The sequence below is a fragment of the uncultured Eubacterium sp. genome, from assembly GCF_945980375.1.
Classification (GTDB): domain Bacteria; phylum Bacillota; class Clostridia; order Oscillospirales; family Acutalibacteraceae; genus Eubacterium_R.
Map to the genome: position 1 here is coordinate 1 of NZ_CAMFQO010000012.1, position 44,752 is coordinate 44,752.

The following is a 44,752-nucleotide window of genomic DNA, read 5'->3' on the forward strand; positions in this document are numbered from 1 at the left end:
CGGAAAAAGTGAATTCTTTCGCTAATAGCCATAAAAGCACCTCTTTTCAAGTGTTCACATATAGTATAGCAGAAATGTTTAGTGGTGTCAAGAGAAATCAAAACAAAAAAGTTTAGTATTTTCTTGCAAGCCACTTGACAAAAGCAAATATGCTTAGTATAATGATATAGAACTAAGCAATTACGCTTAGTAAAATTGAATGACCGTCCAAGTGTGATATGATTTTGTCAAGACCTCCGAGTGGCGACGGAGCGAGCGAAACAACGCCGCTGAAACAGCAGGGGTAGGAACGGCACTTGGGTAAAACGGCACCCCATTATACTAACCGAAGAAAGGAGGAAACTTATGGGACAACAGTTTATGCGAGTAGAAGAAGTCGCTGAGATTCTCGATGTTTCAACCTCGTATGCCTACAAAGTCATACGAGAGCTGAACGAGGAACTGAAGCGTAAAGGCTTTATTACCATATCAGGAAGAGTCAACAGAGAGTATTTTAATGAAAGGCTGTACCAAGCCAGAAAGGAGAACAAAAATGCCTGTTTATAAAAATGAAGATAACGGCACTTGGTATGTTTTAACACGATATGTAGATTGGAAAGGCGAGCGCAAACAGAAATGTAAGCGAGGTTTTGAAACCAAACGAGAGGCTCAGGAGTGGGAGCGAGTATTTAAGCAGCAAAGTGCTGCCGATATGGATATGAACTTTTCCGCCTTTGTTGAGCTTTATATAAAGGACATAAAACCTCGCTTAAAAGAAAACACTTGGCTGACCAAAAAGCATATCATTGAAACCAAGATTTTACCCTATTTTGAAAAGAAAAATGTCAGTGAGATCACCACAAAGGATGTAATCGCTTGGCAGAATGAATTGCTCGCTTTTCGTGATGAAAAGAAGAAGCCGTATTCACAGACCTATCTCAAAACCGTCCACAATCAGCTTAGTGCTATATTTAACCACGCTGTAAGGCATTATGACCTTCGTTCCAATCCCGCCGCAAAAGCCGGTAATATGGGCACAGAGGAACGCAAGGAAATGAAGTTTTGGACGAAAGAAGAGTACAAGAAGTTTGCCGATGAAATGATGGACAAGCCCGTATCCTATTACGCGTTTGAAATGCTTTACTGGTGTGGCATTCGTGAGGGCGAGTTACTCGCTCTGACTGCGGGGGACTTCGACTTTGAAAAAGGTACTGTTACGATCAGCAAATCCTATCAGCGTTTGCACGGCGAAGATGTCATTACCACACCGAAAACAAGGAAAAGCAACCGCACGATAAAAATGCCGCAGTTTCTCTGTGAGGAAATGCAGGATTATATCGGTATGCTATACGGATACAAAAAGAAAGATCGTATATTCCCCATTTCAAAGAATTATCTGCACCGAGAAATGGATCGTGGCTCAAGCGCCGCAGGGGTGAAGCGTATCCGCATTCACGACTTGCGCCATAGCCATATTTCCCTGCTCATAGATATGGGCTTTTCTGCGGTGGCAATTGCCGACCGTGTTGGTCACGAAAGCATTGAGATCACTTACCGCTATGCACACCTATTCCCGTCAAAGCAGACGGAAATGGCAAAGAAACTTGAATATGAAAGGATGGATATTGAAAATGTCCGCTAAAAATCTTGATCGTCACAACCGTTGGAGGAGCAAAACAATCGCTTTTCGTATGTCGCCACAGGAGGCTGATGTTTTGGACAGTAATGTCAGAATATCGGGACTGACAAAGCAGGATTATCTTTGTGCCCGTGCCCTGCAGCAGCAAATAACGGTGGTCGGCAATCCGAGAGTCTATAAGGCCCTGCGAAACGAGCTTGCCGCCGTCCTCGATGAGCTTAAACGCATCGAAGCCGGCGCAAATGTTCACGATGACTTGCTCGACCGTATTGAGCAGATTAACACCACGTTATATGGAATGAAGGAACGAAAGGATGGCATATAAAACCGAAAAGACTGTTCCCATTGTATCTGTTGGCGCAGATACGGAACAGTCTTCTCAAAAATGTATTGCAAATATTATAACCTATGACTCCTCCAATTTCAATAGTTTTGAGAAAAATTGAAAGGAGGCAACGCCTATGGCAGAATTAAAAATCATCAGTATGGATGAAGTGCCCGTCGAAGAAGTGGAATGGCTGTGGTATCCCTATATCCCGTATGGGAAACTGACCATTATTCACGGTGACGGCGGCGAAGGTAAAACAACGCTGATACTGCGATTAGCGGCGCTTTTGTCAAGTGGAGAAAAACTACCCTGCGACGACACCGAGCGCGATCCTATCAAGGTAATATATCAAACCGCAGAGGATGGGCTTGGGGATACCATCAAGCCCCGCCTTCTTGCCGGTAATGCAGACTGCTCACAAATCAAGGTGATCGACGAATCTGAGGCGGCATTGACGATGCTTGACGAGAGAGTAGAAAAGGCTATTGCAGAAACGGGTGCAAGGGTAATGATTTTAGATCCAATGCAAGCCTATATCGGCGCAAAGGTAGATATGAACCGAGCAAATGAAGTCCGTGCCATTCTCTCTCAGCTTGGCAGGATCGCTGAGAAATACCGTTGTGCGATTATACTTGTTGGACACTTAAACAAGGCACAGGGTAACAAATCCAATTACAGAGGTCTTGGCTCCATAGACTTTCAAGCAGCAGCAAGAAGCGTGCTTGTAGTCGGCAGAGTAAAGGACAAGCCGGAGATACGAGTGGCGGCACATCAAAAATCTTCCCTCGCACCGGAAGGCAAGCCAATCGCATTTGAACTGAGGGAAACCAACGGCTTCAAGTGGCTCGGTCATTATGATATTTCTATCGACGATCTTCTCAGCGGTATCAGTCGTGAGAAGAAATCCGATATGGCTGAAAGCCTTATCGTTGACTGCCTATACGGCGGAAAGTACCCGCAACAAACCTTGCTGCAAAAAGCGCAGAGTTTGGGTATCTCCAAACGAGTGCTCGATGAAGCAAAGAAAACTCTGCGTGTGCGATCTGTTAAGGAAGGCAGTGTGTGGTATTGGCAACTACCCGAAGAAAAAGAGAGTGGCGACCTGTAAGGTTGCAACATTGCAAAGGTGGGGGCTTTCGCAATCTTGCAATGTTCTTTTTCGGCAGGTATGCCAATACGAAGTTTAGGCGGGGTGCAGAGTGCCCTTTTCAAAGGGCGGTTCTGCTGGGGAGTTGTCCGCAGACAACGGGGCAACGCCCCGCAACCCCCCTCGGAGAGCGCAATAGCAGCTTTTGATGGCAGAAGGCTGTCAAAAGTGCTTTTGCGTTACTCTTGACAAGAGTAACAGAACCGAGAACGGTAAAATTTTGGAGATTGGAGGTAATAAAATGCAAAGAACGATAAGTGCAATGGTCGGTAAAGGCTCTGTCAATCATAACAGCCGCAAGTTCAAAGCGGAAAATGTTGACGATAACCGAACACATCTCAATATCGACTACTGCAATGAAAATATCAAAAAAGTCTATCATGAATTGTTTGACGAAGCACTTAAAAGGTACAACAATAAACAGACAAGAGCCGACCGTAAGATAGAAAACTATTATGAAAAAATCCGTAATTCAAAGCAAGAAAAACCGTTTCATGAACTCATTTTGCAGATAGGCGATAAGGAAAATATGAGTGCTGAAAGCGAAAACGGAGAGCTTGCAAGACAAATTTTAGATGAATATTACAGTGGATTTCAAGAGAGAAACCCCAACTTAAAAGTGTTCTCTGCTCATCTTCATATGGACGAAGCAACACCGCATTTGCACATTGATTTTGTACCGTTTACCAGCGGAAGCAAGCGTGGACTTGAAACAAGAGTATCTCTAAAACAGGCTCTTGCCGCCCAAGGTTTTAAGGGCGGAACCCGTGGAGATACCGAGTGGAACCAATGGGTAAGCGCAGAAAAATCCGCACTTGCATTTGTTATGGAGCGTCACGGGATTGAATGGGAACACAAGGGTACTCACGAAAAACACTTGTCTGTTTTGGATTACAAAAAACAGGAGCGAGAAAAAGAAATTGCTGTATTGGACAACCAACTTGCCGAGAAAAAAGACGAGTTTCGTGTTATGGCTGACCGCATTGAGAACTTCGATAACGGAGAAAAATCCTTGCAGAAACTTGATGGAAGCATAATGAATGAGCCTGAATATCAGTTGCCTGAACCGCCTGCAATGATGTCGGCAAGAACTTATAAGGCAAAGTTTGTTGAACCGCTTATAGCCCGATTTAAGTCTTTAATAAGCACCTTATTTGCACGATATTTCAAGGCGTTGGACAGTTACCACAGATTGAACATCACAAACGGAAACCTATATCGTGAAAATGAAAAGCTATCGAAAGTTAATGAAAAATTATCACGAGAGAATGAAAATCTGCGTGCGGAAAACAGGGATTACAAACTTCTCCGCAAAGTATTTGGTCATAAACAGATTGACAATTTGCTTGATAGTGCAAAGTTGGAAAAACAGTCTAAACAGCGTGAAAAACGCTTTAGAAATTATAAAGATGAAAGGTAGGAAAACACAATGAAACAGCATTTTACAGACGAAAAAACGGGAATCCGCTACACCTTGCAGGGAGATTATTATCTGCCCGACCTTGCGTTACCCGCTGAAGAACAACAGCCAATCGGTATATGGGGACAACGACATTTGCGACACATCAAGCAAAACCGAAGGGTGTTATACACCAATCTGCTGACCAGCGGCAAGTTAAACAGTTACCTTGCTGATATTGACAAACAGGCGGAAGAAATGTTTTCCCGGCTGGTGAAACAGATGGCAGAGCGTGAGGGTGTGACCGAACAACTCAAAGTCGATAATCAAATGGCGTGGGTTGGTCGAATGAACAACATCCGCAGCAGAGCCACCGAGGTCGTGAATACAGATTTTATTTACACCTAACTGGTAAAAAGCGGCAGGGATTTTGCTCTCTGCCGCCGTTTTTTATTGGTTGTTTTCTGTATCATCACGGGTGATTTTATAGTACGCTAAGACATCGTTAATCTCTTTGTCGTCGCATACAAAATCGCCATCCTTAAACTTGTTTAAGGCAATGATTGCTTTTGCTTTTTCTAGTTTATCTGGAGGTAATGCCTTGAATTTCTCCCACCACTCATTCGTTAAATCGCAATCGTGTTTTGTTACGGTAGTGTATCTATCAGCAAGACGATTACGAAGATCGGCATCGTAGATTCTACGATATATGATGAAAGTTTCGGGCATCCATAGAATTTTCATAAACTCATCAATATCACATCCAAATGCTTCTTCAAAGAAATCAACGCCACGTCCAATTTTCCCTTTTGTAGAATTAAGCACGGCTTGGACTGCACGAATGAATTTTCTGTTCCAATGCTTACCGATGTAGTCACGGTTCATAAAGAACTCTTTATCATTTATCGGATGATACTTCATCGGAAATGAATATATGCTTGCGCCGAGTTCTTCGCATAAGTCAACATTCATTCTTAGACGATAATATAATTCTTCCGGTTTATCCTCAAAATTATAAAGAAGATAGTTTGAAAGGTTTTTTATTCCGCTTTTAACGGCTGTACGGATAGACTTTTCATATATGTCCCTAAGACTCCAGTGGTCAAATGCTATGCGCAAAGGCTGAATGTTCACTTCTGCCAGTTTTTTCATATTTGCTTCAGTAATTAGACGTGAATCGATGCCTTGATTGAAGTCAACAATACGTTTTCTTTTTGAAGGTTTATGGGTTTTTTCATACAATGGGCGCACATATTCATCCAAACCTAATATATCTTCTTTGGATGCAGTATAATAGTAAAGGCAATGAGCTTCTTCCAATTTAAGATACAGTTCTGTTTTTTCTGTATCATCTTTCAGCTTTCCCATTATCTCTTTGTAAATAGAAATGGCTTTACGTATATATGCACGATCATTGTAGGAATCCTTGAGATTATTGATTGTCACATCGTATTCATTGGGTGGTGTGTAAGTTGCACCTGTACCAAAGCCACATTCTTTAATTTCATCAATGATTTGGTCGTAACACTTAGATGCCAAAACATTATTATCAAGTAAAAGCAAATCTTTTCTTGCGCCGAAACGTTTATCTGTAAATTCAATCCGATTTTTCAGATTGATATAGTCACAATACTGTGGTTCCAATTTCGGTACAGCACAGAACTTGCACTTGTTGACGCAGCCTCTTGTCATATATGCAAAATAAGCATTGTTTGCAGGGTAAACGTAGTCTATCTCTTCAAGGATAGAGTAATCAAGAGGTAGTTCATCAATAATTAGCTTATTGCCAGGATCAATATCCCCCGGATGATTCAATAAGCCAACAAAAGGTTCGATCCCTGTAGCGGCATACACCTCGTCTTTTAAGAGGGATGACATAATACCGCCTACCATAACATCTTCGGGTTTCTTACAAAGCTGCTTTGCGAAGTTAATAGTATCAATTGTAATGTCCCAATAAAATGTAAATAGCGTGGTGATGCCAACCTTATCAAATCTTGGCTTTGTGAAGTACTCTTTGTCTTTATATTTTTTACGATATTCTTTTACTGCATCTAAGACAATCTCATCTTCAAAGATGGGATCGGCCTCAAGAATTGCATATTTACCGAGTTTTATAAATTCAAAAAGCGTAGGATAATAGTTCTTCCAAAATATTTCAGGAAGAATAATAGAAAGATGATTGATAAGATCATCGCAAATTAGCTCCACCGCTAAGGAACGCATATCGCCTTTATAAAAACGGACATCATCGCCAACCATACGATAATAGGTTGCCAATTTCATTAGTCCCATCGGTGGGTATTTATTTTTGTAATTAGGCTCAATGAGCAAGACTTTTCTATTCATAGGGTATTATCTCATCTCTTCTTTAATTTTATCGATAATCTGCTCGGCAATATCTTTTGGAGCAATATCGGTGATAATGGACAAAATTTTACTTACTAATTTGCGTTCACTTCTTGATAGTTTAGACATAGAACTTGTAACAAACGACTTTTTCTTATCGTCATCATCAACTACCACAGTAGTCGTTTCGGCTTTTTTCTTCAGCTTATCAGCCTCATATTTCTGTCCAATGCTCTTTCTAACTTCCGATAAGGGAGAATTGCTGTCGGTGGTATCAAGTTTGTCCAAACGTTTACGGGCATCTTCGGCACTTTTCTTAGCTTTATCAATATCAAACTGAAGTTTTTGGCGTTCTTCCTCGTTGACAAAGCCTTGTTCTTTTTCCTTCTTTTGATATTCGGCGACCTTGCTAAGATATTCTTCTTGTCGTTTATAGTCATTTTTAACACGATTAGCTTCATAATAAAGCTTGTGTAGTACATCGTAGAAATACTCTCTCAACAGATCTTCAAACAAAACGCGGGTCTCGTTTTCGTTAAAATAATCACGCTGAGAGTTCGGGATAAGATTACGGTTTGCCGCAAACACTTCACCTACAAAATAATAATTGCCACGATTTTCTTTGAAAAGCGGTTGTAAGGTATCGTCGCCTCCGAGTTGAATATTTGCACTTCTTACACGCAACCCACGCATATGATTTATGCTTGGAATTTGTTTTTCAAAGCGTGACAAACCTACCCACATCCAAGCAATTAAATTGCCGGAAGCATCTCGAAAATCCTTGAATTCCAAACGGGAAATCTCATCGTAATTCTTCAAGGAAGCACCGCTTTGTTCTTTGAGCTTAGTCGTATATTCTTTAAAAATTTGCGAACCGTTCACTCTAACGCAATATTCATCGATGGTATAACCGATCGACTTAGCATAGCTATAAATCTGATTGCGAAGAATAAAGGTGTTTTTGTATGGAACCGGAACAACAAAACTAAGATATTCACGAACCTTTGTGTCATTCAATAAGTCTGTATTCTCTTTGTTAATATTAAACATCTCAACTTCAAAATAGTGTTCATCTTTTGTTTCGGGTTCGGTTGAATACGTTATGATAGCATCCCAAATTTCATCAAGAGTGTATTTCTTGTTTTCAACAAGCATTGTTCTCATCTTCTGTGCATCACAAGTCATAATGGACTTTGTACTTTCACCAAGGTAACTCGTTGTAAATTTTAATGTTTTACAATATGCCAACCCACAAAGACGACCAATACCACGAAAGCCTTTATTTTTGCCGATTTCCTTATTGCTATTAGCAATGTCTCCAACATCTTCGATGAAATCGTCCGCTTTGACACCGGTAGCATTATCTTTAATACTTATGTATCGTTTCTTGCTATCCGTGTATATATCAACATATCCCTCATCAGCAGACAAGATACCCTCTCTTATTGCAAGGTCGATTTGGTCGCAAGCATTTTGTATATATTCTCTGTAGATAACCTTGGAGTCAGAGTACATACCCGTCGTGAGGTTATCAAGTATGTTTTTACCTACTGTCGCCATAACTATCTCCTTACTTAAATTGCTTATAAATCGGTTTCGGGAACTTGATATTAAGCAATGAACGGAAAATCGGATTTTGAATAATGTATTCGCCCTGTTTCAGGCGAGTCATCATAGTCTTATAAACGGATGGAATACTCTTATAATCGCTCTTGGTGACTTCAATTGAGTTTGTACGACCGTAAGCGTGGGTAGAACAGTTACCTGTAACTCTATCGTGAATAGCGCTTCTGAACTGTTCTGCGGCAAAGAGCACTACACCAAGAGAACGTCCACGTTCTGCAACATCAAGTACTTGACGAAGAATAGGAGAGTTCTTAGGTGTTTCCTTAGAAGCATACTTGTTCAACTCGTCAATAAAAATTACAACTCTTGAAGGCGGATTTACGCCTTCTTCGCCGGCATACTGACCCAACTGTAAATCATAGATTGTACGGATTGCATCGCCGAATACATATGCCTGCTTATCTTCGGAGAGCTTAGCAATATCAATAACATGCACTTCGTTTTTCTTAATGTATTTGAGGGCATCCCCAATACGGGTTTCACCTTCATCTTCACGAATATCCCTTGCGAAAATCTTATTATCAGTAATGCTCTTATTAATGATGCGATAGAATTTTCTCCAGCTCGCCACAGGGATTTCTTTGTCTTTTCCAGAAGTTTCGGTAGAACACTTTTCTTTTACTGCTTCAAGGAATTCCTGCCAATCACTGACTTGATTAAATTTACCTTGTCCCGACATAATATAGCTGATGATAGATTCCATTGTTTGAGTGGAGTCATCAATATTGGCAAACATCAAATCGAGATTCTCTTTGTCATACTTATAAATGTATTTGTACTTTTTTGCTTTCTTCTTTTTGATATTATCCTCAACTTCTTCTGGCGTCATATATGTGTTCCAATGACGGGTTTTTGGGATAGAGTAAGGATAATAGTACTGAACATTCTTGAAAGGTTCAGCAGCCAATCCCAACTTTTCGTATTTAGCAAAAGTATCCTTTCGAGCCTGCTCAGGATTACGCTCATCAGAGAAGTCGTTTAACTGATCAATAGCAAGCAAGTCCTTACCTTTTACATTAAATAGTACAAATGCAACACTGTCTTCGTCCTCGTTTTGGGGATCCTTCTTCATATAGCTGTCTTGTATAGCCTTCAAAAGAAACATCGCATAAGAAGTCTTGGAAGCAAGACCGGAGATACCCGAAATGTTCAAATGAGCACCTTCGGGGCCAATAATGAATTTTGAGTTGAGATTTACAGGGAGTGTAACTTTCTCACACCCTTTTGTACCCTCATACATTTCAAGATAACCACACACAAGCGGATTACGGATATCATTAAGTCCAAGAGCGTAGTTAATTTCTTCGGCAGTTGCCAACATTACTTTTGCGTTGCTTTGAAGAGGAATATAAATATTTTCGGTATTGCAAACAACCTTGGCGGTAACATAATTCATCCCTACACGCAGGGTGTTTTCTTCAGCGTTAACATCACCAAAATCACTTGAAATAAAGTTGGTAAGAAAACTAGCGGCATCGGTGATATGTGCAATATCTTCGATAACGCCATAGGAAAATGAATTATTAACGTGCTGTACCTTTACGATATCAAACGGATTTAAGATAAGTTTGGGATCCGTCCAAAATGTAAAATTATCAATTGTTGTTGGATTCTTTTCTGTCGCCAACACACGACCTATAATCGTATTAGACATTTTTATTTATCCTCCTCAAAACAGATGTAAGAACATTTCTGTGCTGATGTATTTGCTTTTTACGTAAGACTCGGTCAAAAATACGGGATATAAATGATTCGCCCAACGACGATCAGTACCATAGCAAGTAGGGTTGCGTTCGTTGATAATGTTGGCGGAAATCAGATCGATAACATCACTATCGATACCGTTTTCTATTTCTTCATCCATCATTATTTTTTCGACTTTAACTACCCCGTCAAACGGTGTTTGTGTTCTGCGTTTATCCCGTAAACGGATATACCAAACGCCAAATTGAACATCACCTAAAAACTCACGATTTTCGTATCTCGCTACGGGAGTTCTGTGGAACACGGGCAAGTCAGCTATATAGTTGGAATTCGGTTTGCCCGTATGATCAAGGCAACTTTCGGGATTAAATGACTTTGAAACACCGATCACCCAACTGTAATTATGCTTGATTTTTTGGAGCGTTCTCAAATCTTCTCGACCGGACTTCATAACCTTATATTCAAGAGAACCATCTTTGAGCAAATAGGCATCTTGCCCCAAACGCTTGTCCTTTACCAATTCAGCAACCATTCGTTTTTCGGCTTCAATCATATAGTCTTGTATAACGCCGACCGCCAAATTATCAAGTTTAGTATCGGGATAGCCTGCCTTTGATGTCGAATACGGAATGATGGCGGAAAAATGCAATCCCAAACGCTTTAATTCTTCGCTTTCGTTTAACTTTTTGACTTTGGCTGCAAAATAAGCAGCATCATCCCAACCGTCAGCGTTTGCCTTATCAGGAAGAGCTAAAACCAATTCACGATAGAAGCGTTCCTTTGACATACGCTTATTTTCACGCTTGCAACAGCCAATACCGATTTGTCCTGCTACAACGGGGAAAACCTGCTTGTTATATGCAATGTCATCCACCTTAAAAACGTGGCGTGAACCATCAAGAAAATATTTAAGTAAGGGCTTTTCGCCCACGGATTGCAATTGATCTGCTAAAGGCTTAAGGTCGATTGGCTTCTTGGGAAAACCTGTTTCACCGGAATCTTTCCATTTCATTACTTTGTTAGGATCATCGTCATAATCAATGGAAGGTAAGCCAATTGAGTCGTAACTATACTTGTAGGTATGGTAGCTTTTTCCTTTGGTTTCCTTTTCGATAATCTCCATTATTTTTGGCATTGATTACACTCCCTTCTTCCATTGATTTTCAGCAGCGATCCATTTATCTGTATACTCAATTGTATCCACCGACGCCGTGAATGGCTTTATAAGAAACGCTTTTATTGTTTTTAGAACGATACTGTAATCATCAGTTTTAGTATCAATCTTACGGGTGAAGGCTTTCCACTTTTTCTGCATTGCTCCATCTCTGTCAAAGTCCATTACCTGCTCAAACTGTTCAACGGTAAAGCTATGTCCACGGTTTTCAAAGGTCTTTTTCAGTGCTTCCGTCAGCGTTGCTCCGTCAAAATCAAATTTATTGGCAAGATAGTAAATATCGTAATAATCCTTCATTCGGCTTGAAAATTCCATTAGACTGAGAATAGCGTCTATCTTCTCGGCAATGGTTGTTTCAAGTGAGTATGTATTTACTGTCGGGGCGTCAAAGTCGGAAAGCTGTGTCGGGATTTTTCGTTTTTCCTGTTTCGGTACGATGACATCCCCCACACCGAAATCAATACTGAACGGTGTTTTGGTGTTTTTAATGCGGGCGACCACCGATGCGCCAATACCCGCATACTTTTTGGCAACAGCAATAGGGACAACATCTTTAATCTCAAAAGTGATAAAGTCGTGTCCGGTAGGTGTTGCAATAATTTCCTCCAACACAGCTTTTAACTGCTCCGGCGTATTTGGTATTTGGCGGAGCAAAAAGTCCACATCAACTGTTACTCGGCTGTCAAAGTCGGTAAGGGAATAGATAAACAATCCGCCTTTCAGCACAAGATTTTCTGCATATTTGGATTTTTCCAAACGGCGCAGAAATTCCTCTTGGCAAAAGAGCTGCAGACAAAGCTGATAACTTCTTCCGCTTTCGGCAGCCTTATTTTTCAGTCGTGCAAGCACAGATGCAGCAATATCAGCCATTAAGCAGTACCTCCATCAATTCGGTGACCTTTTTGTATACACGAAGTTTTTTTGCGTATGCAGAAAGGTTGTTCAGATTTTTCTTTGTATCGTTAGCGTAAGCATTAAGCGCTTTATTAAAAATCTCGTTGTCGAGTTTTGAACGGTATTTGAAACAATCGCAGATGGTGCGTTCACGGTCATATACAGGCAGGGTAACGCCATCGAAATCATCTGTAGTTTTTCCCAAATCGTACAGTTCCGCCTGAACATAGTAAGGTTGCAGAGCGAGAACATCCACATTCAGTTTTGTTCTCGACATAGAACGAGGGATTGCGATTGACCACTTGCGTGGAGCAAAGTCACTGTATCCGTAATGAAAAAGTGCTGATTCAACGCAGACAATTCCTTTCGGTACGAGGGTGGCAAGAAGCTGTTCCTCGGAAACCGCACTTTTTTCAGCAAGTTCATAATAACCGTGACGCACACGATTAAGAAAGCCGGCGTTGCACAGATTTACAACATCGGCCGCTCTGATTCCGGCAGCGACAAAGTCAGCAGATTTTGCAATGCCGCCTTTATTGATAATGACTTCTTTTACTTGCTCTCGGATGTCCACTCTCTCACCTTCTTTCAACTATAAAATTCAAGCACACAAAAATAGTATATGTGCTCGAATTTATTATAGCACGAAAAGAAAAAGTTTGCAATAATAATTACGCACAAAATATTGAAATCTGTACGTAAAATTTTAATTTGCTATTGCAATAAGAAAGATTATACGCTATAATATTAGCATACCACTTCCATATTATCCACGGTGATATTATTCTTGTTATCAACCTCGATAACAAAATGATAACAAGGGCATTTTTGCAAAGGATAATACAGATACATCGTAAAATCAAAACAGAGAGACTAACGAAAAACAAAATTACATAAACAGAATTGTTTAGTCCTCGTCGAGTGGGAATAAAATGTGCTAAATATTAGTGCGATAGCATAGTAATTAGTGTTAACAATCAGTTACGCTATCTTTAAAAGACGGTCAACTGCACAGACCGTTTATCAAAAGTGCTAATCTCTAAACTGCTTATCGAGTTAAAAAGGCAGTGTGTTATTCTTGCACCAAAAAGAACTCTGTTATTTAGGCAATGAAGAGCAATCCTAACCGTGGTTCAAATTGGCTGATTTGCCCTTACTCTGTGTTAAAAATACTCAGAATACAAAAAGTATTCCTGCGTTTTTGTGCCTTGATTAAGAATAAATCAGCACAATTTGAACTCGCAGACCAAAAATGCTTGAAGTAAAGATGAATTTTGGATTTTGAGATGGAAGCCTTGCTGACGCAAGGCGACAGCGAAAATTTCAAAAGTCGCTTTAATTCTGCATTTTTGGCAGGTTCGGATTACTCTTTATTGCCTAGCAGGGCTAAAAGATAAAGCAAAGAGCCAAGGATTGACCTTGGCTCTTTTTCATTGTCCAGCAATGGTTGATAACCCCCGGTTCTACCGGGGGAATAGAAAGCTTTAGTAAAAATAAGAACGGTGAGCTTAATGCAAGCCGAGGGTATTGGCGAAAAAATAACCTCCAAGTATAACAACCTCACGAAAAAATAACTAAATCAAAGATTTAGATTATTTCGGAGAACGTTGCCTCACTCTGTTTCGCATTTTCACGCTCACAGAGATGAGTAAATAGAAACGGTTTGGCAGCCGCGTTACTAAAATACAGGAGGTTAAAAGCATGATAAAAAAGAACTCAAACAACGAAATAAAAACATTGTCGCACTCGACATACAGGTGTCAGTATCACATAGTGTTCGCACCAAAATATCGCAGAAAAGAGATATACGGAAAATTAAGAAAAGATATCGGAGAAATAATCCGTAAATTGTGCGAACAGAAAGGCGTAGAAATCATAGAGGCAGAAGCCTATAAAGACCATATACACCTTTTGGTATCAATACCACCGTACATAAGTGTAACGCAATTCATGGGATATCTCAAGGGAAAAAGCACATTGATGATTTTCGACCGACACGCAAATTTAAAGTATAAGTACGGCAACCGACATTTTTGGTGTAGGGGATACTATGTTGATACAGTCGGTCGAAACAAGAAAGTGATAGAAAAGTACATACAAAATCAACTTGAGGAAGATTTTGCAAATGACCAAATTTCACTTAAAGAGTATGTAGACCCGTTCACGGGTAACAAGAATAAGTAAGCAAAAATAAACAGCCCCACGAGAGGGGCTGCTTGAAACAGTAATGCGATGCCAAACTTCAGTGCCGACTTTCAGTCGGAAAGCCAGTAGGCGGCCCTTATAGGGCCTGTGCAAACCACCAGTTCAACTGGTGGTTATGATTAAGCGATAATTGTATATTTGATTTTGTATAATCCGCCTCTGTTTGGTGCTATATAATTGTCATGTTGAAGCCTTCCAAATATAACACCTGGATGAACACCTATTTGTTTTGCAAAATTAACTATGGCAGGATCAGAAAGATTTCTATTGTTAATGAATGATTGGTACAAGTCCTCTGGTATTAGAGTTTCTTGTGCAAACTTATCTGCTTCTGCTTCAAGTTGTTCATTTGAGTATGCTGTATTAATTTCTTGTCCGCTAATGAATATTTGTTTGTGCTTTTGCTGCAGAACATGTTTTATCTCATGGAACAATGAAAACCAAAAGGTATCGGCTGATTTTCTTCTATCATTCAATGCCAGTATTACCTTATCTTTGTTAATCCACTTTACAGCACCATTTACGCCCGAGTTCTTTAAATATGGTAATAATACAAAAGTTACTCCACATTCTGAAAAGATTTCTTTTAATCTTGGTAAGAATATTTGTGGAGATTGAAGCGTCATTGATCTTATTTCCGAGAGATAAGATTTGAGTTTTTTGGCATCAAAATCTGAAACTTGCATATTCCTACCAATATTAATAGCCGTTTGCAACCATGCCCTAGAATTAATGATGTTTTTATCGTTAAATGTTTGAGTGGCGGTTCTATAGTTTACAAGGAAATCTGGTGTTAAAAGGATATCCAAACTTGAAATTTGAAAAAACTGCCTCAAATTAGTAATCTTGTCTTCGATTTTTCTTGCTTCTGAAACCAGACCTAAACTTACAAAATACTTATAGTCTATCATATATGCGATGTTTTTTTGTTGATCTAATTGCTTTGCTTCTTCAATTTCAATTAGTTTTTTCTCATATGTTGTTTGAAGATTCAACCACAACTCAACACTGGTTCCAAGCATATTGGATAATTTATGTGCAATATCATTAGACAAATTTATTTCACCATTCACTAATTTACTAATGGTCTTAGCGGTAGTTCCAAGTCTAATTGCAAATTCTTCTTGAGTAATTTCAAGTTCTTCAATTGTTTCTTGAATATAATAACCGGGATGAAAAGCCATTATCTCTTTATATTCAACATTGTTTGTCATAATGATTACTAACCTCCTTGATTAAGATAATTTTTATGTTTTTTATATTGGGCGTTACATCTCCTTTACTTATAAGATTATTTTTAGAATCTTGTGGGATAATATGAATTCTATATCCAGTTCTGCCTACATATATTGCCCACTGGTCTTTGTATTCATTGTCTAAGTCGTGAAAATGGAATGACGGATAGTTTTTTATATCTAAAAGAGAATCTGCATTCTCGATAAAGTTTATTATTGATGATAGTTTTTTATATACTTTTGAATCCATTATTTTCAAAGCATATTTTCTATCTTTACACAGATTTTTCACATGTGTACTGTCATAATTAATGGTCAAGGGGAACCTCCTCCCGATAAAATTACCTTTTTGGTAATTTTATTTTAACACAATTCGTTAAGAAAGTAAAGAGGTTTTACTAATAATATATTAGGTGTTGTCAATATAATTGTCAAACAAAATAGGAACATAGGGTAAATAATGTCACAGTGGGTATGCGGAATATAGTACATATTTTAAATGTTGGATTGCATTTTTTCATATTCTTTGTTACAATATATTTGCCAATAGATTGTGAAATATTATGGCTGTTATCAAGGTTGATAACAAATTGATAACAGTACATCGGCAACGATGGATAATATGGATACATCAAATAATCAGGTGCAAAAAGAGATAAAAATTCTAAACAAAAAAGTTTAGAATCACACCTTTATTGCAGAATGGGAGTAAAATGTGCTAAATATTAGTGCGATAGCATAGTAATTTGTGTAAATAATTCGCCTGTTGTTAGTGCGAGTAATTAGTTACGCTATCTTTAAAAGACGGTCAACTGCACAGACCGTTTATCAAAAGTGCTAATCTCTAAACTGCTTATCGAGTTAAAAAGGCAGTGTGTTATTCTTGCACCAAAAAGAACCCTGTTATATAGCAGGGCTAAAAGCAAAACAAAGAGCCGAGGATTGACCTTGGCTCTTTTGCATTGACAGAGATTTACGAATAAGGTATAATCAAAAACGGACAAAGGAAACTGTCGTAAAACGGTAGGCGGTTAGCCCTTATTTATCAGGGGGCAATGCCCTCTAATAATGGTTAGGGGGTGATGCTATGGAATATCTTGCATTTGTTGTAGTTATTCTTTTCGCAGCCACAGGCTACATATTAAGCATAAAAAAATAACCGCCCTGTCCTCGAAAAACAAGCGGTTATTTTTTAATCACTTACGAGGCTAACCGTCTATCCGATAAGCCCTTTGTCTATAATCATAGTAGCATAATTCTACTATTTTGTCAACTTTTTGTTTTTGCATAACAAAAATCATTTAGAACAAATAGAAACTTATGACTATATTTTGACTATGAAAAATTAAAAAACGAAGTAAAATGAGCAAAAATCATTAAATATATTCACTAAATATGATAAAAAACACTTAAAAATATTGTAGATAAATGTTATTTATATTGAGTGGGAATGATACAAAAATACCACAAACCCTTTATTTATCGGGGTTTGTGGTTTTCTTTTTACTCTATTGAGTACATTTTGAGTACACTTTTTATAGTTTTTTACTTTTTGCCTTCTTTTGAAGTCACTACATTGTGTCTTCTCAGGAAGGCAATATCATTTTGCAGATTTCTTTTTTCTACCTCATCTATTGTGATTGTTTCTGCTTGGTCAAGGGAATAGTCAATGTAATCTGCAATAGCTTCCTTTAACGGCTCGTCCTTTATTTGTAATTCTGTATTTGGGTTAATATCAAAGTTATCTATAAATTCCTTGCCGATTTTTAATACTACATCATCGTTGTCTGTGGCTTGAGGAATTAGCAAGCCTGTTTTGATAAACAACTTTGATAACGCCAATACATCATATTCACTTTTTATTGCAAAGTAATCGGTTACACTGTCATCCAAGGTCATATAGCTGATATTGAGCGCGTCAGCTATTTTCTTTATTTGCTCCGGCTTTGGAATCATAGCACCTGTTTCGTATTTTCTGATTGATACAGGGTGTATTCCTGATTTTTCAGCAAGCTCTGCTGCGGTCATATTTTGGCTTTTTCTGTATGCTTTAATCTTTTCTCCGATAGTCATTTTTTCACTTCCTAATTCTTGTAGCCTTGTCGCTATATTTATCTTAACACATAATATTTCATTTGTCTATAAAAATATTTTTCAAAAGCGACTTGACATAGAGTAGCGACTGCGCTACAATAATAATGTAGTCATAAGGCTACATTAAAATTGAATAAAGAAAGGAGAAAGCATTTATGACAAATGAAGATAAAATTTTTTATAATGCCGAAGACCTAATGAATATGCTGCAAATATCAAAGGGTCATTCATATAAAATCATAAAGGCGATGAACGAAAGTCTGCAAGAGCAGGGATATTTAGTTATAGCCGGCAAGGTGCCGATAGCATATTTCAACGAAAAATGGTATGGCGGTACAACGCAAAAAGGGGTGATGTAATTGGAGCCTACAAAGGACCCTAAAACAGGCAAGTGGTTAATTCAATACAGATATACCGATTGGCAGGGCAACCGTAAAAAGAGCTGTAAGCGAGGCTTTAACACAAAGCGTGAAGCAAATGAATGGGTTGCAGAATTTTTAAGGACTCAAAATTCAAGCCTTAATATGACATTTGCTTCATTTTATGATATTTACATTAATGATTTGAAAATGAGAGTTAGGGAAAACACTCTTTTGACAAAGGAATCAATATTTGAATTGAAAATTCTCCCCTATTTTAAGAATTTCAAGCTTAATGAAATTAAGCCAAAGGATATTATTTCTTGGCAAAACGAAATATTAAATTCAAAGGACAAGTACGGCAAGCCTTATTCCGAAACATATTTAAGAAAAATTAACAGTCAGCTTTCTGCATTATTTAATCACGCAGTAAGGTATTACGGATTAGAGAAAAATCCGGTTCAAGCAGTTGATCCCATAGGGCAAAAGAAACCGAAAAACGAAATGCAAATTTGGACTCAAGAGCAGTACGAGGCGTTTTCAAATGCGATAATGGACAAGCCGGAATCATATCAGTTTTTTCAACTGCTATGGTACACGGGTATGAGGTTGGGCGAGGCGCTTGCATTAACCAAAGCAGATTTTGACCTTGAAAACAAGACCATTAGAATAAACAAAAGCTATCAAAGGATTAAGGGCAGAGATGTTATCACCCCACCGAAAACTCCGGCAAGTAATCGCACAATACAAATTTCAAGCTTTTTATGTGAGCAAATGAAGTTTTATTTAAGCACAATTTACGGCTTGAAGGATAATCAAAGGATATTTACAATTTCAAAATCATCTGTTCATCACGAGCTTGACAGAGGCTGCAAAATTGCAGATGTTCCGAGAATAAGAGTACACGACATAAGACATTCACATGTGTCCGCACTTATAGATTTAGGATTTACGCCCGTTGCAATCAGCCGACGAGTCGGTCACGATTCCATTGAAATCACATACAGGACATATGCACACGAGTTCAAGGCAAAAGAGCGTGAAATCGCCGACAGGCTCGAATTAATCGGTAACAAAGAGGGATTTTAATGTCACACAAAAATTGCGATAGTCATAATCGTTTTAGGAGCAAGACAGTTGGGTTTAGATTGTCGCCTGAGGAAAGCAGGCATCTGGATGACCTCGTCAGCATAAGCGGAATGAATAAACAGGATTATATTATCAGCAAGCTGTTTGATTATGAAATCGTGGTTGTCGGTAATTCAAGGGTATATAAAGGTCTTAAGGATAAATTAGAAGAAATATTGACTGAATTAAAAAGAATAAACAACAGGGCGCAAGTATCTGATGAACTGATAAATTTGATTAAGCAAATATCAGTCATATTATATGAAATGAGGGATAGCGATTAAACAAGGCAATTTGGTATTCCTGCCGAAATGATTTGACCGAAATATCGGCAGGAGAATAGATTGTTACAGTAAGTAAATCGCATTAGCGCGCCCAGGGCTTTCGCTGCGTAAGCGGCGAAAGCTCACGGGCGTTACTTTTTCCCAAAAAGTAACAAAAAGGAGTGATAGTATGTGACAGCAACGATGACATTAAGAAAGGGTAAGGGTTCGCTTAAGCATAATAAAAGGGCTTTCGCAGCCAAGAATGTTGACAGAAAACGAACCCCATTAAATAAGAATATTATTGACGAAGACATAAAGCAGGTTTATGACAATTTATTTGGACAGGCGTTAGAGGAATATAACGCAAGACAAACAAGAGCAAATAGAAAAATAAATAATTACTATGAGCATATCAGCAGGTCTAAACAGGAAAAGCCTTTTTATGAGCTGATTGTCGCAATCGGTGATATAAATAATTCCGATGAATTAAATGATAGGTCTGTAAAAATTCTACAGGAGTTTGTTGATGAAATTAAAAGCAAGTATTCAAATAATGTGAAATTTTTCGGGGCATATATTCATATGGATGAAGCCACTCCGCACCTGCATTTAGATTATATTCCATTTTGCACAAATCAAAAACGAGGCTTGAAAACAAGAAACAGCCATAACCTTGCAATGAAGGAATTAGGATTTACCGATTACAAGGAATGGCATGCGGAATTGTTTGAAATATTAGAGCAGATTGACAAAAGGTACAATGTTTACAGAAACAATCTGCATTCGGAGAAACGACACAATATTGACATTAACACTTACAGAGCCGTTGCGCAAAAATTAGACGGTGCAATAGATGATATTCTTGAGGAGAAAACAAAAGAAATCAAGCCATCAAATGATTTGTCTAAAGGAGAAAAAACATTAGGCGGTAAGGGTGTAAAATCAGAAGTTTATGATTCTGTTATTGATACGGCGAATAAATTAGCAAAGGAAAATGCCACACTCACAGTAGAAAAGCAACAGCTTGAAAGACAAATTGATAGGCAATCGGAATACTTAAAGGAAATTGAAAACCTTGATTACAGAACAGAAAATGCAAATCTTAAATCAGAGCTTGCAAAATCTGCTCGGATAGAAAGAGAAATGCAAAACGCAGTTTTGGCAAACAATAAGCTCCAAAGGGAAATAGCATCACTATCTAACGAAAATGATAATCTTCAAACAGAGGTTAAGTGGTATAAGGATTTCCTTTATCAGTTAGGTTTAACGGATTTGTTTGAAAAATTCAAGCAATGGCGTGACCGTATTTTAGACTCCCTGCACGAGCTGGCAACGAAAGCCATTAAGCAGGATCTCGAGGAATATTACAGCTATGATAATGATTACAATGACGATATTAAAATGATATAAAAAGGCAAGAAAAATACAATAATAAATTGACAATATCAATCAATTGTTTTATAATATCAATCAAATAAGAGCTTGCGGAGGATTTATATGACTACTTCGGAACAAATACGCGTATTATGCGTAAGAACAGGGGTTAGCTTATCTGAGCTTGCACGAAGAATAGATCAAACCCCACAAAATTTCAATGCAAAGTTGAAAAGAAATACTGTTACACAAGATGAGCTCAATAAAATTGCAGAAGCGCTTGGTGTTAAATACGAACAATACTTTGTGTTATCTAATGGCGAACAAGTTAAGTAAGAAAGGATTTAGTTATGACTGAACATAAAATAATATTCGGCGATAGTCGTTCGCTAAATCAAATTGAAGACAAATCTGTACAATTGATTATAACTTCTCCGCCATATTGGCAGTTAAAAGATTATGGTACTGAAGATCAAATTGGTTTTAATGATAGCTATGAGGAATATATAAACAATCTTAACCTCGTTTGGAAGGAATGTAATCGTGTATTAGCTGACGGATGCAGACTTTGCATAAATATCGGAGACCAATTTGCTCGTTCAGTGTATTATGGCAGATATAAAGTGATTCCAATCCGTACTGAAATTATTCGATTTTGTGAATCGTTAGGTATGGATTATATGGGAGCCATTATTTGGCAAAAAACTACCACAATGAATACTTCCGGCGGTGGTGCAATTATGGGTAGCTTCCCATATCCTCGAAACGGAATATTGAAAATGGACTATGAATTTATCTTATTGTTTAAGAAGTTAGGTAAGCCGCCTAAACCGACTCCTGAACAGAAAGCTTCTTCTAAGATGACTAAAGAGGAATGGAATCAGTATTTCTCATCACATTGGAATTTCAATGGCGTAAAACAATTAGGACATATTGCGATGTTTCCCGAAGAATTACCGAAACGATTAATCAAAATGTTTTCTTTTGTTGGAGAAACCGTTTTAGATCCTTTTGCCGGTAGCGGTACCACATCATTAGCGGCAAAGCATTTGGGCAGAAATTCCATAGGATATGAAATCAATAAAGAATTTGAACCTGTTATTAGAGAAAAACTTTGTGCAGACCAGCTCAATATATATGATGATTCGCAAGTTACCTTTACAGAAGATAGAGATGGCATTAAATATACATTTGAAGATTTACCATATGTTTTTAACGACCCTCACAAAATGGACAAAAAAATAGATGTTAAACGACTTCAGTTTGGCTCAAAAATTGATAGTCAAGAGTCAAAGCGAGAAGAGCTTTTCACAGTAAAAAGTGTATTGGGAGCTGATACAATAGAACTTAATACCGGATTGACAGTGAAATTGTTAGGCATAAAACCAATCCCTCAATTTGAAAATGAAGCGATAAAATTCTTGCAAGAGAAATTCAAGAAAAGAAAAGTTTTCTTAAAATATGATTCTGTTAAACATGATAGTGAAAATAATTTACTCTGTTATGTATATCTTGACAACAAAACTTTTATTAACAATCATTTGGTGAGAACGGGATTTGTTGATGTTGATACATCTTTCGACTATGTCTGCCAAAATAAATTCTTGAATTCGATTCCTAACTAAAAGAAAGGGCGGAGGTTTTGCCTCCGCCCACAATCTTATTCTTCTACTTCGACAGTCAATCCAGTCTTTGTCTTGGTGTAATAAACCATTTTAACGGCAATCGTTTCGGATAGGCGTCCCATGGTTTTGTATGTATCAGGTTTTATCGAATAAGGAACATTACCAACATATCCGTCAATACCAACAGATTCTTCATCCGGTGTTGCAAGACGATAAGTCGTTCCTTTGCGTTCTGCAAGAGAAGCTAAGATGGCTTTCTGAACATATAACCCATTAAAAGTCTTAGCAATAACAAGATCTTCAACCCAATGCTCTACCATTTCGCGATCAATGAGTGGAATAGCGTTACGGAGATTCTGCACCTGCACATAGATCTTGTCTGTTGCCTTTTCAAAGGCATCGGGATATCTTTCTACATACCATTTACGCCAATTCTCAATGGTGATTTCTTCGCCGGATGCCATGAACTCCGGAAAAAGTTCAGACATCTGACCGACAACAACAGGACGAGTACCCTGCGCATTTTGATTTGCCCAGTTGATCAACTGAGAAGTATATTTCGGAAAACTGAAAGTATTACTTTCGTTAAAATTTTCAATAAGTTCGTTTTTTAGTGTGTATTTCATTTCTTCTTTTTCCACTCCTCATAATTTTTGTTGACCAAGTCCTGAGTTTTTCTTATCCCAGCAACACGTTTGTTGCGATTATCATTAAACTCTTTTATTTCTTCATCAGTTTCGGCAATACAGAAGCCTTTATTGCCACAAGAAATTACCGGCAGACCAAATTCTTCCGCAGTTTTCCAAATTTCTTTGCGGCTTACTGCTTGAGTATCTTCCATCGGAAAGCCCATTGCTTTACTTATTTGCTTTGATGTAATTGCATTCTCTTTCCCACGATGTTCCAATAAAATATTTTTAATCTTTTCGCTCATCGTAAACCTCCAAAAAAAGTTTATAAGTTTCGATTTCTAATGCATCAGCTATACGCTGAATATTTTCAAGTGAAATGCTTCGACGATAACATTCAATTGCACTGATATATGTTCGGTGAAGCCCACACTTCTCAGCAAATGCTTCTTGGGATATGCCCAACGCCTGTCGATAACGCTTCACATTTGTTCCAAAAACTTTTACAATATCCATAGTTGCAATCCTCCTAATTTTATATTATAATATATTTGAATACTATAAGTCTACACACAATAAGTATCTATTAAGGAAATGGTGATATAATGTCAATTGAGTTTGATGTATATACAGGAACATTAATTTACAAAGAAATAGAATTCTCTTTCGTTTTTGACAGGGAAGAATTAAGGCTAATACCGCCTAAAGATAAAGATCAAGAGGTACATATGTGGTTTATGAAGTCCTTAGGTAAAGGCGCATACACCTTTGGCGATCCAGTATATGTTGAGGATGATTATTTGATCGGAAAGTGTAATGAAAACTGTCAAAAAATAATTTTTCTACCCAAACACAATAATATTGGTAGCTATAATTCGGTTCTGATTGTACAAATAGAGGCGTACATTATTCAAAAGTACGAAAGAGATTGGATAGACAGATTGGGATTTATGGGTCAAGAACTTGACTGTATTTATTCGACAAGTCAAGCCTTAGAATCTCCGGAATGGACAGAAGATGGTGTAGTTTCTGTCAAAACTAAAGATTTTGACAATACAACAAGTCACAAACAATGCTTCTCTGTTGATGGTAAAGAGGTATCAGTCTTTTTTGGTATATCAAGGACAAGTTCAGGAAAAGTAGGCAAACCACCGTTAGAGCTCCATTCTGAAATGTTTTTTGAGTTTGAAAAAACAAACGACTATGCTTTTTTATTAAAGCTGTGGCGCATTGCAAAATGTTTTGTTCAGTATTTGTGTTACAGGAAAAATGTTAATCTATCATCAGTTGAAGTATCAACTCCATACGGAGAGGGAAAACACGAAAAATTTGCAGTACTTCACATTGTAAATGAAGATGTTGATAACGAGCCTGAAACTCTTGAAAAGAGAAGATACATAAAACAAGAATATATTAGTGGTGCGGAAGGGAAAATTCTAAATGATATTGCAGAAGATAGAATTTACTTGCGCCATATTCCCGAAACATATCGAGCAGGCAAAAGCATAAACGCCGCACGTTTTGTGATGATAACTGCAGCATTTGAATGGACTTTCAAGAAAAACTATCCAGATGGAATCACCAAAAAGTCTGCCACTATTAAAGCAGAGAAAATTGCTACTGAAGTATTAAACGGATTAGTCAATGATTCGAAAGGAAAATTAAGAGAGATATATAAATTTCTTAGAAAACTTATTGGTTCTAATTCTCTGCAAAACGAGATAGAACAAGCAGGAAAAGACTATGCGGATATAGTTGATATTTTTGGAAAACATCTTTATTCTATGAACAATGAAAAATTAAAATACAGTGAAATGGGGTTACGCCTATCACAACAACGCAATAACTTTGCACACGGAAACTTAGACAAAGATTTTATTGGTTTATCATTGCTTGATTTGATATATCTTGAGTACATAATATATGCAATGCAACTTAAAGAGTATGGTGTGAAAACTACATTTATTCAACAAGCGATAAATGATTTGTTTGGTTGTTCTATTGCTCTACAATCCGTGAGTACAATTTGAGTACAAAAATTTGAAAACGGTGCACAATGTAGCGATAACGCTATGTTAAAAACAGCGAAATACCGTTGTTTTGAACCGTAAACAGCGAGGAACAGCGAGCCCACAGCCGAGTGGGAATGATAAATATCAAACAAAGGTGGCAGGGAGCTGTCACCTTTTTGTTATATAAATAAAACAGGAGATGCTTAACAATAAGCAACTCCTGAAATCTTTGGTGACCCGGACGGGAATTGAACCCGTGTTACCGCCGTGAAAGGGCGGTGTCTTAACCTCTTGACCACCGGGCCGAGATGGTGGCTTTAACTGGATTCGAACCAGTGACACCGCGGGTATGAACCGCGTGCTCTAGCCAACTGAGCTATAAAGCCATTTTAACTTGCAAGCAAGAGTATATATTAATTTTATTATTTTGTCAACACTTTTTTCTAACTTTTTTGCCAAAAGAGAGTTTTTGTACCGCTGTGCCACACAGTTTTTGAATTTTTTATTAAATAGCATACATTTGTTTGACTTTACTATCTTGGGGTGTTAGTATTACTTGTATAGTGTTTATTATACATAAAAATATCTATATTATAATATTAGGAGGGCTTATGAAGAAGCTTGGCGCCAAGCAACAGCAATGCCTTGATTTTATAAAGCAGTGCCTTGACGAACGCGGTATCGCACCCACTGTCAGAGAGATAGAAACGGCAATGGGTTATCATTCGCCGTCGTCTGCGCAATATGTCCTTAATGCTCTTGAGGATGCAGGTTATATTGAGCGTGACCCGTTGATGAAGCGAACAATAAGAATCAAGGGCTATGATACAAAGGCATATCATGTTCCTCTTGTCGGAACTGTTACGGCAGGTCAGCCTATACTTGCGGTTGAAAGCATTGAGGATTACATTCCCGTTCCCGTAAAAAACAAAGGGCAAAATATGTTTGCGCTTAAGGTACGCGGCGATTCCATGATTAATGCGGGGATATTAAACGGTGACACCGTAATTGTTGAGCAAACTCCTGTTGCATCAAACGGTCAAATTGTCGTTGCACTTATCGGCGACGAAGCAACCGTAAAAACATTTTATAAGGAAGACGGACACTTTAGGCTTCAGCCCGAAAACGATGCATACAGCCCCATTATTGTTGATGAGGTTGCAATTTTGGGCAAGGTTAATATGGTTATCAGAACCTACTGATTTTAAGTTTGAGAGGTTAGATTTATGAGCGAATGTACACACGATTGTTCAAGCTGTTCAAGCAACTGCGGTGAGAGAAAGGAAAAACAGAGCTTTCTTAAGCCGATGAACAAAAATTCAAATATCAAAAAGGTTATCGGCATTGTATCCGGCAAGGGCGGAGTAGGTAAAAGCCTCGTCAGCTGCCTGCTTGCCTCAAGATGCCAAAGAGCAGGATTAAAGGTTGGTATACTTGACGCCGATATTACAGGTCCGTCAGTGCCGAAATCCTTTGGCATTACAAGCCGTGCAATGCAGGACGAAACAGGGCTTTTACCAACCGTAACCAAAACCGGCGTAAAAATGATGTCCATTAATCTTTTGCTTGAGGATGTCAATTCCCCTGTTGTGTGGAGAGGACCGGTTATCTCAGGCGTAATTGAGCAATTTTGGACCGATGTAAATTGGGGCGAGCTTGATTATCTGTTTGTAGATATGCCTCCGGGAACAGGTGATGTTGCACTTACGGTTTTCCAAAGCCTTCCGGTTGACGGCATAGTAATTGTTTCCACCCCGCAGGATTTGGTAAAGATGATAGTAAACAAGGCCTTCAATATGGCAAGGCTGATGAATGTGCCTGTGCTTGGCTTGGTAGAAAATATGAGTTACTACGAATGTCCCGATTGCAAAAAGAAGCTCAATATTTTCGGCGAAAGTCAAATTGATGCAACCGCAGCGGAGCTTGGCGTTCCCGTTCTTGCAAAGCTTCCGATTAATCCGGATGTCGCAAGGCTTGTTGATGAGGGCAGGGTTGAAGATATTGATTGCCCCGAGCTTGATGAATTTGTATCTGTATTATAATTTAAGGAGAGCAGCAGATTGCTGTAAATACTTGTATGGCTAAGAGAGAGAATTATATTTCGTGGGATGAATATTTTATGGGTATTGCCTTGCTTTCGGCTAAAAGAAGCAAGGACCCAAGCACTCAGGTTGGTGCATGTATAGTAAGCGATGACAACAAGATTATGTCGGTTGGATACAACGGCTTTCCCCGTGGATGCAGCGATGATGAATATCCTTGGGAGCGTAGCGGAGAAAGCTCAAACGACACCAAGTATCCGTTTGTTTGCCACGCAGAGCTGAATGCAATCTTAAATTCCGGCGGGCACAATCTTGCAGGCTCAAGAATTTATGTTGCACTTTTCCCTTGTAATGAATGTGCAAAGGCTATCATTCAATGCGGAATCAAGGAGGTTGTGTATATGTCTGATAAGTATGCAGACACACAGGGCACAATCGCAAGCAAAAGGATGCTGTCGTCTGCCGGTGTAAAGCTCACAAAGTTTGAGCCTACACACAAAAGAATTGAAATATCCTTTGACGAAAGTGACGTTTAAGTATGCAGGTTGATATTTACGATTTTGACAAAACAATAGTGCCGTTTGACAGCGGAACGTTGTTTTTTGTGTACTGTATGGTGCATTATCCCTGGTGTATGATTATTCTGCCGGTAGTTGCCGTTGCAGGCTTGCTTATGGGGTTAGGAATAATCAGGTTTACCCAATTCAAGCGCATTTGCTATATGTTTGTACCGCTTATTCCAAGAGAAAAGGCAGTAAAAAAGTTTTGGGATAAGTACATAGACAGGGTGCATCCTTGGTTTAAGGATAGGCAAAGATACAGTATTGTTATCAGTGCAAGCCCCGATTTTTTGCTTTGGGATATTGCCGAGCGTCTTGGATTTGATGAGCTTATTGCAACTCGGTATAACCTTAAAACAGGCATAATTATCGGCGAAAACTGTCGCGGCGAGGAAAAGCTTAAAAGACTTTTTGAGCTCCATAAGCCCGAGGATTTGGAGGTTGTGGATGTTTATTCCGACTCCTACAAGCACGACAGGTTTATTTTTTCTCTGGCAACCAATCAATGCTATCACATAGAAAAAGGAAAAAGAGTTGCGTTTAATTTTAATGATGTATATTCAAAATAAAAGTAGGTTTTGTAAATGAGAAAAATTGCTAATATATTGTTGGTTGTAATGCTGGCAGGCTGTTCGGTGTTTGCATCGTACTTTGTTGCACAAAGTAGCGTAAAATCAGACAGATCGACGGTGGCGCTCGCAACGGTTACTAAGGCTCCCGTAACGGAAAAGAACAGCGACCGAGTTCTTCTTGTTGAGGACAAAAAGGCCGATTATCATTTTTATAAGCAGGGCAAGAATGTTGTTCTTGTGCATAAGGGCAATGATTATATTTTTGAAAATTGGAGCTCATATATTGATGTTGAAAAGCCTGAGCTGTATATGCGTCAGCTTGACGGAGATAAACCCCTTGAGATTGTCATCAAGGCGGTTGAATGTGTAAATGAGGACGGAAGCTATTCCTACTGCGTTTACGTTATCAACGAAATTCAAAGAGAGGACGGCACAATTAAGTATGCCGTTAATGCTTTTACAAGAGGTTCCACAAAGCAGGTTGTTGACGAAAAGGTAAAGATTGAAATCAGCCAGTCGCCTTTGTGTAAAAAAATGGGATATGTTGCATTTTGCTACGTTAATGAAGCTGTTGATTACGACCGTGACACAGGTATTCCTAAAAGCTACTATAATGCCTTCCATATTTTTCAGGATGAAAACGGCAATTATCCTACACTTGACGGATGGGAAAGAGGAGTTGCAGAATACACCGTTGAGGAAGACGGAATATTTGTAACATTCCCAATAACAATAAAATATAAGGACACAAATCTTGTACAGCAGGCAGGGTATGTAAAATGCATGGTTGCAGTTGATGAATATTCCAAAACGTATATTGCACCAAGAACAATGTCCTTTAGACCAAATTTAGAATATGGTGCCTACAATAACAAATACGACGACACTCCGTGGCAGTCCGTTTGGAAAAATTCAAATAAGACAACCGGCGGTGACAGTGTGATTGATTTTGTTCAGGCACAGCTTGAAGTATCGTCCGAGCTTGAAACAACTGATTTTTCCAAAAGCAAGAACGATTTGAACAAGCTTGCCGGTATTGTTGTAACTCAGGATGAGGTTATGCTGTACGCAAAGGAGGGCTATACCTTCAGCAAGGATTTGGTTAACAGCAAGGAATTTTCCGTCCCGTTGGAATGTCATGTTGATGGCGGCAATTCGTACAATTACGATGTTTCCTACGAGGCTTCGATTTCCAAAAGCAAAAAGGGCACGGAGATTTTGAACATCAAGCTTGATCAGCCTTATCGCAGGGGCGACATCAACAAAATCAATATTAATTTTGGGGTTAAGTGATGATTTATGAATGACAGCAATATTGTTATAACTGCGGATTCAACCTGTGATTTACCACAGGATTTAATTGATAAATATGATATAAAAATTATTCCGTTATCTATTCTTTTGGGCGAAAAGGTGTATCATGACGGTGTTGACATCAAGCCGTCTGACATTTATGATTTCGTAGAAAAAACGGGAGAGCTGCCGAAAACCGCAGCCGTTACTCCGTCCGAATATCACGAGGTGTTTAAGTGTTTTGCAGATGATGGCAAAAAGATTGTGCATATCGGGTTTTCCTCTGCGCTTTCGTCATCATATCAAAATGCCTGTGTTGCCGCCGAGGAGTTTGAGTGCGTATATTGTGTCGACTCAAAAAATCTTTGCACCGCTATGGGACTTCTTGTGCTTAAGGCTTGCGATTATCGCGAAAAGGGCATGGATGCAAAAAGGATTGTCGATAAGGTTAATCGGCTTGTTCCAAAGGTCAGCACAACGTTTGTGCTTGACGGACTTGAATATCTGCACAAGGGAGGCAGATGCTCCTCTGTTGCAAAATTCGGTGCAAATGTGCTTGGCATAAAGCCGTCAATTGCTGTTGACACACAAACAGGCAGGCTCGATATGGCAAAGAAATATCGTGGTAAAACAGAGCTTGTGTATAAGCAATATATTACCGACAGAATTAATGAAATAAAACGGATTCAGCCTGACCGGGTTGTTATTGCCAACAGCGGAGGCGTACCTGTGGATACTATTGCTTTTGCAAAGGGTATGCTCGAGGGCAGAGATAAGTTTGAACAGGTTATATTAGCAGATGCAGGATGTACAATTTCGTCGCATTGCGGACCGAAAACCCTTGCAATCTTCTATATCAAAAAGTGAAGCCATGGCTCTAAAGGAAGAAGTATTAAAGTATTTGTCTGACAATTCAAGTGAATATATCAGCGGTGAGGAGCTTGCACACTCGCTCGGCAAAAGTCGAACGGCGGTGTGGAAGGCAATTAAATCGCTTCAGGCAGACGGCTATCGGATTGATGCCGTTACAAACCGCGGATATATGCTTGACGCAGACAATGACATTTTGAACGCACAGGAAATAAAAAAATCCCTGTCATTTGACTGCAGGGTTGAATACTATAAAACCTTGGATTCAACAAATAATGTCGCAAAGCGAATTATTGCCGAGGGCGAGGATGATGTTTTGCTTGTTGTCGGCGAGGAGCAGACGGCAGGCAGAGGCAGACAGGGAAAGTCGTTTTATTCCCCCGTGGGCACGGGAATTTATATGTCACTTGTTGTTCATCCCATGATTGAACTGCAAAATGCCGTTACTGCCACTACGGCGGCGGCTGTGGCAGTGTGCCGTGCTATCGAGAGCCTGACCGATAAAAAGCCGATGATTAAATGGGTTAACGATGTTTATCTTGACGGTAAAAAGATTTGCGGTATTCTTACCGAGGCTGTTACCGATTTTGAAACTCAAACCGTATCGTCTATTATAATAGGTATAGGCATTAATCTTACCACAAAGTATTTTCCACGCGATGTGCAAAATGCTTCGTGCCTTGACGCAGATGTAAAAAGGGCAGAGCTTATCGTCGCAGTTGCCAATGAGCTAAACCGTATTGTTAATTCGGGCTACGGCGAATTTATGGAATACTATCGTGCGCACAGCCTTGTTGTCGGCGAGGATATTGTTTTCATCAAGAACGGGGTGTCAACTTCGGCAAGGGCAGTGGGCATTGACGATTTTGGCGGACTTGAGGTAGAGCTTGCCGACGGCACTCACTACACCCTGCGCTCCGGCGAAATCACTGTCAGAAAAATAAATTAAACGAACCTATTTAGGCAAAATAAAAAAACGCATCCGATTTGGGAAGAATGCGTTTTTTATTATTTATCAAGATAAGTATTGTCAACGCAATACTGCGAAACCTAAATCAATCGCTCCCGAAAGAATACGTGAGGTTTTGTGCATACCGAGTGTTTCGGTAAACCAAAGGATAATAAGCGCAACGAGAATTGCAATAATAAGTGCTTCCTTGCTCATAATCCACCTCCATAGGATCGATAATATTATTATAAACACTTTTGCCCGTAAAATCAATACCAAATTTAATTTTTTCTGTAAAATAATTGTTGAAAAATGGTTGGTTATGCTATATAATGATTTAAGATAAATTATAATAGAGGAGTATTGCTGTATGGATATATTTACTATGGCAACTAACGTTGTTCCCGACAGATCTCTTGCCTTTACTCTCACCGTAGTTATCGGCGGTATCGGCATTGTTCTCGGGGCACTTATGGTGCTCATCCTCGTATTCTTTGCGTTTGGCAAAATTATGTCTGTGTCACAGGCAAGAGCAAAGAAAAAGGAAGCAAAAAAAATACAAAGCGAAATGCAGGCTAATTTGTCAAAGGTGTCTGCGGCGGCACCTACACCTACACCTGCAAGTGCACCGGCACCTGTTGTTGAGGACGGAATTCCTCAAGAGGTTGTTGCGGCAATCAGTGCGGCGGTTTACGCAATGGACGGCGGTGCAGGAGTTGTTCGTTCAATCACCAAAAAAACAGGTAGTCCTATCACAACCCGTAATCCTTGGGCACAGGCGGCTGTGGCGGACAATACAAGACCGTTCTAAAGGAGGATTATTTGTTTTATGGAAATATTAATGGGTGTATGGGAAGTTATTAAAAGCATCCTTGCCAACAGTGGCTATGCTTACTTCTTTACCGCAGACGGCGGATACAAAAACCTGATTATGCTTATTGTTGCCTTCTTCTTTTTGTGGTTAGGCATCAAAAAGGGCTTTGAGCCATTGCTTATGATTCCTATTGCGTTCGGTATGCTTCTTGCAAACCTGCCCGGTGCAAACCTTGCGGTGCAGTACCACGACATACAGGGCTTTATTGATCTTATGGCGGGCAGAGCAGTAGACGAGGTAACGGGCGCAACGCTGACTCCGGGATTAATGGATTTTCTTTACTTCGGAGTTAAGGCGGGCATTTATCCACCGCTTATCTTCCTCGGCATCGGCTCAATGACCGATTTCACATCACTTATCGCAAACCCCATATCTTTTGTTCTCGGTGCTGCGGCACAGCTTGGCATTTTTGCGGCATATATTATCGCTATCGTTTTGGGCTTCGCTCCAAACGAGGCAGGCTCAATTGCTATCATCGGCGGCGCCGACGGACCGACAGCTATTTTCGTAACATCAAAGCTTGCCCCCGCAATGCTTGGTACAATTGCCGTTGCGGCATATAGCTATATGGCTCTTGTTCCGGTAATTCAGCCTCCTATTATGAAGGCTCTTACAACAAAGAAGGAACGTAGCGTTGTTATGGGCAACCTCCGTCCCGTATCAAAGACAGAGAAAATTTTGTTCCCTATTATGGTAACGGTTATCGTTTCTCTTCTTCTTCCGGACGCAGGCGTACTTGTCGGTATGCTTATGCTTGGTAATTTGCTTAAGGAAAGCGGACAGACCGAGCGTATCGCAAAGGCTGCTCAAAATGAGCTTATGAATATTGTTACAATTCTTCTTGGCCTGTCGGTTGGTGCAACAACATCTGCCCAATCCTTCCTCAACTTTAACACCTTGAAGATTGTACTTCTCGGCTTGATTGCATTTGCTTGCGGTACAGCAGGCGGTGTACTTTTCGGTAAGCTTTTGTATGTTTTGACAAAGGGCAAAATCAATCCGCTTATCGGCTCGGCAGGTGTATCGGCTGTTCCTATGGCAGCTCGTGTGTCACAAAAGGTCGGTCAGCAGGAGAACCCGTCAAACTTCCTGCTTATGCACGCAATGGGACCAAACGTTTCAGGCGTTATCGGCAGTGCAGTAGCAGCAGGTGTACTTCTTACACTTTTAGGCTAAAATTACAAGGATTAAAGGGACGACACATTCGTCCCTTTTGTTGACTATACGGAGATTTATATGAGTAACAAAGACGCAGTAAAACCAAATGCACAACAGCAGCAGGTTATTGATACTGTTGACGGTGCCGTGCTTGTTGTGGCAGGCGCCGGCACAGGCAAAACAGCAACTGTTGTAAAAAGAATAGAGCATATTATCAGGGACGGCTATGCTCGTCCTTGGCAGGTGCTTGCCATTACCTTTACCAACAAGGCGGCAGGCGAGCTTAAGGAAAGGCTTGAAAATACCATTGGCACTGAGGCTAACGATATTTGGGCACAAACATTTCACAGTATGTGCAGTCGTATGCTTCGTCGCTTTGGCGACAGGCTCGGTTATACACAGCACTTTACCATTTATGACACAGATGACCAAAAGCGTGTTATGAAGCGAGTGCAAAAGTCGCTTGGCATTGATGACAAATTTTTGAACCATCGCTCGATTTTGGCGGAAATCAGTCACGCCAAGGACAGCCTTATTGATCCAAGAGAATATAAGCATACAAATCAAAACGACTTTAGAAAATCAAAGATTGCAGAGTGCTATCGCGAGTATCAGCAGGAGCTTTTGCGTAGCGATGCAATGGATTTTGACGATATGATTTTCAACACCGTTCGCTTGCTAAAGGAAAACCCCGATGTGCTCCAAACATATCAGCATCAGTTTAAGTACATTATTGTAGACGAGTATCAGGATACCTCATATGCACAGTATGTGCTTACATATTTGCTTGCGGGCGAGTGGCACAACATTTGTGTTGTAGGTGATGACGACCAAAGCATTTACCGTTTTCGCGGTGCTACAATAGAAAATATTATGCGCTTTAAGGAACGGTATGAAAGCGAGGGCGTAAAGGTTATTCAGCTTGAGCTTGCAGAAAATTATCGCTCTATGCAAAACATTCTTGACGCTGCAAATTCCGTTATTGCCAACAATACAACAAGGCTTGCGGACAAAAGGCTGTATTCCTATGCAGGCAAGGACGGCGACAAGGTTGTCCTTTACACAGCCGACAGCGAGCTTGACGAGGCACAGTTCATCATTGACCAAATTAATGAGAATGTTAAAAACGGCAGAAGCTATAAGGACCATGCTGTTTTGTACAGGATGAACGCACAAAGCCGAAATATAGAAATTATGATGGCAAAGTCGGGTATTTCGTATAGAATTATAGGTGGCAACCGTTTCTTTGACCGCAAGGAAATTAAGGATATTGTGTCCTATTTTGCACTTATCAATAACCCTGCCGATAATGTAAGGCTTCAGCGTATTATCAATACGCCAAAGCGCGGCATAGGCGACACCATGGTTAATTATATTTTAGAAATTGCCGCAGCCAATAAAATGACTGCCTTTGAGGTGTGTCAGCAGGCAGACGAGTTTGCAAAAACACAAAGGAGCGCCGGTAAGCTAAAGGCGTTTTGCGATATGATTAACGGCTTTCGTCAGAGCCTTGAGGACGGTATGAGTGTTAACGATTTGCTTCAGGAAATCCTTGAGCAAACCGAATACTTTGCTTATCTTGACGAGGATGATCCAACCAAGGCCGAGGACAGAAAGGCAAATGTTCAGGAGCTTTCATCTATGTTCGTTAAGTATCAGGAGGAGGACGAGGACTTCACCCTGCAGACCTTCCTTGAGGATGTTGCCCTTGTATCCGACATTGATTCCTACAACGAGGATGAGGACAGCGTTGTACTTATGACCTTACATTCCGCAAAGGGTCTTGAATTCCCTGTTGTGTTCATTCCGGGTATGGAGGAAGGAATTTTTCCGGGCAGCCAAAGTATGTACAGTGATGAGGATTTGGAGGAGGAGCGTCGTCTTGCATATGTTGGCATAACCCGCGCACGTGAGAGGCTTTACCTTGTCTCTGCCCGTCAGCGTATGCTTTACGGTACAACAAGCCGTAACAAGCTTTCACGCTTCGTTGCGGAAATTCCGTCAAACGTTACCGAGGATAAAACAGTCAGAGTCGGGGCAGGCTATGGCTCGTCGGATGGCAGCTACCTTAATCATTTCGGCTCACCGGCAAAGCCGTATACATACAGCCGTTCAACTCCTATTGGGGATGCAAGGCGAAGCTCAACCGCGGCACATTCCTTTGGACAGGTTGGGGCTGACAAACCGCAGCCAACAACCGAAAGCTACGCAGTGGGCGACACCGTTCGTCATGCATCGTTTGGCACGGGCGTCATTCTTTCCGCAAAGCCAATGGCAAACGACACACTTTTGGAAATTGCCTTTGACAAGGTCGGCACCAAAAAGCTTATGGCAAATTACGCCAAGCTGAAAAAGATGTAACCCTTGTCCGCTTTATATAATGTATATAATTTATATATTATAATAACACGGCACAGAACGGAAATAAAATTCGCACAAAAGTTTGTTAATTCATTGTCAATCAAATATTTTGCGAAATTCTACATATGGAAACAAAAACGTTAATTTTCGCAAAAACACACAATATATTCTGATTACCAAAATTTTACAGTGCAAAAAAGTTACAAAATCAAATTTAATTGTGACAAGTTTGTCACCCTGCCCAAAATATCAATTTAGTTCACTAAAGTGTTAAAATATAGAACCACAATATATGGACACAAAAAAGGTTACAGCAATATTACGGCTGTAACCTTTTGTTAATTTTACACAAAAGCAAAAGCATTTCAAACTTGACTCGTTGTTAAAAACTGCTATAATAAGCACCGTTCGTGACAAAATGATATTAGGCGAATAACAAATTTGCCAAATTCACCTGTTAATATTAAAGGAGATTTAAGATGACTAACCAATCATTTGCAGGCAAGCTTTCCATTAAAAAGCTGTCGGCAATAGTAATTGCAGTTGTTCTTCTTGTAACAATTTTCACAGGCTCTGCATATGCACAGACCTCTGATGATTACAGCGTCAGCATTGTTGACTCAACAAGAACCATTGCAGTAACTACATCTGAGACGGAACCTATCGAGATTCTCAAGCAGGCAGGCATTTCACTTTCTGCCGGTGACAAGCTGGACATTACCGATTTTAAGGAATCCGAGGGTGGCAGCATTGTAGTAAACAGAATTAAAACCCTTTATGTAGAATTTGAGGGTGCTATTACAGCATATCAGGTTTATTCCTGTACAGTCGGCGAGGCTCTTGAGGAAATCGGCATCACCGTTAAGGATGACGACAAAATCAATTACAGCCTCAACACACAGATTATTGACGGTATGGTGCTTACCGTTAAGGCAGCAGAATATGTAACACTTTCTGCCGACGGCACAAGCACAAAATATGCTCTTACAAACGGCACGGTTGCCGACCTTTTGGCAAATGCCGGTGTAGTGCTCGGCAAGGATGATTATACCGAGCCGTCGCTTGACACAAGGCTCACAAAGGACCTTGCAGTTAAGGTTAAGCGAGTAGAGTATAAAACCGAGGAAAAGACAAAGACTATCGCCTTTAAGACAAAGGAAACCAAGGACAGCACACTTGCCCAGGGCAAAACAAAGGTTGTTACAAAGGGCGAAAAGGGCGAGGCTAAGGTAACCTATGAGGTTAAGTATGTTAACGGCAAGAGAAAGGAAGAAAAAGAAATTTCGCGTGTCGTTATAAAAGAAGCAACAGACAGGGAAGTTATCGTCGGCACCAAAAAGACAAAGAAGTCCGAAAATAAGAGCGACGACAATAATTCTTCATCAAACGTTAAGCCAAACGGTGTAAAGTCAAAGAACGGCTACAAGGTAGGCCAAAAAATAGACGGCAGATACAGTCATTATTGCGCCTGTGCAACCTGTAACGGTAATTCAAGAGGAATTACATCATCAGGTAAGAAAATCAAAAACGGTATGGAAAATCCGTATTATGTTGCATGTAACTGGTTGCCTCTCGGTACGGTTATTAATGTTGACGGTCAAAACTATACAGTAGTTGACCGTGGAGGCAGCGGCCTTTCACGCAAGGGTAGAATTGATATTTTCACCCCGGGCGGCCATAAGGAGTGTTACAGACTCGGCGTAGGTAACTGTAAGATAGAAATTGTACGCCTCGGCTGGTAAATGCGATAAATTTTTGATAGCCTTGAGCTTTTTGGTTCAAGGCTGTTTTTTGTTGAAAATAATTAGGAAGCTTTTTAAGGGGATACTTATTATGGATAAAAGAATTGTAAGAACAAGACGTGCTATCTTGCTTTCCGTTTTGGAGCAAACAAAGGACAGGGACGTTAAGGATGTGCGTGTTGTTAAGGTGTGTAAGGATGCCGGCATCAACAAAAGCACGTTTTACCTGCACTACAAGGGCATAGAGGATTGTGTAAATTCTATTTTGGAAAATCTTATTCTTTCGGTTGCTGAATTTGCATCAACAATAAACTGTGCACAGGTGTATAATAATCCGAGCGTTGTTGTAAATGATATACTTAACAGGGCTGCTGCCGACCGTGAATTTGTAGTGCGTTACAAATCAAGCAGACTTGCTGTTTCGTTAACAGACAGGCTTCAGGAAACAGCCATTAACACAATTTGTACAAACAACAACATTCAATCGGGCACTGTGGAATGGGCAAGAGTATCTCTTATCGTATATGCCGTAACAGGCGTAATGTTCAGCATGGATGCGGTTGAAAACAGAGATGTTTTGTTTTCTGCACTGTCGGATATAATCAGGCGAGCGTGATTATTATTTTTTATGCATTTCGTGACGAGGTAGAAAGTATCGGTATACAGGAGGCAAGGTCCTGCGATTTCGTTATCGGCTACATAAGTGTAGCAGAGCTTAACGATGTGGCAGGACTTTTTGATTTGCCAAAAACTGTGCCGTCTACGGTCGGTGTGGGCATCAGCAATGCCTGTGCTGTTTTTAGGCTTGAGGAATGTACAATGTATATTAAAAAAAGAGCATTTATTATTGCTCCCGATAACCCAAAGCAAAGCCTCCCCTTTTTGCAAGGAATGCTGTCGCGGCTTGGGGGTGCAGGTGAGCCGTCAAGCGTTAGAGCGTGCTGTCTTTATCTTGATGAAATGCTGATTAGCGAGCAAGCCTCACTTGCAAAAATACGACAGGAGCTTGCAAGACTTGAGGAGCAAATTCTTGACGGTAACCACAGCCGCAACATCAACAGAGTTTTGTATTGCAAAAAGCAAATCTGCCTTGAAAAAAGCAATTATTTCGGCACACTGCTTGACGCAGTAGATGAGCTTAAGGAGGGGCTTGAAATTGACGGCGACGACATCAAATGTCTTGACGTTTTGTACAATAAGCTTGGGCATCAAAGGGATAGTGTGCGTATGGTGATAGAAAGCATTGTTCAGCTACGCGATGCATATCAGGCTGCTATTGATTTAAGGCTAAACAACAATATGAAGGTGTTTACTATTGTTACGGTTATCTTTGCACCGCTGTCTTTTATCACCGGATGGTTTGGTATGAATTTTAGGCATATGCCGCTTTTGTCTTCACCGTACGGAACAGCTGTTACCTGTGGTGTTTGTGTAATTATTGCCGTTGCAATGGTTGTGTGGTTTAAGCGTCGCGGGTGAATAATGTTGAGCTCTTTGGCATAAAATTCTATGGTGATTTTATGAGCAAAAACGAACATTCCCAAACAGTAATCGGCTATTGCACCTGCCCTCACGTGCATCTTATCGGCTCGTCACAATGTGTAGTAGACGGCTTAAAGGGCATCTGCGAGTATAAAAGGGAAAGAGTAAAAATCAACCTCGGCAAATACTGCCTGCTTGTTGTGGGAAACGGACTTTGTATAAATGAACTGTCCCCCGACGGTGCAGTTATTGAGGGTGATATTTTGTCTGTGGAGTATTGCGGTGCTTAACCGGTTTGTACGGTGGCTGTTTGGATATGTTGAATTTGCCTTTTCGGGTGGCTTTGCCGACGATTTTTTGAATGATTGCTGTAAAAATAATATTTCGATTTTTAAGGTTGAGTGTGATGATTGCTTAAGCGCAGTGTGTTATCCTGCCGATTATCTGAGGCTTTGCCGTATTGCAAAAAGACACGGCGGCAGGCTTGAGCTTAAAAGAAAAATCGGCTTGCCGTTTGGCTTGCATAAGCTTATTATGCGTCCGGGGATTGCAGTTGGCTCGGTTGTGTTTATTGCTTTGTTTTCCTTTTTGTCGGGCTTTGTGTGGAATATCGAGATTGTGAATAACGGCAATATTGAGCAAAGCAGGATAGTATCGTTTTTGGATAATCAGGGCTTTAGGGTAGGCACGTATTGGAAAAGTACGGATAAAAGCAAAATTGAGGATTTGATGCTTGCGTCCTTTGATGAAATTGCCTGGGTGCACATAAATCGCTTTGGTACTACGGCAAGGGTAGAGATTCAGCAGGCAACGCCAAAGCCGAATATTGAGGGCAGGGCAATTACAAATCTAAAGGCAACCAAGGACGGTGTTATTGTTTCGGCAACGGTGCACGACGGCTGGCAGCAATGCTTTGTAGGCGACAGCGTGACAAAGGGCACTGTGCTTGTGTCGGGAGTGCTTGCACCCGAGGAGAAAAAAGAAAATCTTTATGCCCATGGGAGCGGCTCGTTTATTGCGCGTGTGGAGGAGGATTTTTCGTTAACAGTCAGCCGCGAGCAGTATAAAAAGGAATATTTGGGCGATAAGCAGTACAAGGCCATATCATTTTTCGGACTGTATATCCCTTTGTATTTCGGCAGAATTCCCACTGAAAACGCAGAGCTTGTAAGGAATTCACAGTACTTAAAAATCAACGGCAATCCTGTTCCTGTCGGTATAATAGAAACAAATGCAAGGCAGTACCGTATTCTTTCGTCAAGCCTTAACGACAGTGAGCTTTTGTCGCTTGCAAATCGTCTTGTAAAGCAAAAGCTTATCGCAACCTACGGCAAGGATAACATAGCTTCAAAAAGCATTAGTATTGTAATTCATCCCTCGTCTGCCGAGGCAAAGGGAACCGTTGAGGCTCTTGAGGAAATAGGTGAGGAGGTACCGCTTATATCACAAAAACAAAAAAGCATTAATTTACTTGAATAAATTAATGCGATGTGATAAAATTATATGTAATAAAACAAGGGAGGATTGCTTATGCAAATGACATTTCGTTGGTTTGGCAAGGAAAAGGACACTGTTTCTCTTGAACAAATCAAGCAAATACCAAATGTTGTCGGCGTTGTTCCTGCACTTCACGATCTTCCTGCCGGTGAGGCTTGGACTATGGACAGGGTTCAGGCTATGTATGATGAAATCACCGCAGCAGGCTTGACTATGGAATGTATCGAAAGCGTTAATGTTCACGAGGACATTAAAATCGGTCTGCCGACAAGGGATAAGTATATTGAAAACTACAAGGAGTCTATCCGTAATCTTGCAAAGGTCGGTGTAAAGGTTATCTGCTACAACTTTATGCCTGTGTTCGACTGGACAAGGACAGACCTGTATATGCCTCTTGGTGACGGCTCAACCTGCCTTTGCTATGACGGTAAGCAGGTAGAGGGCAAATCTCCTGAGGATATGTTTAAGGAGATTGACGATAATTCAAACGGCTATGCTATGCCGGGCTGGGAAACCGAGCGTATGGGTGAAATTAAGGAGCTGTTTGAAAAATATAAGGATGTTACAGCTGACGATTTGTGGGCAAACCTTAAGTATTTTCTTGAGGCAATTATGCCTACCTGCGAGGAATGTGACGTCAAAATGGCCATTCATCCCGATGATCCGCCTTGGGGCATTTTCGGCTTGCCGAGAATTATCACCGATAAGCAGGCAGTTGAAAAGCTGCTTAATATGGTGCCGTCAAAGTATAACGGCTTGACGCTTTGCACAGGCTCATTCGGCGCAAGTCCTAATAATGATATGGTAGAAATAATCAAGACAGCAGGCGACAGAATCTATTTTGCTCACCTTCGCAATGTGCAGATTAACAACCAATGGTTTAACGAAACTGCACACGAAAGCAATTCAGGCTCGCTTGATATGTACGAGATTGTTAAGGCATTGCAGGAGGTTGGCTTTGACGGATATATCCGTCCCGACCATGGCAGAATGATTTGGGGCGAGGTTGCCCGTCCCGGCTACGGACTTTATGACAGAGCGCTTGGAGCCTGTTATTTGAACGGCTTGTGGGAAGCTGTAGAGAAAAGCAGAAAATAAAAAGAGGATAAAGCTATGACACATGAAAACTTAAAGGGCAGAGTTGCAGTTGTTACCGGTGGCGGCGGAGTTCTTTGCGGACAGTTTGCAAAGACCTTGGCAAAGCAGGGCTGCAAGGTTGCAATACTTGATTTGAACGAGGCTGCTGCACAGCAGTATGCAGATGAAATTAATGCAAACGGCGGTGAGGCAATCGCTGTCGGATGTAATGTTCTTGACCAAGAGTCTATGCAAAACGCAAGGGGCATTATTAACGAAAAGCTCGGCACCTGCGATATTTTGCTTAACGGTGCAGGCGGCAACAATCCAAAGGGAACAACCACAAAGGATACCCTTGAAAAGATTGACCTTGTTCAAAAGGATGAAAGCATCAAAACATTTTTTGACCTTGACGCAGACGGAATTTCATTTGTGTTCAACCTTAATTTCTTGGGCACCCTTATTCCAACACAGGTTTTTGCAAAGGATATGGTGGAAAAGGATAATGCGTGTATAATTATGATTACGTCAATGAACGCATTTCGTCCTCTCACCCGTATTCCTGCTTATTCGGCGGCAAAGGCAGCCGTGAAGAATTTTACGGAATGGATGGCTGTTCATTTTGCCCCGATGGGTATCAGAGTAAACGCCATTGCTCCCGGCTTCTTTTCAACAAAGCAAAATGCAGCATTGCTCTGGAATCCCGATGGCTCACCGACAGAGAGAACGGGCAAAATTCTTGCCGCAACTCCTATGGATCGCTTTGGTAAGCCGGAGGAGCTTGACGGAACACTTCTGTTCCTTTGCGACGAGGCTTATTCAGGCTTTATCACCGGTGTAAACATTCCGGTTGACGGAGGCTTTAACGCATATTCGGGAGTATAATTTAATATTATCAAACGCAAAACCCCGCTTGAACATTTAATTCAAGCGGGGTGCTTTTATATTTTATATCGTTTTGTTCATACTTCCCTGTTTGTATCCTGCAAGGCTCATTGTAACAAAGCTGAAGCCGTAGCCGAGCAGGGCATTGGTAATTTTGTCTGCGTTATCAAGCAGCATTTGTCTTTGATGCGGCGCAACCTCAATATCGGCGGAATTACTGTGCAGACGAACACGTACCTGCTCAAAGCCCATATCAAGCAAAAATTGCTCTGCGTTGCCTATTTTTTCAAGCTTTTCATCTGTGATTGTGTCACCGTATTCAAGCCTTGTTGCAAGGCAGGCAAAGGATTGCTTGCTGTATGTCGGTAGGCTGTGCCGTGCAGAAAGCTCGCGTATTTCTGCTTTTGTAAGCCCTGCCTCCTGCAAAGGACTGCTGACTCCAAGCTCCTTTATCGCCTGCATACCCGGACGGTAGTCATCCAAATCGTCAAGGTTTGAACCCTCGGCAATCCACCTGCATCCGTTTGCTTTTGCAATATAGCAAATCCCCTTGAACAACGCCTTTTTACAAAGATAGCACCTGTTAGGCGGATTTTGTGCAAAGCCCGGTATGTCAAGCTGATTAATGTCAAACATAATTTGCTTAACTCCCAATTGATTGCACAGCTCCTGTGCCTCGCTTTTTTCTCTTTCGGGGAATGCAAGTGAGCAGGCGGTGATTGCAACAACATTTTCGCATCCGAGCGTGTCTACACATTCCTTCAGCAAAAGTGTGCTGTCAACACCACCTGAAAAAGCAACAGCCACCTTGCCGTTGCCTTTTATGCTTTTTGTCAGTTTTTGTTCTTTTTCATATAGCTTCATATTATTTATTCTTCTTTTTTCTGTTACGCAGTACAATCATAAAGGTCATACCGACAAGTCCGCCGACGGCATTCATCATCATATCGGTCATTGTGTCCACAAGTCCAAGATAGCCGTATTCGCCGTTGTATTTTGTTATGTCTATCATTTGTGTTTCGGGGCCGTACTTTGCAAGCTGAAGATTTGTGCCGTGCAATGTGTCCATAAGAAATTCGTAAAATTCCCATCCCACGGCAATTGACAGAGCAAACATTATGCTGAATATTGCGGCAAGCGTTGCGGCACACTGTCCCTTTTTTCGTTGAATTATTACGGCAAAGTCATATGCAAATACGGCGCATACAAAGCCGCTTAATATGTGCATAAAGTTGTCAAACCAGCTGATTTTATCAAACAATCCAAAATATGAGCCAAACACAATGCCGATAAATATTATAAGGTTCAGCATTGTTTGGCTGAGTGGCGGCACCTCAATAATAAAGCTTGTGTGCCCAAAAATTTGGAACATATCCCAAAGATGTGCAAAGATAAAGCAAAAAACGCTTTCAAATCCCATTACCACATCTCCGTTGATAAAGCTGTACGCCGCACATATAAGCATTGATATTCTAACGATAATCCAAAATATCAGCTGTGCCTTAGGTATTTCGTTTATAGGGTCTTTTCTTAATTTGTATTTCATAATGATTGATCCTTTTATGTATATTTATTATATTAACCACGAAGCCTGTAAAATTCAAGACCTTCCTTGCCTGTGATGTGTTGAGGAGTGATTTCAACCATTGCCGTTTCGTTGATAAAGCGATTGGCCTCCTGCGTTATATCACCTTCGCTCATATTGGCACATATGTTTTTGGTCATCTGTACGCAAAGAGCGAAAATCTCGTTCTTGTCTTCTATAATTCTTGCTTTGCCGAAAACGATTACGGATTTGTATTTGTTAGTGAATTTTTCTTCGATAATCTCGTCGGATTCTATAATGGAAAGAGAAACCCTTTCATTTGATTTTATAGCGTCGATTTTATGGCCGACCTTTGCACAGTGAAAATATATTTTTCCGTCAATATATGCATAGCTTATCGGTAGAGAATAGGGATAACCGTCATCACCTGCCAAAGCAAGTGTGCAGGTGCAGTGGCTCTTAATTATTTCCTCAGCCTCGCTTGATGTAAGCTGCTGCTTTTTTCTTCTCATTTCTCTAAACATTTTTGTGCCGCCCTTTTAATATATCATAATGTAAATTATTATATAATATTACTATGCATTGTTCAACAGATTTTTGTCATTTTAGACTGTCGATAAAGTGGGCTGAAACACGCCATATAAATTAAACAAACCGATTTGAGCCTCTCTTGTGTAA

At 40.1% G+C, this 44,752-nt stretch carries 47 protein-coding genes and 2 tRNA genes; 31 read left to right on the plus strand and 18 right to left on the minus strand.

Going from position 1 to position 44,752, the window contains the following annotated elements:
* Positions 1-345 precede the first annotated feature (345 nt).
* The 6 genes from Q0P34_RS04595 (at position 346) to Q0P34_RS04620 (ending at position 4,900) form a co-directional block, all read left to right on the plus strand.
* Positions 346-546 (plus strand): LysR family transcriptional regulator, encoded by a 201-nt coding sequence (locus tag Q0P34_RS04595; RefSeq protein ID WP_294953544.1) that lies wholly within the window; start codon positions 346-348, stop codon positions 544-546.
* On the plus strand, positions 533-1,621 hold the full coding sequence (locus Q0P34_RS04600; protein WP_294953546.1) for a site-specific integrase: 1,089 nt from the start codon (positions 533-535) through the stop codon (positions 1,619-1,621). Before Q0P34_RS04595 ends, Q0P34_RS04600 begins: the two co-directional genes overlap by 14 nt.
* A complete protein-coding gene (locus tag Q0P34_RS04605; protein WP_294953549.1) occupies positions 1,611-1,943 on the plus strand; it encodes a hypothetical protein in 333 nt (110 codons plus the stop codon). The genes Q0P34_RS04600 and Q0P34_RS04605 overlap by 11 nt, the downstream gene beginning before the upstream one ends.
* Before the next feature lie 136 nt (positions 1,944-2,079).
* Positions 2,080-3,054, plus strand: coding sequence for an AAA family ATPase (locus Q0P34_RS04610; RefSeq protein ID WP_294953552.1), 975 nt, complete (start codon positions 2,080-2,082; stop codon positions 3,052-3,054).
* A gap of 301 nt (positions 3,055-3,355) precedes the next feature.
* Positions 3,356-4,513 carry a plasmid recombination protein gene (locus tag Q0P34_RS04615; protein WP_366783662.1) on the plus strand — a complete coding sequence of 386 codons (1,158 nt, stop codon included), beginning with the start codon at positions 3,356-3,358 and terminating at the stop codon, positions 4,511-4,513.
* A 9-nt stretch (positions 4,514-4,522) separates the two neighbouring features.
* A complete protein-coding gene (locus Q0P34_RS04620) occupies positions 4,523-4,900 on the plus strand; it encodes a TnpV protein (protein ID WP_294953555.1) in 378 nt (125 codons plus the stop codon).
* Positions 4,901-4,942: 42 nt separating this feature from the next.
* Here the strand turns inward: Q0P34_RS04620 and Q0P34_RS04625 are convergent, their stop codons facing one another.
* The 6 genes from Q0P34_RS04625 to Q0P34_RS04650 are packed head-to-tail and all read right to left on the minus strand — an operon-like array spanning position 4,943 to position 12,813.
* Positions 4,943-6,841, minus strand: coding sequence for a hypothetical protein (locus tag Q0P34_RS04625; protein ID WP_294953558.1), 1,899 nt, complete (start codon positions 6,839-6,841; stop codon positions 4,943-4,945).
* Positions 6,842-6,847: 6 nt separating this feature from the next.
* Entirely contained in the window at positions 6,848-8,401 is a 1,554-nt protein-coding gene (locus Q0P34_RS04630) for an ATP-binding protein (protein ID WP_294953561.1), read from the minus strand.
* Positions 8,402-8,411: 10 nt separating this feature from the next.
* Entirely contained in the window at positions 8,412-10,121 is a 1,710-nt protein-coding gene (locus Q0P34_RS04635) for an ATP-binding protein (protein ID WP_294953564.1), read from the minus strand.
* 15 nt (positions 10,122-10,136) lie between these two features.
* On the minus strand, positions 10,137-11,306 hold the full coding sequence (locus Q0P34_RS04640) for a DNA double-strand break repair nuclease NurA (protein WP_294953567.1): 1,170 nt from the start codon (positions 11,304-11,306) through the stop codon (positions 10,137-10,139).
* 3 nt (positions 11,307-11,309) lie between these two features.
* On the minus strand, positions 11,310-12,215 hold the full coding sequence (locus Q0P34_RS04645; RefSeq protein WP_294953570.1) for a nucleotidyl transferase AbiEii/AbiGii toxin family protein: 906 nt from the start codon (positions 12,213-12,215) through the stop codon (positions 11,310-11,312).
* Complete coding sequence (locus Q0P34_RS04650) at positions 12,208-12,813, minus strand: abortive phage infection protein (protein WP_294953573.1); 606 nt, start codon at positions 12,811-12,813, stop codon at positions 12,208-12,210. The genes Q0P34_RS04645 and Q0P34_RS04650 overlap by 8 nt, the downstream gene beginning before the upstream one ends.
* Before the next feature lie 1,127 nt (positions 12,814-13,940).
* Here Q0P34_RS04650 and tnpA point away from each other — a divergent pair.
* Positions 13,941-14,423 carry an IS200/IS605 family transposase gene (gene tnpA, locus Q0P34_RS04655; RefSeq protein WP_294953575.1) on the plus strand — a complete coding sequence of 161 codons (483 nt, stop codon included), beginning with the start codon at positions 13,941-13,943 and terminating at the stop codon, positions 14,421-14,423.
* A 140-nt stretch (positions 14,424-14,563) separates the two neighbouring features.
* Here the strand turns inward: tnpA and Q0P34_RS04660 are convergent, their stop codons facing one another.
* From Q0P34_RS04660 to Q0P34_RS04670, 3 genes are all read right to left on the minus strand, one after another.
* A complete protein-coding gene (locus Q0P34_RS04660; RefSeq protein ID WP_294953578.1) occupies positions 14,564-15,658 on the minus strand; it encodes a HigA family addiction module antitoxin in 1,095 nt (364 codons plus the stop codon).
* Positions 15,642-15,998, minus strand: coding sequence for a hypothetical protein (locus Q0P34_RS04665; protein WP_294953581.1), 357 nt, complete (start codon positions 15,996-15,998; stop codon positions 15,642-15,644). Before Q0P34_RS04665 ends, Q0P34_RS04660 begins: the two co-directional genes overlap by 17 nt.
* A 1,226-nt stretch (positions 15,999-17,224) precedes the next feature.
* Positions 17,225-17,752, minus strand: coding sequence for a helix-turn-helix transcriptional regulator (locus tag Q0P34_RS04670; protein ID WP_294953584.1), 528 nt, complete (start codon positions 17,750-17,752; stop codon positions 17,225-17,227).
* 176 nt (positions 17,753-17,928) lie between these two features.
* Between Q0P34_RS04670 and Q0P34_RS04675 the strand changes: the two genes are divergently transcribed.
* The 6 genes from Q0P34_RS04675 (at position 17,929) to Q0P34_RS04700 (ending at position 22,525) form a co-directional block, all read left to right on the plus strand.
* Entirely contained in the window at positions 17,929-18,132 is a 204-nt protein-coding gene (locus Q0P34_RS04675) for an ICEBs1 excisionase (protein WP_294953587.1), read from the plus strand.
* Positions 18,133-19,221: a site-specific integrase gene (locus tag Q0P34_RS04680; protein WP_294953589.1), complete on the plus strand. Its 1,089-nt coding sequence runs from the start codon at positions 18,133-18,135 to the stop codon at positions 19,219-19,221.
* Entirely contained in the window at positions 19,221-19,544 is a 324-nt protein-coding gene (locus Q0P34_RS04685) for a hypothetical protein (RefSeq protein ID WP_294953592.1), read from the plus strand. The genes Q0P34_RS04680 and Q0P34_RS04685 overlap by 1 nt, the downstream gene beginning before the upstream one ends.
* Positions 19,545-19,715: 171 nt before the next feature.
* Positions 19,716-20,936 (plus strand): plasmid recombination protein, encoded by a 1,221-nt coding sequence (locus Q0P34_RS04690; RefSeq protein WP_294953595.1) that lies wholly within the window; start codon positions 19,716-19,718, stop codon positions 20,934-20,936.
* An 87-nt stretch (positions 20,937-21,023) separates the two neighbouring features.
* Positions 21,024-21,236: a helix-turn-helix transcriptional regulator gene (locus Q0P34_RS04695; protein WP_294953597.1), complete on the plus strand. Its 213-nt coding sequence runs from the start codon at positions 21,024-21,026 to the stop codon at positions 21,234-21,236.
* A gap of 14 nt (positions 21,237-21,250) precedes the next feature.
* The gene (locus tag Q0P34_RS04700; RefSeq protein ID WP_294953600.1) at positions 21,251-22,525 is read left to right on the plus strand and encodes a DNA methyltransferase; all 1,275 of its coding nucleotides are present in this window, start codon (positions 21,251-21,253) and stop codon (positions 22,523-22,525) included.
* Positions 22,526-22,560: 35 nt separating this feature from the next.
* Here the strand turns inward: Q0P34_RS04700 and Q0P34_RS04705 are convergent, their stop codons facing one another.
* Genes Q0P34_RS04705 through Q0P34_RS04715 form a run of 3 tightly spaced genes read right to left on the minus strand, consistent with a single transcriptional unit; the run spans position 22,561 to position 23,670 of the window.
* Positions 22,561-23,166, minus strand: coding sequence for an MjaI family restriction endonuclease (locus Q0P34_RS04705; RefSeq protein ID WP_294953603.1), 606 nt, complete (start codon positions 23,164-23,166; stop codon positions 22,561-22,563).
* The gene (locus Q0P34_RS04710) at positions 23,148-23,459 is read right to left on the minus strand and encodes a hypothetical protein (RefSeq protein WP_294953606.1); all 312 of its coding nucleotides are present in this window, start codon (positions 23,457-23,459) and stop codon (positions 23,148-23,150) included. Before Q0P34_RS04710 ends, Q0P34_RS04705 begins: the two co-directional genes overlap by 19 nt.
* Complete coding sequence (locus tag Q0P34_RS04715) at positions 23,443-23,670, minus strand: helix-turn-helix transcriptional regulator (RefSeq protein WP_294953609.1); 228 nt, start codon at positions 23,668-23,670, stop codon at positions 23,443-23,445. The genes Q0P34_RS04710 and Q0P34_RS04715 overlap by 17 nt, the downstream gene beginning before the upstream one ends.
* A gap of 89 nt (positions 23,671-23,759) precedes the next feature.
* Here Q0P34_RS04715 and Q0P34_RS04720 point away from each other — a divergent pair, with 89 nt between their 5' ends.
* A complete protein-coding gene (locus Q0P34_RS04720) occupies positions 23,760-25,184 on the plus strand; it encodes a hypothetical protein (protein WP_294953611.1) in 1,425 nt (474 codons plus the stop codon).
* Positions 25,185-25,396: 212 nt separating this feature from the next.
* On the opposite strand, the gene Q0P34_RS04725 is transcribed toward Q0P34_RS04720, so the two are convergent.
* Positions 25,397-25,471 (minus strand) — tRNA-Glu (locus Q0P34_RS04725).
* Positions 25,472-25,475: 4 nt separating this feature from the next.
* Positions 25,476-25,552 (minus strand) — tRNA-Met (locus Q0P34_RS04730).
* Positions 25,553-25,777: 225 nt separating this feature from the next.
* Here Q0P34_RS04730 and lexA point away from each other — a divergent pair.
* Genes lexA through Q0P34_RS04765 form a run of 7 tightly spaced genes read left to right on the plus strand, consistent with a single transcriptional unit; the run spans position 25,778 to position 31,452 of the window.
* Positions 25,778-26,368, plus strand: a complete 591-nt coding sequence (lexA, locus tag Q0P34_RS04735; protein WP_294953614.1) for a transcriptional repressor LexA — start codon at positions 25,778-25,780, stop codon at positions 26,366-26,368.
* A 24-nt stretch (positions 26,369-26,392) separates the two neighbouring features.
* Entirely contained in the window at positions 26,393-27,208 is an 816-nt protein-coding gene (locus Q0P34_RS04740) for an Mrp/NBP35 family ATP-binding protein (protein WP_294953617.1), read from the plus strand.
* Between the two features lie 35 nt (positions 27,209-27,243).
* Complete coding sequence (locus tag Q0P34_RS04745) at positions 27,244-27,744, plus strand: dCMP deaminase family protein (protein WP_178669214.1); 501 nt, start codon at positions 27,244-27,246, stop codon at positions 27,742-27,744.
* A 2-nt stretch (positions 27,745-27,746) separates the two neighbouring features.
* Positions 27,747-28,337 carry a haloacid dehalogenase-like hydrolase gene (locus tag Q0P34_RS04750; RefSeq protein ID WP_294953622.1) on the plus strand — a complete coding sequence of 197 codons (591 nt, stop codon included), beginning with the start codon at positions 27,747-27,749 and terminating at the stop codon, positions 28,335-28,337.
* Between the two features lie 15 nt (positions 28,338-28,352).
* Positions 28,353-29,633 (plus strand): hypothetical protein, encoded by a 1,281-nt coding sequence (locus Q0P34_RS04755; RefSeq protein WP_294953625.1) that lies wholly within the window; start codon positions 28,353-28,355, stop codon positions 29,631-29,633.
* Positions 29,634-29,639: 6 nt separating this feature from the next.
* Positions 29,640-30,500 (plus strand): DegV family protein, encoded by an 861-nt coding sequence (locus Q0P34_RS04760; protein ID WP_294953627.1) that lies wholly within the window; start codon positions 29,640-29,642, stop codon positions 30,498-30,500.
* A gap of 4 nt (positions 30,501-30,504) precedes the next feature.
* The gene (locus Q0P34_RS04765) at positions 30,505-31,452 is read left to right on the plus strand and encodes a biotin--[acetyl-CoA-carboxylase] ligase (RefSeq protein ID WP_294953629.1); all 948 of its coding nucleotides are present in this window, start codon (positions 30,505-30,507) and stop codon (positions 31,450-31,452) included.
* An 81-nt stretch (positions 31,453-31,533) separates the two neighbouring features.
* Here the strand turns inward: Q0P34_RS04765 and Q0P34_RS04770 are convergent, their stop codons facing one another.
* Entirely contained in the window at positions 31,534-31,668 is a 135-nt protein-coding gene (locus tag Q0P34_RS04770; RefSeq protein ID WP_294953631.1) for a hypothetical protein, read from the minus strand.
* 154 nt (positions 31,669-31,822) lie between these two features.
* Here Q0P34_RS04770 and Q0P34_RS04775 point away from each other — a divergent pair, with 154 nt between their 5' ends.
* The 10 genes from Q0P34_RS04775 to Q0P34_RS04820 all read left to right on the plus strand — a co-directional run bounded on the left by Q0P34_RS04775 (position 31,823) and on the right by Q0P34_RS04820 (position 42,528).
* Positions 31,823-32,263, plus strand: coding sequence for an OadG family protein (locus Q0P34_RS04775; RefSeq protein ID WP_294953634.1), 441 nt, complete (start codon positions 31,823-31,825; stop codon positions 32,261-32,263).
* 18 nt (positions 32,264-32,281) lie between these two features.
* Positions 32,282-33,502, plus strand: a complete 1,221-nt coding sequence (locus Q0P34_RS04780; RefSeq protein WP_294953636.1) for a sodium ion-translocating decarboxylase subunit beta — start codon at positions 32,282-32,284, stop codon at positions 33,500-33,502.
* A gap of 60 nt (positions 33,503-33,562) precedes the next feature.
* Positions 33,563-35,845, plus strand: a complete 2,283-nt coding sequence (locus Q0P34_RS04785) for an ATP-dependent helicase (protein ID WP_294953639.1) — start codon at positions 33,563-33,565, stop codon at positions 35,843-35,845.
* A gap of 479 nt (positions 35,846-36,324) precedes the next feature.
* A complete protein-coding gene (locus tag Q0P34_RS04790) occupies positions 36,325-37,587 on the plus strand; it encodes a 3D domain-containing protein (protein WP_294953642.1) in 1,263 nt (420 codons plus the stop codon).
* Between the two features lie 91 nt (positions 37,588-37,678).
* Positions 37,679-38,203, plus strand: a complete 525-nt coding sequence (locus Q0P34_RS04795) for a hypothetical protein (RefSeq protein ID WP_294953645.1) — start codon at positions 37,679-37,681, stop codon at positions 38,201-38,203.
* Positions 38,200-39,066, plus strand: a complete 867-nt coding sequence (locus Q0P34_RS04800; RefSeq protein ID WP_294953647.1) for a CorA family divalent cation transporter — start codon at positions 38,200-38,202, stop codon at positions 39,064-39,066. Before Q0P34_RS04795 ends, Q0P34_RS04800 begins: the two co-directional genes overlap by 4 nt.
* 41 nt (positions 39,067-39,107) lie before the next feature.
* The gene (locus Q0P34_RS04805) at positions 39,108-39,359 is read left to right on the plus strand and encodes a YabP/YqfC family sporulation protein (RefSeq protein ID WP_178669194.1); all 252 of its coding nucleotides are present in this window, start codon (positions 39,108-39,110) and stop codon (positions 39,357-39,359) included.
* Positions 39,352-40,548 (plus strand): sporulation protein YqfD, encoded by a 1,197-nt coding sequence (locus tag Q0P34_RS04810; protein WP_294953651.1) that lies wholly within the window; start codon positions 39,352-39,354, stop codon positions 40,546-40,548. Before Q0P34_RS04805 ends, Q0P34_RS04810 begins: the two co-directional genes overlap by 8 nt.
* Before the next feature lie 51 nt (positions 40,549-40,599).
* Positions 40,600-41,664, plus strand: coding sequence for a mannonate dehydratase (gene uxuA, locus Q0P34_RS04815; protein WP_294953654.1), 1,065 nt, complete (start codon positions 40,600-40,602; stop codon positions 41,662-41,664).
* A gap of 15 nt (positions 41,665-41,679) precedes the next feature.
* Positions 41,680-42,528 carry an SDR family oxidoreductase gene (locus Q0P34_RS04820; protein ID WP_294953657.1) on the plus strand — a complete coding sequence of 283 codons (849 nt, stop codon included), beginning with the start codon at positions 41,680-41,682 and terminating at the stop codon, positions 42,526-42,528.
* A gap of 63 nt (positions 42,529-42,591) precedes the next feature.
* On the opposite strand, the gene larE is transcribed toward Q0P34_RS04820, so the two are convergent.
* Genes larE through Q0P34_RS04835 form a run of 3 tightly spaced genes read right to left on the minus strand, consistent with a single transcriptional unit; the run spans position 42,592 to position 44,598 of the window.
* Positions 42,592-43,392 carry an ATP-dependent sacrificial sulfur transferase LarE gene (gene larE / locus Q0P34_RS04825; protein ID WP_294953660.1) on the minus strand — a complete coding sequence of 267 codons (801 nt, stop codon included), beginning with the start codon at positions 43,390-43,392 and terminating at the stop codon, positions 42,592-42,594.
* 1 nt (position 43,393) lies between these two features.
* Positions 43,394-44,074 carry a hypothetical protein gene (locus tag Q0P34_RS04830; RefSeq protein ID WP_294953663.1) on the minus strand — a complete coding sequence of 227 codons (681 nt, stop codon included), beginning with the start codon at positions 44,072-44,074 and terminating at the stop codon, positions 43,394-43,396.
* 32 nt (positions 44,075-44,106) lie between these two features.
* On the minus strand, positions 44,107-44,598 hold the full coding sequence (locus tag Q0P34_RS04835; protein WP_294953666.1) for a pyridoxamine 5'-phosphate oxidase family protein: 492 nt from the start codon (positions 44,596-44,598) through the stop codon (positions 44,107-44,109).
* Between the last annotated feature and the right edge of the window lie 154 nt (positions 44,599-44,752).

Coding starts and splice junctions, on each gene's coding strand:
- Q0P34_RS04595 (WP_294953544.1), top strand. CDS start 346: ATGGGACAACAGTTTATGCGAGTAGAAGAAGTCGCTGAGATTCTCGAT.
- Q0P34_RS04600 (WP_294953546.1), top strand. CDS start 533: ATGCCTGTTTATAAAAATGAAGATAACGGCACTTGGTATGTTTTAACA.
- Q0P34_RS04605 (WP_294953549.1), top strand. CDS start 1,611: ATGTCCGCTAAAAATCTTGATCGTCACAACCGTTGGAGGAGCAAAACA.
- Q0P34_RS04610 (WP_294953552.1), top strand. CDS start 2,080: ATGGCAGAATTAAAAATCATCAGTATGGATGAAGTGCCCGTCGAAGAA.
- Q0P34_RS04615 (WP_366783662.1), top strand. CDS start 3,356: ATGGTCGGTAAAGGCTCTGTCAATCATAACAGCCGCAAGTTCAAAGCG.
- Q0P34_RS04620 (WP_294953555.1), top strand. CDS start 4,523: ATGAAACAGCATTTTACAGACGAAAAAACGGGAATCCGCTACACCTTG.
- Q0P34_RS04625 (WP_294953558.1), bottom strand. CDS start 6,841: ATGAATAGAAAAGTCTTGCTCATTGAGCCTAATTACAAAAATAAATAC.
- Q0P34_RS04630 (WP_294953561.1), bottom strand. CDS start 8,401: ATGGCGACAGTAGGTAAAAACATACTTGATAACCTCACGACGGGTATG.
- Q0P34_RS04635 (WP_294953564.1), bottom strand. CDS start 10,121: ATGTCTAATACGATTATAGGTCGTGTGTTGGCGACAGAAAAGAATCCA.
- Q0P34_RS04640 (WP_294953567.1), bottom strand. CDS start 11,306: ATGCCAAAAATAATGGAGATTATCGAAAAGGAAACCAAAGGAAAAAGC.
- Q0P34_RS04645 (WP_294953570.1), bottom strand. CDS start 12,215: ATGGCTGATATTGCTGCATCTGTGCTTGCACGACTGAAAAATAAGGCT.
- tnpA (WP_294953575.1), top strand. CDS start 13,941: ATGATAAAAAAGAACTCAAACAACGAAATAAAAACATTGTCGCACTCG.
- Q0P34_RS04660 (WP_294953578.1), bottom strand. CDS start 15,658: ATGACAAACAATGTTGAATATAAAGAGATAATGGCTTTTCATCCCGGT.
- Q0P34_RS04670 (WP_294953584.1), bottom strand. CDS start 17,752: ATGACTATCGGAGAAAAGATTAAAGCATACAGAAAAAGCCAAAATATG.
- Q0P34_RS04675 (WP_294953587.1), top strand. CDS start 17,929: ATGACAAATGAAGATAAAATTTTTTATAATGCCGAAGACCTAATGAAT.
- Q0P34_RS04685 (WP_294953592.1), top strand. CDS start 19,221: ATGTCACACAAAAATTGCGATAGTCATAATCGTTTTAGGAGCAAGACA.
- Q0P34_RS04695 (WP_294953597.1), top strand. CDS start 21,024: ATGACTACTTCGGAACAAATACGCGTATTATGCGTAAGAACAGGGGTT.
- Q0P34_RS04700 (WP_294953600.1), top strand. CDS start 21,251: ATGACTGAACATAAAATAATATTCGGCGATAGTCGTTCGCTAAATCAA.
- Q0P34_RS04710 (WP_294953606.1), bottom strand. CDS start 23,459: ATGAGCGAAAAGATTAAAAATATTTTATTGGAACATCGTGGGAAAGAG.
- Q0P34_RS04715 (WP_294953609.1), bottom strand. CDS start 23,670: ATGGATATTGTAAAAGTTTTTGGAACAAATGTGAAGCGTTATCGACAG.
- Q0P34_RS04720 (WP_294953611.1), top strand. CDS start 23,760: ATGTCAATTGAGTTTGATGTATATACAGGAACATTAATTTACAAAGAA.
- lexA (WP_294953614.1), top strand. CDS start 25,778: ATGAAGAAGCTTGGCGCCAAGCAACAGCAATGCCTTGATTTTATAAAG.
- Q0P34_RS04740 (WP_294953617.1), top strand. CDS start 26,393: ATGAGCGAATGTACACACGATTGTTCAAGCTGTTCAAGCAACTGCGGT.
- Q0P34_RS04745 (WP_178669214.1), top strand. CDS start 27,244: ATGGCTAAGAGAGAGAATTATATTTCGTGGGATGAATATTTTATGGGT.
- Q0P34_RS04750 (WP_294953622.1), top strand. CDS start 27,747: ATGCAGGTTGATATTTACGATTTTGACAAAACAATAGTGCCGTTTGAC.
- Q0P34_RS04755 (WP_294953625.1), top strand. CDS start 28,353: ATGAGAAAAATTGCTAATATATTGTTGGTTGTAATGCTGGCAGGCTGT.
- Q0P34_RS04760 (WP_294953627.1), top strand. CDS start 29,640: ATGAATGACAGCAATATTGTTATAACTGCGGATTCAACCTGTGATTTA.
- Q0P34_RS04765 (WP_294953629.1), top strand. CDS start 30,505: ATGGCTCTAAAGGAAGAAGTATTAAAGTATTTGTCTGACAATTCAAGT.
- Q0P34_RS04770 (WP_294953631.1), bottom strand. CDS start 31,668: ATGAGCAAGGAAGCACTTATTATTGCAATTCTCGTTGCGCTTATTATC.
- Q0P34_RS04775 (WP_294953634.1), top strand. CDS start 31,823: ATGGATATATTTACTATGGCAACTAACGTTGTTCCCGACAGATCTCTT.
- Q0P34_RS04780 (WP_294953636.1), top strand. CDS start 32,282: ATGGAAATATTAATGGGTGTATGGGAAGTTATTAAAAGCATCCTTGCC.
- Q0P34_RS04785 (WP_294953639.1), top strand. CDS start 33,563: ATGAGTAACAAAGACGCAGTAAAACCAAATGCACAACAGCAGCAGGTT.
- Q0P34_RS04790 (WP_294953642.1), top strand. CDS start 36,325: ATGACTAACCAATCATTTGCAGGCAAGCTTTCCATTAAAAAGCTGTCG.
- Q0P34_RS04795 (WP_294953645.1), top strand. CDS start 37,679: ATGGATAAAAGAATTGTAAGAACAAGACGTGCTATCTTGCTTTCCGTT.
- Q0P34_RS04805 (WP_178669194.1), top strand. CDS start 39,108: ATGAGCAAAAACGAACATTCCCAAACAGTAATCGGCTATTGCACCTGC.
- uxuA (WP_294953654.1), top strand. CDS start 40,600: ATGCAAATGACATTTCGTTGGTTTGGCAAGGAAAAGGACACTGTTTCT.
- Q0P34_RS04820 (WP_294953657.1), top strand. CDS start 41,680: ATGACACATGAAAACTTAAAGGGCAGAGTTGCAGTTGTTACCGGTGGC.
- larE (WP_294953660.1), bottom strand. CDS start 43,392: ATGAAGCTATATGAAAAAGAACAAAAACTGACAAAAAGCATAAAAGGC.
- Q0P34_RS04830 (WP_294953663.1), bottom strand. CDS start 44,074: ATGAAATACAAATTAAGAAAAGACCCTATAAACGAAATACCTAAGGCA.
- Q0P34_RS04835 (WP_294953666.1), bottom strand. CDS start 44,598: ATGTTTAGAGAAATGAGAAGAAAAAAGCAGCAGCTTACATCAAGCGAG.